The sequence below is a fragment of the Micromonospora sp. URMC 107 genome (genome assembly GCF_051386315.1).
In the GTDB taxonomy this organism is placed as follows: domain Bacteria; phylum Actinomycetota; class Actinomycetes; order Mycobacteriales; family Micromonosporaceae; genus Micromonospora.
This window is the reverse complement of record NZ_JBPQTK010000045.1, coordinates 1-42,004: the sequence shown is the minus strand read 5'-3', so window position 1 is coordinate 42,004 and position 42,004 is coordinate 1. Positions and strand designations below refer to the sequence as shown.

43 protein-coding genes, 1 tRNA gene, 2 pseudogenes and 1 riboswitch are annotated in these 42,004 nt (G+C 72.3%); of the genes and pseudogenes, 22 read left to right on the top strand and 24 right to left on the bottom strand.

Annotated elements, in window-relative coordinates:
* From ACSNN9_RS13275 to ACSNN9_RS13245, 7 genes are all read left to right on the top strand, one after another.
* Nucleotides 1-286: hypothetical protein (locus tag ACSNN9_RS13275; protein ID WP_436673342.1), on the top strand; the 286-nt coding region annotated here is incomplete at its 5' end.
* Between the two features lie 367 nt (nucleotides 287-653).
* The gene (locus ACSNN9_RS13270; RefSeq protein ID WP_436673341.1) at nucleotides 654-1,244 is read left to right on the top strand and encodes a hypothetical protein; all 591 of its coding nucleotides are present in this window, start codon (nucleotides 654-656) and stop codon (nucleotides 1,242-1,244) included.
* A gap of 410 nt (nucleotides 1,245-1,654) precedes the next feature.
* Complete coding sequence (locus ACSNN9_RS13265; protein WP_436673340.1) at nucleotides 1,655-2,572, top strand: P22 phage major capsid protein family protein; 918 nt, start codon at nucleotides 1,655-1,657, stop codon at nucleotides 2,570-2,572.
* 255 nt (nucleotides 2,573-2,827) lie between these two features.
* Nucleotides 2,828-3,262 (top strand): hypothetical protein, encoded by a 435-nt coding sequence (locus ACSNN9_RS13260; RefSeq protein ID WP_436673339.1) that lies wholly within the window; start codon nucleotides 2,828-2,830, stop codon nucleotides 3,260-3,262.
* A 64-nt stretch (nucleotides 3,263-3,326) separates the two neighbouring features.
* Nucleotides 3,327-3,809: an HNH endonuclease gene (locus ACSNN9_RS13255; protein WP_436673338.1), complete on the top strand. Its 483-nt coding sequence runs from the start codon at nucleotides 3,327-3,329 to the stop codon at nucleotides 3,807-3,809.
* 162 nt (nucleotides 3,810-3,971) lie between these two features.
* On the top strand, nucleotides 3,972-4,331 hold the full coding sequence (locus ACSNN9_RS13250) for a hypothetical protein (protein ID WP_436673337.1): 360 nt from the start codon (nucleotides 3,972-3,974) through the stop codon (nucleotides 4,329-4,331).
* Nucleotides 4,328-4,684 (top strand): hypothetical protein, encoded by a 357-nt coding sequence (locus ACSNN9_RS13245; protein WP_436673336.1) that lies wholly within the window; start codon nucleotides 4,328-4,330, stop codon nucleotides 4,682-4,684. The genes ACSNN9_RS13250 and ACSNN9_RS13245 overlap by 4 nt, the downstream gene beginning before the upstream one ends.
* 670 nt (nucleotides 4,685-5,354) lie before the next feature.
* On the opposite strand, the pseudogene thyX reads toward ACSNN9_RS13245, so the two are convergent.
* Nucleotides 5,355-5,465, bottom strand: a pseudogene (gene thyX, locus ACSNN9_RS13240) (FAD-dependent thymidylate synthase); the annotation flags it as partial.
* 525 nt (nucleotides 5,466-5,990) lie between these two features.
* Between thyX and ACSNN9_RS13235 the strand changes: the two are divergent.
* Nucleotides 5,991-7,832 carry an NHL domain-containing thioredoxin family protein gene (locus ACSNN9_RS13235; protein ID WP_436673335.1) on the top strand — a complete coding sequence of 614 codons (1,842 nt, stop codon included), beginning with the start codon at nucleotides 5,991-5,993 and terminating at the stop codon, nucleotides 7,830-7,832.
* Between the two features lie 60 nt (nucleotides 7,833-7,892).
* On the opposite strand, the gene ACSNN9_RS13230 is transcribed toward ACSNN9_RS13235, so the two are convergent.
* Genes ACSNN9_RS13230 through ACSNN9_RS13220 form a run of 3 tightly spaced genes read right to left on the bottom strand, consistent with a single transcriptional unit; the run spans nucleotide 7,893 to nucleotide 10,145 of the window.
* Nucleotides 7,893-8,642 carry a LamB/YcsF family protein gene (locus tag ACSNN9_RS13230; RefSeq protein ID WP_436673334.1) on the bottom strand — a complete coding sequence of 250 codons (750 nt, stop codon included), beginning with the start codon at nucleotides 8,640-8,642 and terminating at the stop codon, nucleotides 7,893-7,895.
* The gene (locus ACSNN9_RS13225) at nucleotides 8,626-9,582 is read right to left on the bottom strand and encodes a biotin-dependent carboxyltransferase family protein (protein ID WP_436673344.1); all 957 of its coding nucleotides are present in this window, start codon (nucleotides 9,580-9,582) and stop codon (nucleotides 8,626-8,628) included. Before ACSNN9_RS13225 ends, ACSNN9_RS13230 begins: the two co-directional genes overlap by 17 nt.
* On the bottom strand, nucleotides 9,480-10,145 hold the full coding sequence (locus ACSNN9_RS13220) for a 5-oxoprolinase subunit B family protein (protein WP_436673333.1): 666 nt from the start codon (nucleotides 10,143-10,145) through the stop codon (nucleotides 9,480-9,482). Before ACSNN9_RS13220 ends, ACSNN9_RS13225 begins: the two co-directional genes overlap by 103 nt.
* 107 nt (nucleotides 10,146-10,252) lie before the next feature.
* Between ACSNN9_RS13220 and trhA the strand changes: the two genes are divergently transcribed.
* Nucleotides 10,253-10,930, top strand: a complete 678-nt coding sequence (trhA, locus tag ACSNN9_RS13215) for a PAQR family membrane homeostasis protein TrhA (RefSeq protein ID WP_436673332.1) — start codon at nucleotides 10,253-10,255, stop codon at nucleotides 10,928-10,930.
* Nucleotides 10,931-10,996: 66 nt separating this feature from the next.
* Here trhA and ACSNN9_RS13210 read toward each other — a convergent pair whose 3' ends face one another.
* Nucleotides 10,997-11,281: a DUF6458 family protein gene (locus tag ACSNN9_RS13210; RefSeq protein ID WP_089002696.1), complete on the bottom strand. Its 285-nt coding sequence runs from the start codon at nucleotides 11,279-11,281 to the stop codon at nucleotides 10,997-10,999.
* A 115-nt stretch (nucleotides 11,282-11,396) separates the two neighbouring features.
* Between ACSNN9_RS13210 and ACSNN9_RS13205 the strand changes: the two genes are divergently transcribed.
* On the top strand, nucleotides 11,397-11,936 hold the full coding sequence (locus tag ACSNN9_RS13205) for a SixA phosphatase family protein (RefSeq protein WP_436673331.1): 540 nt from the start codon (nucleotides 11,397-11,399) through the stop codon (nucleotides 11,934-11,936).
* Nucleotides 11,937-12,109: 173 nt separating this feature from the next.
* Here ACSNN9_RS13205 and ACSNN9_RS13200 read toward each other — a convergent pair whose 3' ends face one another.
* The 4 genes from ACSNN9_RS13200 to ACSNN9_RS13185 all read right to left on the bottom strand — a co-directional run bounded on the left by ACSNN9_RS13200 (nucleotide 12,110) and on the right by ACSNN9_RS13185 (nucleotide 16,996).
* Nucleotides 12,110-12,379: a DUF6458 family protein gene (locus tag ACSNN9_RS13200; RefSeq protein WP_013730795.1), complete on the bottom strand. Its 270-nt coding sequence runs from the start codon at nucleotides 12,377-12,379 to the stop codon at nucleotides 12,110-12,112.
* A gap of 739 nt (nucleotides 12,380-13,118) precedes the next feature.
* Nucleotides 13,119-14,975, bottom strand: a complete 1,857-nt coding sequence (locus ACSNN9_RS13195; protein ID WP_436673330.1) for an acyl-CoA dehydrogenase — start codon at nucleotides 14,973-14,975, stop codon at nucleotides 13,119-13,121.
* Nucleotides 14,976-15,125: 150 nt separating this feature from the next.
* Nucleotides 15,126-16,253, bottom strand: a complete 1,128-nt coding sequence (locus ACSNN9_RS13190; protein WP_436673329.1) for a PP2C family protein-serine/threonine phosphatase — start codon at nucleotides 16,251-16,253, stop codon at nucleotides 15,126-15,128.
* Nucleotides 16,254-16,354: 101 nt separating this feature from the next.
* Nucleotides 16,355-16,996: a septal ring lytic transglycosylase RlpA family protein gene (locus ACSNN9_RS13185; RefSeq protein WP_436673328.1), complete on the bottom strand. Its 642-nt coding sequence runs from the start codon at nucleotides 16,994-16,996 to the stop codon at nucleotides 16,355-16,357.
* A 197-nt stretch (nucleotides 16,997-17,193) separates the two neighbouring features.
* On the opposite strand from ACSNN9_RS13185, the gene ACSNN9_RS13180 reads away from it, so the two are divergent.
* Entirely contained in the window at nucleotides 17,194-17,745 is a 552-nt protein-coding gene (locus ACSNN9_RS13180) for a phosphoribosyltransferase family protein (RefSeq protein ID WP_436673327.1), read from the top strand.
* Nucleotides 17,746-17,879: 134 nt separating this feature from the next.
* Here ACSNN9_RS13180 and ACSNN9_RS13175 read toward each other — a convergent pair whose 3' ends face one another.
* A complete protein-coding gene (locus ACSNN9_RS13175) occupies nucleotides 17,880-18,416 on the bottom strand; it encodes an alpha/beta hydrolase (protein WP_436673326.1) in 537 nt (178 codons plus the stop codon).
* Between the two features lie 107 nt (nucleotides 18,417-18,523).
* Between ACSNN9_RS13175 and ACSNN9_RS13170 the strand changes: the two genes are divergently transcribed.
* On the top strand, nucleotides 18,524-18,955 hold the full coding sequence (locus tag ACSNN9_RS13170) for an ASCH domain-containing protein (RefSeq protein ID WP_436673325.1): 432 nt from the start codon (nucleotides 18,524-18,526) through the stop codon (nucleotides 18,953-18,955).
* A 48-nt stretch (nucleotides 18,956-19,003) separates the two neighbouring features.
* On the opposite strand, the gene ACSNN9_RS13165 is transcribed toward ACSNN9_RS13170, so the two are convergent.
* Nucleotides 19,004-19,885, bottom strand: a complete 882-nt coding sequence (locus ACSNN9_RS13165; RefSeq protein WP_436673324.1) for an LLM class flavin-dependent oxidoreductase — start codon at nucleotides 19,883-19,885, stop codon at nucleotides 19,004-19,006.
* Between the two features lie 93 nt (nucleotides 19,886-19,978).
* On the opposite strand from ACSNN9_RS13165, the gene ACSNN9_RS13160 reads away from it, so the two are divergent.
* Complete coding sequence (locus tag ACSNN9_RS13160; RefSeq protein ID WP_357866877.1) at nucleotides 19,979-20,299, top strand: PadR family transcriptional regulator; 321 nt, start codon at nucleotides 19,979-19,981, stop codon at nucleotides 20,297-20,299.
* A gap of 111 nt (nucleotides 20,300-20,410) precedes the next feature.
* A complete protein-coding gene (locus ACSNN9_RS13155; RefSeq protein ID WP_436673323.1) occupies nucleotides 20,411-21,508 on the top strand; it encodes a hypothetical protein in 1,098 nt (365 codons plus the stop codon).
* A gap of 90 nt (nucleotides 21,509-21,598) precedes the next feature.
* On the opposite strand, the gene ACSNN9_RS13150 is transcribed toward ACSNN9_RS13155, so the two are convergent.
* Together ACSNN9_RS13150 and ACSNN9_RS13145 are read right to left on the bottom strand one after the other, a co-directional pair.
* Complete coding sequence (locus ACSNN9_RS13150) at nucleotides 21,599-21,880, bottom strand: hypothetical protein (protein ID WP_436673322.1); 282 nt, start codon at nucleotides 21,878-21,880, stop codon at nucleotides 21,599-21,601.
* Nucleotides 21,871-22,650: a DUF4253 domain-containing protein gene (locus ACSNN9_RS13145; RefSeq protein ID WP_436673321.1), complete on the bottom strand. Its 780-nt coding sequence runs from the start codon at nucleotides 22,648-22,650 to the stop codon at nucleotides 21,871-21,873. The genes ACSNN9_RS13150 and ACSNN9_RS13145 overlap by 10 nt, the downstream gene beginning before the upstream one ends.
* A 212-nt stretch (nucleotides 22,651-22,862) precedes the next feature.
* Between ACSNN9_RS13145 and ACSNN9_RS13140 the strand changes: the two genes are divergently transcribed.
* Entirely contained in the window at nucleotides 22,863-23,255 is a 393-nt protein-coding gene (locus tag ACSNN9_RS13140) for a nucleotidyltransferase domain-containing protein (protein ID WP_436673320.1), read from the top strand.
* On the opposite strand, the gene ACSNN9_RS13135 is transcribed toward ACSNN9_RS13140, so the two are convergent.
* Nucleotides 23,207-23,917 carry an SAM-dependent methyltransferase gene (locus ACSNN9_RS13135; RefSeq protein ID WP_436673319.1) on the bottom strand — a complete coding sequence of 237 codons (711 nt, stop codon included), beginning with the start codon at nucleotides 23,915-23,917 and terminating at the stop codon, nucleotides 23,207-23,209. The genes ACSNN9_RS13140 and ACSNN9_RS13135 overlap by 49 nt on opposite strands.
* 96 nt (nucleotides 23,918-24,013) lie before the next feature.
* Between ACSNN9_RS13135 and ACSNN9_RS13130 the strand changes: the two genes are divergently transcribed.
* Nucleotides 24,014-24,817 carry a DUF4184 family protein gene (locus tag ACSNN9_RS13130; RefSeq protein ID WP_436673318.1) on the top strand — a complete coding sequence of 268 codons (804 nt, stop codon included), beginning with the start codon at nucleotides 24,014-24,016 and terminating at the stop codon, nucleotides 24,815-24,817.
* A 313-nt stretch (nucleotides 24,818-25,130) separates the two neighbouring features.
* Here the strand turns inward: ACSNN9_RS13130 and ACSNN9_RS13125 are convergent, their stop codons facing one another.
* Nucleotides 25,131-25,643: a DinB family protein gene (locus tag ACSNN9_RS13125; protein ID WP_436673317.1), complete on the bottom strand. Its 513-nt coding sequence runs from the start codon at nucleotides 25,641-25,643 to the stop codon at nucleotides 25,131-25,133.
* A gap of 563 nt (nucleotides 25,644-26,206) precedes the next feature.
* Nucleotides 26,207-26,746, bottom strand: coding sequence for an Imm26 family immunity protein (locus tag ACSNN9_RS13120; protein WP_436673316.1), 540 nt, complete (start codon nucleotides 26,744-26,746; stop codon nucleotides 26,207-26,209).
* Nucleotides 26,747-27,021: 275 nt separating this feature from the next.
* Here ACSNN9_RS13120 and ACSNN9_RS13115 point away from each other — a divergent pair, with 275 nt between their 5' ends.
* Nucleotides 27,022-27,417, top strand: a complete 396-nt coding sequence (locus tag ACSNN9_RS13115; RefSeq protein WP_436673315.1) for a tyrosine-type recombinase/integrase — start codon at nucleotides 27,022-27,024, stop codon at nucleotides 27,415-27,417.
* Between the two features lie 89 nt (nucleotides 27,418-27,506).
* Here the strand turns inward: ACSNN9_RS13115 and ACSNN9_RS13110 are convergent.
* Nucleotides 27,507-27,580: transfer RNA gene (locus ACSNN9_RS13110), tRNA-Gly, on the bottom strand.
* A 345-nt stretch (nucleotides 27,581-27,925) separates the two neighbouring features.
* Between ACSNN9_RS13110 and ACSNN9_RS13105 the strand changes: the two genes are divergently transcribed.
* A complete protein-coding gene (locus ACSNN9_RS13105; protein ID WP_436673314.1) occupies nucleotides 27,926-28,912 on the top strand; it encodes a zinc metalloprotease in 987 nt (328 codons plus the stop codon).
* 147 nt (nucleotides 28,913-29,059) lie between these two features.
* On the opposite strand, the gene ACSNN9_RS13100 is transcribed toward ACSNN9_RS13105, so the two are convergent.
* On the bottom strand, nucleotides 29,060-29,611 hold the full coding sequence (locus tag ACSNN9_RS13100) for a pyridoxamine 5'-phosphate oxidase family protein (protein WP_436673313.1): 552 nt from the start codon (nucleotides 29,609-29,611) through the stop codon (nucleotides 29,060-29,062).
* Nucleotides 29,612-29,689: 78 nt separating this feature from the next.
* On the opposite strand from ACSNN9_RS13100, the gene dcd reads away from it, so the two are divergent.
* Entirely contained in the window at nucleotides 29,690-30,268 is a 579-nt protein-coding gene (gene dcd / locus ACSNN9_RS13095) for a dCTP deaminase (RefSeq protein ID WP_357866609.1), read from the top strand.
* A 72-nt stretch (nucleotides 30,269-30,340) separates the two neighbouring features.
* On the opposite strand, the gene ACSNN9_RS13090 is transcribed toward dcd, so the two are convergent.
* Nucleotides 30,341-31,381: an NlpC/P60 family protein gene (locus ACSNN9_RS13090; RefSeq protein ID WP_436673312.1), complete on the bottom strand. Its 1,041-nt coding sequence runs from the start codon at nucleotides 31,379-31,381 to the stop codon at nucleotides 30,341-30,343.
* Between the two features lie 12 nt (nucleotides 31,382-31,393).
* A riboswitch (cyclic di-AMP (ydaO/yuaA leader) is annotated at nucleotides 31,394-31,528 on the bottom strand.
* Between the two features lie 237 nt (nucleotides 31,529-31,765).
* On the opposite strand from ACSNN9_RS13090, the gene ACSNN9_RS13085 reads away from it, so the two are divergent.
* Nucleotides 31,766-33,787: an N-acetylmuramoyl-L-alanine amidase gene (locus tag ACSNN9_RS13085; protein WP_436673311.1), complete on the top strand. Its 2,022-nt coding sequence runs from the start codon at nucleotides 31,766-31,768 to the stop codon at nucleotides 33,785-33,787.
* A gap of 66 nt (nucleotides 33,788-33,853) precedes the next feature.
* Here the strand turns inward: ACSNN9_RS13085 and ACSNN9_RS13080 are convergent, their stop codons facing one another.
* The 3 genes from ACSNN9_RS13080 to ACSNN9_RS13070 all read right to left on the bottom strand — a co-directional run bounded on the left by ACSNN9_RS13080 (nucleotide 33,854) and on the right by ACSNN9_RS13070 (nucleotide 37,346).
* Entirely contained in the window at nucleotides 33,854-34,867 is a 1,014-nt protein-coding gene (locus tag ACSNN9_RS13080; protein ID WP_436673310.1) for an NlpC/P60 family protein, read from the bottom strand.
* Nucleotides 34,868-34,996: 129 nt separating this feature from the next.
* Nucleotides 34,997-36,040, bottom strand: a complete 1,044-nt coding sequence (locus tag ACSNN9_RS13075; RefSeq protein ID WP_436673309.1) for a hemolysin family protein — start codon at nucleotides 36,038-36,040, stop codon at nucleotides 34,997-34,999.
* Nucleotides 36,033-37,346: a hemolysin family protein gene (locus ACSNN9_RS13070; protein WP_436673343.1), complete on the bottom strand. Its 1,314-nt coding sequence runs from the start codon at nucleotides 37,344-37,346 to the stop codon at nucleotides 36,033-36,035. The genes ACSNN9_RS13075 and ACSNN9_RS13070 overlap by 8 nt, the downstream gene beginning before the upstream one ends.
* A 122-nt stretch (nucleotides 37,347-37,468) precedes the next feature.
* On the opposite strand from ACSNN9_RS13070, the gene ACSNN9_RS13065 reads away from it, so the two are divergent.
* Entirely contained in the window at nucleotides 37,469-38,146 is a 678-nt protein-coding gene (locus tag ACSNN9_RS13065; RefSeq protein WP_436673308.1) for a GOLPH3/VPS74 family protein, read from the top strand.
* A gap of 2 nt (nucleotides 38,147-38,148) precedes the next feature.
* On the opposite strand, the pseudogene ACSNN9_RS13060 reads toward ACSNN9_RS13065, so the two are convergent.
* Both ACSNN9_RS13060 and ACSNN9_RS13055 read right to left on the bottom strand, forming a co-directional pair.
* Nucleotides 38,149-40,191, bottom strand: a pseudogene (locus tag ACSNN9_RS13060) ((Fe-S)-binding protein); the annotation flags it as partial.
* Between the two features lie 360 nt (nucleotides 40,192-40,551).
* A complete protein-coding gene (locus ACSNN9_RS13055; protein ID WP_121397325.1) occupies nucleotides 40,552-40,815 on the bottom strand; it encodes a cell division protein CrgA in 264 nt (87 codons plus the stop codon).
* A 227-nt stretch (nucleotides 40,816-41,042) separates the two neighbouring features.
* On the opposite strand from ACSNN9_RS13055, the gene ACSNN9_RS13050 reads away from it, so the two are divergent.
* Nucleotides 41,043-41,849, top strand: coding sequence for a DUF881 domain-containing protein (locus ACSNN9_RS13050; protein WP_358082630.1), 807 nt, complete (start codon nucleotides 41,043-41,045; stop codon nucleotides 41,847-41,849).
* Nucleotides 41,850-42,004: the final 155 nt, after the last annotated feature.

The following is a 42,004-nucleotide window of genomic DNA, read 5'->3' as shown; positions in this document are numbered from 1 at the left end:
CCCCCCGGACGCCCGCGAAGGTCGGCTGATGGACCGCCCCCGCCGCATCCTCCCGCACCTGCCGTCCCGGCCTACCTGGCGCTGCCAGTCGTGCGGGATTGCCTGGCCGTGCTCTCCGGCGAAGCTGCGTCTCCTCGGCGAGTACCGCGAGAACCGGACGGCCCTGATGGTCTACTTGGCGACGCTGAAGGCCGAGGCCGCCGAACAGCTCGCCGAGCTGGACAGCAGCACGCCGCCGGCTGATCTCGACCGGCGCTTCCTGCACTGGGCGACGCCGGTTCTCTGACTCCGCCCGTTTGCGCGCCCTCGGCCATCCCGCCGGGGGCGTCCGCATGTCCGGACCGTGACGCAAGGGTAACGCAGGGTACGGAAGAGCCCCGCCGGGGTGACGAAGTGGCCCCCGTTTCGTCACTCTCCTATTACTTCTTCTAGAGGAGGAGGAGTAGTCCTAGAAGAGGGATAGGGAAGTGACGAAACGTACGTCACTCCGTCACGGGCGACGCCCCCCGGCCGCCGATCTTGCCGTCAGGTGAACAGGCAGGCCCTCGCTGGCCCACTTACATAGGGAGAGCGAACCGTCCGCCGGCCCTCCGGTGCGGTCCGCGCCCGCTGCCGCTGACCACGGCGCGGCCCCCCTCTGATTGGACGCCCCGATGCTGGACTCTGCCCGCTTCCGCCCCCGCGTGTGCGCCGCCCCCGACTGTCTGACGACCTTCACCCCGCGCCCGTCCGGACCCGTCGGCCGGACCTGTTCCGAGACGTGCGCTAAGCGTCTGAAGCGCGCGGAGCGCCGCGCCCAGGTCGCCGAGCAGGCCGCAGGGGCGTCGAGCCTTGCGGACGTGACTGGCTACCTCTACGGCGAGCCGGACGCCGCGCAGCCCGCCGAGTGGGCCCCGCTGTCGGGGGTGCTCGCCGAGTGGGCGCCGGGGTTGCTCGCGGAGTTCCGCGCCCTCGCGGCCGAAGCCGACGCCGTCCGCAACGGCCCGGTAGGGCTAGCCGAGCTGATCTCGGAATGGCCGCTCGGGATCACCCCGGGCCGCCGAGGCACACGGCGTACCGCTGTAGAGCGTGCCGTCTCCCAGCTTCCCGGCGGCGCCCCGTACGGGACCGGCTTCACCGTGGAGGGCGATGCCGCCGGGTGCTTCGATCCGCGCCGGCTGACTCGGCGGGACGAGGGTGATACGTCGCCGGGCGTCGGCCGCGTGCTCGGCGACCGGGCCGGTGTGTCCGGAGTTCGTCTGTAGTAGCGGGGTGACCGCCCGAGCCTTCCCCAGGGGCTTCCGGCGGTTTTGGGGTGGTCGCCTCGCGTCTTCTCCGCGCCTCGACGCGGAGGGTCGAAGGTCTGCCGTGGGTGGCGAGCCGGGGTCGTTGTGACGACGGCCCCGGCCACCCGCGCCCATCCTTCACCCGCAGACACCCGCTCTCACGGCGGGTGGCCTTCAGAGGGGGCCAGCGGCCCGGCGAGGACCCGGACTAGTCAACCGGCGAGCCGGGCCGTTTCTCTCTGCCCGCTCAACTGTCGAGCAGAGCCCGGCAACCGAGCACCCCACCCCCACGCCCTTTGACCTTTCCCACGCGTCACGCAGTGCGCCCGCAGTGGCCGGTCCCAGGTTGGGCGCCCCCCTTTCTCTCAACCTGAAAGCGAACGTTCCACATGGCTAACAGCTTCCTCAACGCCGATCACATTGCCGCCCTGGCGGTGGAACTGGTGAAGAAGGATCTCGTCCTGGGCAACCTGGTCCACCGCGACTACGCGGCCGAGTTCGGCGGGGGTACCGGCGAGACCATCCGGGTCCGCGTCCCGGGCGCGCTTCCCGCGCGGACGCGCGCCGGGTCGGACAAGACGACCGCGCTCGTAGACGACGAGATCGCCGAGCAGTCGATTCCCGTCACCCTGGACACCCTGGCGTATTCGAGTGTCCTCATGTCGGAGAGCGATCAGAGCCTCGGCATCGAAGACTTCGGCCGGCAGGTCCTGAAGCCGCAGACTGACGCCCTCGTCGCATACTGCGAACGCACGATCGTCGCCGCGATGTCGGCCACCCCGGACACCGTCGGGATCACCCTGGACCCCGCCGCCCCGGCGAAGATGTTTACCCGCATCCGGACCGCCCTCCGCAACAACGGCGTACCGGCTGCCATGCCCATCCGTGCCGTGGTCGGCACTGACGTCGCTGCCGCGCTTCTCGACGGCCCGCCCGGCACCTGGGACACCGCCGGCACCGCGACCGCCGAGGCCGGTAAGGCGATGGGCAAGGTTCGCGGCATCGAGGTCTACGAAAGCAACCGCCTCGCCGCTGACGAGGTGATCGGCTTCGTTCCGAACGCCTTCACCCTCGCCGTTCGTGCCCCGGTCATGCCGCAGGGCGCGAAGGCCGGCCGCAGCTTCGCGGAGAACGGCTTCGCGCTGCGGTGGATCGCCGACTACCTCAGCACGCAGGCCGCCGACCGGTCGCTGTTGGCAACCTTCGTCGGCGCGAAGGCGATGCCGCTCCCGATCGTTGACGAGACGACCGGCGCCGTGACCCTCACCCCGCACGCCGGGGCCGTGCGCGTCCTGACCGGCGCCTGACCTCTCTTCCGCCCGGACGCTGGACCGACCTCCTACCGGCGTCCGGGCGGACCCCCCTTTTGCCCATGAAACGAACGTGCGAGGAGTCCCCGTGAACTGCTGCGAATGGTGCGACGCGCCCCTACCCGAGGAGTCCCGGCCGCACCGAAGGTTCTGCTCACCCAGCCATCGAACGCGTGCGAGCGAAGCCCGCCGAGGGCTAAGCCGGCCCACCGCAACCCCCGCCCCGCACACCCTTCAGCCCGAGGAGACCCAGTGACCAGCCCCGCCTCTGAGACCGCGACCACCTGGGACGGCCCTTTTGACGCCGACCGCGCCGCGCGCCTGGTCGAGAACCTGCGGCGAGAACTGGCCGAGGCGAAGAGCGCGCTCGCCACTGAGCGTGAGCGAGCGGCCGAACTTGAGAAGGTCGTCGCCTCTCGCGACCTGGCCGACGCCCGTACCGCCGCCGTCGCGAAGCACGCCGTACCCGCGAGCCTGGCCGGCTACATCACCGGCGACAACGCCGAGGAGATCGAGGCGAGCGCGGCGAAGATCGCCGCTGACTTCAGCGCCGCCCGGACGACGACCGAGGACCCGCTTTCCGGTCTACCGAAGCCGCAGCTCACCCCGGGCCGCGCCGCGAACGACGCCGCCGGAGGCGGCTACGACCCGGCCGAGGTCGCTCGCCGTATCGAGGCGCGTGCCTGATGCCCCAAGAGGACCCAGACCCGCTCGTCCGGCGAGCCATCCGGCGAGCCCTACACGCCGTCGGATGGCGTTGCCACGCCGCGACACCGCTCGGGGTCGAGTGCGGCGCGCTGACCGAGACCGCCGCCCGCACGGCCCGGGGCCCGGCCACCGACCCGAGCGGCTGGGAGCCGTTGTGTGCGCGGTGCACAGCGCGGCGTGCCGCTACCCGGGGGCGATTCGCCAACCCTGGGGAATCGCTATGACCTGGGAAGGGTCAGATCGAAGGGCCCGCCTCCCGAGCAACTGGGGGACCATCCGCCGCCGCATCCTTCGGCGAGATGGGTACAAGTGCCGGCAGGTCTTCAGCACAGGGGAGCGATGCGGTGCCCCTGCAAACCAGGTTGACCACATCGAGCGCGGCGACGACCACCGCCCCGACAACCTTCAAGCCCTGTGCGCGTACTGCCACGGTGTGAAGACCGCAGGCGAGGCAGTCGAGGCGCGGCGCGCGAGTCCGCGACCGACGCGAGCGCGTCCGGCCGAGCGCCATCCCGGAGCACTCTGAGTGTTGTAACGCTGCGTAGGGGTGGGGGGGTGGGCCCTCGACCGCCGCCCCTACCAGCCGAAGCGGCATAGCACCGCCCTGTGCATGCACGCTCGCTCCCAGTTTTCGATTACACACAGCTACCCCCGTCCGCTCGCTATCTCAACGTTGGAGATCCGCCCCATGACCGCCGCACCGGAACAGCCCGCCCCGATCCCCGAGAGCTGGACGACAGGCGCTCGCGAGACCTTCGAGGCCGTGACCGACGAATGCCCCGACCTGACCGCCGCTGAGGTTGCCGAACTGTTCCACGCCTGTGCGTTGGAGAGCGCCGCCGAGCGGCTGGACGCCGTTGCTCTGGCCGCCGGCATGGTCGCCCGAGGATCGACCGGGCAGCCGACCGTCCACCCCGCCGCGATCGAGGCACGCCTAGCCCGGACGGCCGCCGCGCAGATTCTCGGCCGACTGCACAAGCCCGCCCACGGGTCGCCGTCCGAGCGGGCCCGTCGCGCCGCGCGGGCCCGGTGGAGCGGTGACCGATGACCAACCCGAAGATGCGCCGCCGCAAAGCGCCGCGAGCCGACGTCGAGGCGGTCCCGGTTGTCCGCCACGGCGACGCCCTGGCCGCCGACTTCCGACCCGCCGACTACGTCACCCCGCCGGCCGCCGGCTGGACGGCCGCGACGTTGTGGGCCGCCGCGTGGGCATACGCCGTAATCCATGGCGACGATGCTCGGGGTGACGCCCGCGTCGCCTTACGCGCCTTCGCCCGCGCCTACGACCGGGCCCGGCATCTTGAGCCCAGCTCGACCCACGCGGTCGTCCGCCAGGACGTCGAGGCCCGGCTTCGCGGCGTCGACTACGCCGAGAGCCGGCCCGAGAAGGCCGACCCGTGACTGTCGACGGCCGGCAAGTCATCGGGTTCAACTTGTAGGTCACGGTCTACAAGAAGTGCCGGTACCGGATTAGCTCGTGGGCGAACTTCTTGTGCAGGTTGATGACGACGTTCGCGATGAACTCCTTGCACCGCTCGCGCCCGTCGGCGATTGCAGGGAATTGGCAGGTTGCCGACGTCGTGCATGGTGAAGCCCCCGGCCGCCGGAGTCAGTCCGGTAGCCGGGGGCTTCAGTCGTTGCTACACCTTCTCCCGGCCCTGGGCCTGATCCCTACCCCGGCTCCTGCCCCGGTCCCTAGCCCGGCTCCGGCTCCTGTCCCGGTCCTGGCCCCGGTCACTGTCGTGGTCCTGGACCCGGTCCCGCCCTACGAGCTGGTTCAGCACCGTGAGAACCCCCACGGCGACGAGGGCCGGGGTCCCGGCCTGCGGGTACTGCATGGCGGCGTAGCCGGCGAAAACGGCCGCGACCAGCAGGGCGAGCCCTCTGGGCGACACGTCACGGTTTCCAGGGCCGTCCTTAACCTGGTTCTGGTTCCGACGTACAGTGCTCACAGACGAGCCTCCTGGTTTCTTCTTGGCGGAAGTGCTGGTGATCTCGTTACGGTTTGCACTCGTTGGCGCGAGTGCGACTCTCGACGGCACCCGTTGGCGCGGGTGCCGTCGTCGTTTCAGCCGGAGAACTCGGCGAGCGCCTGGCCGCCCTCGGCATCGGTCGACCACGTCACATCGTCGGGGGCCTCGAAGTGGGTTTACGCGATGAGCTTTACCTTGGGCTGCACCATCTCCACCATCTCTGGCATGCCTGGGACTGTAGTGGCGTCGGCACTGCCCGCCCAAGCTAGGCTCGCCCGGTGCAATGTCGGTCACCCGCCGTCGATGAACTGACCGTCTGGGCCCCTGAGGCTGCCGACCACGTCCTATCTGGACGGCTACCTGGCACATCGGCGGCAGGCTCATCGTGGGCAACCTAATGTCCTAGAACGGCAGAGCGCCCCGTCCTAGTGAGACTAGGGCGGGGCGCTTTTCGTGTGCTGGTGGCTATCAGCACCGCGAAAGTTCTACCGCGCCTCCTCGGCCGCGATCTCGGCGAGCCGCTGAGCCTCAGGGTCGGCGAACTCGCCCCTCGTGAAGCGGACGTCTGCCGGCGTAGTCCGTTGCCGAGGCTCACGGCGGACGAAGGCCCGGTCGCCGGCCGCCTCATGCGGTTGTCGCAAGCAGCGACGAGGCTCCCCCGGCGCGGCCGAGGATCCTTGTCGTCCGGGTCACGGAGCACGGCTCGGGCGAGCGTGACATGGCAGGCTGCAACCATGGGAACGACACCGCGCGTGCGTGCCCCCGAACTGCGGGGCCGGCAGTGGCTCAACACAGGTGGACAAAACCTAACATTGCAGGACCTTCGAGGTCGCTGTGTCTTGTTAGATTTCTGGACCTTCTGCTGCATCAACTGCCTGCACGTACTCGACGAGCTGCGTCCGCTGGAGGAGAAGTACGGCGACGTGCTCGTCGTGATCGGCGTGCACTCGCCGAAGTTCGAGCACGAGAAGGACCCGGACGCGCTGGCCGCCGCGGTGGAGCGGTACGGCGTGCACCACCCCGTGCTCGATGACCCCGAGCTGGACATGTGGCAGCAGTACGCCGCCCGCGCCTGGCCCACCCTGTCGGTCATCGACCCCGAGGGCTACGTGGTGGCGACCATGGCCGGCGAGGGCCACGCCGAAGGGCTCGCCCGCCTCCTCGACGACCTGATCGCCACCCACGAGGCGAAGGGCACCCTGCACCGGGGCGACGGCCCGTACGTCCCGCCGGCGCAGCCGGAGACCACCCTGCGCTTCCCGGGCAAGGCGGTGCTGCTGGAGAACGGCAACCTGCTGGTGTCGGACTCGGCCCGCCACTCGCTGGCGGAACTGGCCGGTGACGGCGAGACGCTGGTCCGCCGGATCGGCGCGGGCACCCGGGGCCGGGCCGACGGTCCGGCCGGGGCGGCCACCTTCTCCGAGCCGCAAGGGCTGTGCCTGCTGCCGGCGCACACCGCCGAGGTGGCCGGCTACGACCTCGTCGTCGCCGACACCGTCAACCACCTGCTGCGCGGCGTACGGCTGGCGGACGGCGAGGTGGTGACGATCGCCGGCACCGGCCGGCAGTGGCGCTCCACGGTCGACGACCACTCGCACGACGCGCTCGCCGTCGACCTCTCCTCCCCCTGGGACCTGGCCTGGTACGACGACAAGGTCGTCATCGCGATGGCCGGCATCCACCAGCTGTGGTGGTTCGACCCGGTGAAGCGCACCGCCGGGATGTACGCGGGCACCACCGTCGAGGCCCTGCGCGACGGCCCGCTGGCCGAGGCGTGGATGGCCCAGCCGTCCGGCCTCTCCGTCTCCGCCGACGGCACCCGGCTCTGGGTGGCCGACAGCGAGACCAGCGCGATCCGGTACGTCGAGAACGACGTCATGGGCACCGCCGTCGGGCAGGGGCTCTTCGACTTCGGGCACGTCGACGGGCCGGCGTCGGAGGCGCTGCTCCAGCACCCGCTGGGGGTGTGCGCGCTGCCGGACGGCTCGGTGCTGGTCGCCGACACGTACAACGGGGCGGTTCGCCGCTTCGATCCGGAGAGCAACCGCGTCTCGACGGTCGCCGACGGGCTCGCCGAGCCGAGCGACCTGGTGCTCACCCCGGCGGGCGAGGTGCTGGTGGTGGAGTCCGCCGCGCACCGGCTGACCCGGCTGGCGCCCGGCGCGCTCTCGGCGGCCGGCGCGAGCACCGTCGACGGTCCCCGGCACCGCACCGAGCGCAAGCCCACCGACGTGGCGGCCGGCGAGGTGACCCTGGACGTCATCTTCACCCCCGCACCGGGGCAGAAGCTCGACGAGACGTACGGCCCGTCGACGCGGCTGGTGGTGTCGGCGTCGCCGCCGGAGCTGCTGGTGGAGGGGGCTGGCACCGGCACCGAGCTGACCCGCCGGCTGGTCGTCGACGGCACCGTGGCCGGGGGTGTGCTCCAGGTGACCGCCCAGGCGGCGACCTGCGACGCGGACGTCGAGCACGCGGCCTGCCACCTGACCCGGCAGGACTGGGGCGTCCCGGTCCGGGTGGTCGACGGCGCCGCCGCCCGGCTTCCGCTGGTGCTCCGCGGCCTGGACGACGCCTGACACCGGTCGCGGTCGACGTCAGGAACGGCCGCCCCCTCCTTCGCGGGAAGGGGCGGCCGGTCAGGCGAACGGCGTGGGCGTGACCCCAGCGTCGATCAGGGCGGCGCGCACCAGTTCGGCGCAGCGGACCGCGCCCGGGGTGTCGCCGTGCAGGCAGATCGACTCGACCGGGCACGGGACGACGCTGCCGTCGACCGCGACCACGCACCGCTCGGTGGCCATCCGGACGGCCCGGGCGGCCACCTCCTCCGGGTCGGTCACCAGCGCGCCGGGGGCGGTGCGCGGCACCAGTGAGCCGTTGGGCAGGTAGCCCCGGTCGGCGAAACCCTCGGCGACCACCCGCAGCCCGGCGCCGGCGGCGAGCTGGGCGAGGACCGAGCCGGGCGGGCAGAGCAGCGGCAGTTGGTCGTCGTAGCCGCCGACCGCCGCGACCAGCGCCGCCGCCTGGGCCTCGTCGCAGGCGGCGGCGTGGTAGAGCGCCCCGTGCGGCTTCAGGTAGCGGACCCGGGTGCCGAACAGCCGGCAGAACGCCTCCAGGGCCCCGAGCTGGTAGGTGACCTCGTCGCGCAGCTCCGCGTAGGCGTACGCGATGTGCCGCCGGCCGAAGCCGGCGAGGTCCCGGTAGCCGACCTGCGCGCCGACGGCCACCCCGCGCTCGGCGGCGCCCTCGCAGACCCGGCGCATGGTCGACGCGTCGCCGGCATGGAAGCCGCAGGCGACGTTGGCGGAGGTGACGAGGTCCAGCAGCGCGGTGTCGTCGCCGAGGCGCCAGATGCCGAATCCCTCGCCGAGGTCAGCGTTGAGGTCCATGGAACCTGACCGTAGTCCCTGGGCGGGCCTGCGCGAGCGGGGTCACGTCGTCCACCACCCCGACGACGGGGTACCCGCCGGTGGTCGGATGGTCGGCGAGGAAGATCAGCGGCTGGCCGTCCGCCGGCACCTGCACCGCGCCGAGCACGATGCCCTCGCTGGGCAGTTCCCCGGCCACCGCGCGGGGCAGCGCCGCGCCCGTGAGTCGCGCGCCGACCCGGTTGCTGACCGGGCTCACCGTGTACGCGTCGCCGAACAGCCGGTCCAGCACGGCCGAGGTGAACCAGTCGTCGCGGGGCCCGAGCCGCAGGGTCAGCCGCAGCTGCGTCGGGGTGCGCGGCGGGACGGTGACGTCCACCGGGGCGGGCGGTCCGGCCGGTGCGCCCAGGGGCAGCCGGTCGCCGTCGCGCAGTGGCGGCGGGCCGAGCCCGGAGAGGGTGTCGGTGGCACGGCTGCCGAGCACCGGCTCGACGGCGATGCCGCCGCCGATGGCGAGCCAGTTGCGCAGGCCGTCGCGCGGCGGACCGACCCGCAGCACGGCGCCCGCCGGCACCGACAGCGGCCGGCCCACGTCACCCGGGCGGTCGCCGACCCGTACGACGGCAGAGGCACCGGTCACCGCGACCGCCGCCGCGCGGGGGAACCGCAGCTCGCAGCCCGTCATCGTGATCTCCAGGCCGGCGGCGGACTCCGGGTTGCCGACGAGCCGGTTGGCCAGCCGCAGCGCCGCCGGGTCGAGCGCGCCCGACCGGGGTACGCCGAGGTGCGCCCAGCCGGCCCGGCCCAGGTCCTGCACGGTGGTCAGCGCCCCGGCGCGGAGCACCTCGACCACCGCGCTCACGCGGCCACCAGGCGTACCCGGGTGCCCGGGGTGAGCCGGGCCGGCGGGTCGGCGCGCACGTCGAAGAGGGGCATCCCGGTGCGCCCGACCAGCAGCCAGCCGCCGGGCGAGGCCGCCGGATAGATCCCGGCGTACGGGCCGGCCAGGGCGACCGAGCCGGCCGGAACCCGGGGGCGGGGAGAGGGCAGCCGGGGCACCGCCAGCTCGGCGGGGAGCCCGGTGAGGTAGGCGAACCCGGGGGCGAAGCCGCAGAAGGCCACCCGGAACCGGGTACGCCCCAACCGGTCGACCACCGCCGGCACGTCCACGCCCCAGTGGTCGGCGACGAGGGGCAGGTCCTCTCCGTCGTACGTCACCGGGACCTCGACCGGGCCGGCGGCCGCGGGGGTGCCCCCACCGGCTGCCGTCGCGCTGCCGGCGGCCGTCACGCCGGGGGCCACGTGCGCGTCCGGCCGGGGCTGCCAGGCGGCGATCCGCGCGGCCGTCGCGGCCAGGTCCGGCACGCCGTCGAGCAGGACGGTGGTGGCCGCCGGCACGATCTCGACGGCGGTCAGCTCGCCGCGTTCGCGCCGCCGCCACAGCTCGGCCCGCCACGCCTCCACCTGGTCCGCGCCGGCACAGTCGATCAGCAGGGCGTGCACCCCGACGGGTCGGATCCGCATCCCGCCATACTCCCCGACCGGCTCCCGGCACCAGGGTCGGTCGACCGCCGTCCCACGTGACCGGACGCACTACTTGAAAGTAACCTACGGTGCCGTAACCTAAGGAGGTGACCACCTCCGCACCGCTTCGACTCAAGCCGGTCGACATCGGTAAGCCCCGGATGCGCGGCTGGCTGCACACGTACGCGTTCTTCGTCGCCGCGGTCTGCGGCATCGTGCTCAGCGCGGTCTCCGCCACCCGACCCGGCTGGGCCCCGCTGGTCAGCTGCGTGATCTACAGCCTGACGGTCTGCGGACTCTTCGGCACCAGCGCGCTCTACCACCGGCGGGTCTGGTCCGAGCGCGGCTACCAGATCATGCGCCGGATGGACCATTCGATGATCTTCGTGTTCATCGCCGGCACCTACACGCCGTTCTGCGTACTGCTGCTGGAACCCCGGCCGGCCACGATCATGCTGGCGCTGGTCTGGGGCGGCGCGCTCGCGGGCGTGGCGCTCAAGCTGGTCTGGCCGCACGCCCCGCGCTGGGTCTCCGCGCCGCTCTACCTGGCGCTCGGCTGGGTCTCCGTCGCGATGCTGCCCGACATCCTGCACCAGGGTGGCGTCACCGCCCTCGTGCTGCTCAGCGTGGGCGGCGCGATCTACAGCGTGGGCGCGGTCTGCTACGCGCTCCGCCGGCCCAACCCCTGGCCCACCGTCTTCGGCCACCACGAGTTCTTCCACGCCTGCACGCTCGTGGCCGCGCTCTGCCACCACATCGCCATCTACTTCGCCCTCTTCGCCTGACGGACACGCGACCGGGGGCCCCGCCGCGTGGCGGAGCCCCCGGAAAGATCGGTGTCCGGTCGGACGTCAGACGGTGCGGCGCGGCCGACGCACCTCGCGGTACTCCTCGACGACCCGGTCGTCCTGCACCGGCACGACCTGCTCCGCGACCACGCGCTCACCGCGCACCGGGGCCACCACGGCCCGCCGGCGCGAGTTCCAGAAGTGGAGGGTGAGCAGCAGGCCGGCCACGCCGGCGAGCATCAGTACCCAGCCGACCACGGCCAGGTTGAGCCAGCCCAGATCCGCCTCCACGGCGAACGCGAAGATCGCACCCAACGCGATCAGGAAGATACTGCCACCAAAGCCCATCTCGTCGCCTCCTCGGCTGTCCCCTGGCGTTTCCTTCCGCCGCGGCCATCGGTGAGGGTGCGGCATCCATCGACTTACCCAGGCGCTCTGATCGCCAATCGGGCAAGCTGGGGACATGACGGACGCTCACCCCCAGGGACGGACGCTGGTGCTGCTCCGGCACGCCAAGGCCGAGCCGCCCGGGGAGGTGGTGCCGGACGTGCAGCGTCCCCTGGCCGCGCGGGGCCAGGCCGACGCGGCCGCGGCCGGCGCGTGGCTGGCCAAGCACGACCTGCTGCCGGACGTGGTCGTCTGCTCGGCCGCCCGGCGCACCCGCGAGACCTGGCACGGTGTGACGATGGGCATGACCGGGTCTCCCCCGGAGGGCGGTTCGGCCGGCCCCGCTCCCGTCGTGCGCTACGAGGCCGACGCGTACGAGGCACGCCCGGAGGACCTGCTGGCGCTGGTCCGGGACGTGGAGCCGGCCGCCCGCACCGTCCTCCTGATCGCGCACAACCCGGGCATCTCGCTGCTCTCGGCGCTGCTCGACCCGGAGCGGGCGGACGAGGACGGGATGCGCACCAGCGACGTGGTGGTGCACCGACCCGAGGTCGACTGGCCGGAACTCGGCCCGAGCCGGGCGCCGATCACCGACCGCCACACCGCGCGCGGCTGAGCCACCCGCCGGTGCGTGGCGGGTGGCTCAGGTGCCGCTCGTGACTGCCGTGGACACCGCCTGGCCGGCTGACGGGCCGGGCGGGGGGGGGGGGGGGGGGGGGGGGGCGGGGGGCCCGACGGGCCGGCGGTGCGCCGCCGGCCCGTCGGTGCGTCCGAATGGCCGGCGGCGGCTCAGGACGGTGGCGCCGTCGGCGGCGGCGGGTCGGGCGGTGGCGGCATCATCGCGGTCGGGTGCGAGAGCCGGTTCTCCTCGACGATCAGGGTCCGCGCCCGCTTGCGCCGGTCCTGCCAGAACCAGAGCGTCGTGAGCAGGACGCCCAGCCCGGCCAGGATGAACACCCAGCCGACCGCGCGCAGGTCGACCCACCAGACGTTGGCCCTGATGGCGAAGGTGAGGATCGCGCCGATGGCGATCAGGAAGATTCCGCTACCAATGCCCATGTGCGCTGCACTCCCCCGTGCGGTGGCTCTGGGCGTTCTCTGACGTGGCCTCGCGACGGTTACCCGCCACACCGCCCGGCTACCCGGATGACCTCCCCGAATAGCCGGCGCAACCCCGCTCCGGCCGGCCGGCGGCCGTCACCTGCCGTCCAGCGGACGTCGTTCGCCAAGACTGCGCACGGTGACGACTCCCGGGACACCGGACCGTCACTGCTCGTAACGGCCGTCAATCACAGCCACCACTCCACGAAGCGGACATAATCGCGCAGTATCGGCTAATCGACGCGCCGGAGCGCCGGCAGGGCCACACAGTCGCAGACGCTTTGCTCTGCAGCCACGGAGGCACCAGCAACCCTGGGTGCCTGTTGCGTCCGTGGCTGCAGAGCAAAGGGCGGAAGGGGCGGACCGGGAGAGCGGGGAGTTCGTGACGCTGCGTGATGGGGAGCGGGCGAACACGCCGGGACGGCCTCCACCGCACCGGCTCGCCGCGCTTCGGCGGGCCGGGGCATCGAGAAGGCCGCGCCGGGCAGGGCGGTGCGGTCCGAGCCCGGGCACCGACGGAGGCGCGGGCGGCACGCGGCGCCGGCCCCGCAGGTGAGCGGCGGCGGATCAGCCACCACCCGGACGCCGGAGGATGGACGACGACGGCCGGCGGGCTGCTGCCCGCCGCCCGTCGTGCCGGATCACCGCCGGGTCGTCCCCGGCTCCACCGCCGCGCCGTGCGGCGCTACGGCGTAACTCAGAAGGCTTCCTCCGGGAGGTCCATGATGTCCAGGTCGGTGCCCTCGACGATCCGCCGGTCGGCGCCGATGCGGGGCAGCACCTCGCGGGCGAAGAACCGGGCGGCGGCCACCTTGCCGGTGTAGAACGCCTTGTCGGCGGCCGAGACCTCGCCGGCCAGGGCCTTCAGGGCCACATCGGCCTGCTTCTGGAGCAGCCAACCGACGACCAGGTCGCCGATCGCCAGCAGGAAGCGGCGGCTGCTCAGGCCGACCTTGTAGAGCGCCCGGGTGTCGCCGCCCTGCGCCTCGCCCAGCCAGCCGGTCATCACGCCGACCATGTTCTGGATCTCGGCGAGCGCCTTGCCCAGCGCCAGCCGCTCCTCCTTGAGCTGACCGTTGCCGGCCTCGGTGGCGATGAACTCCTGGATCTCGCCGGCGACCGCCATCAGGGCCTTGCCGTTGTCCCTGACGATCTTGCGGAAGATGAGGTCGAGGCTCTGGATCGCCGTCGTGCCCTCGTAGAGGGTGTCGATCTTCGCGTCCCGGACGTACTGCTCCAGCGGGTAGTCCTGGAGGAAGCCGGAGCCGCCGAAGGTCTGCAACGACTCGTGGCCGAGCAGCTCGTACGCCCGCTCCGAACCGACGCCCTTGACCAGCGGGAGGAGCAGGTCGTTGACCCGCTTGGCGAGCTTGGTCGCCTTCTCGTCGCCCGCCGCCTCGGCGATGGCGACCTTGTCCTGCCAGGTGGCGGTGTAGCAGACCAGGGCGCGCAGGCCCTCGGCGTACGCCTTCTGCAGCATCAGCGAGCGGCGCACGTCCGGGTGGTGGGTGATCGTGACGCGCGGCGCGGTCTTGTCCGCCATCTGGGTCAGGTCGGCGCCCTGCACCCGGCTCTTGGCGTACTCCAGGGCGTTCAGGTAGCCGGTCGAGAGGGTGGCGATGGCCTTGGTGCCGACCATCATCCGGGCGTTCTCGATGATCATGAACATCTGCCGGATGCCGTCGTGCTTCTCGCCCAGCAGCCAGCCCTTGGCCGGTACGCCGTGCTCGCCGAAGGTCACCTCGCAGGTGTTGGAGACCTTCAGGCCCATCTTGTGCTCGACGTTGGTGGCGAAGACGCCGTTGCGCTCGCCCAGCTCACCGGTGTTCTCGTCGAAGTGGTACTTCGGCACCACGAAGAGGGACAGGCCCTTGGTGCCCGGGCCACCGACACCCTCGACGCCGACCGGACGGGCCAGCACGTAGTGGATGATGTTGTCGCTCAGGTCGTGCTCGGCGGACGTGATGAAGCGCTTCACGCCCTCGATGTGCCAGGAGCCGTCGGGCTGCGGGACGGCGCGGGCCCGGCCGGCGCCCACGTCCGAGCCGGCGTCCGGCTCGGTGAGCACCATCGTGGAGCCCCACTGCTTGTCGGCGAAGAGCTTCGCCCACCGCTTCTGCTGCTCGGTGCCCTCGACGTGCAGCACGTGCGCGAAGGACGGGCCGGAGGAGTACATCCAGACGGCGGCGTTGGCGCCGAGGATCAGCTCGGCGAGGGACCACACGAGCGCCCGGGGCGCGTTGCTGCCGTCCAGCTCCGTCGGGAGCTCCAGGCGCCAGAACTCGGAGTTCATGAACGCCCGGTACGACTTCTTGAACGACTCCGGCAGCGGCGCGGTGTGCGTGGCCGGGTCGAAGACCGGCGGGTTGCGGTCGCTGTCCGTGTAGCTGGCGGCCAGATCCTCACGGGCGAGGCGGTCGACCTCGGCGAGGATGTCGCGTGCGGTGTCGACGTCCAGGTCCGTGTACGGCTCCTGGCTGAACGCCTGGTCCGCCCCGAAGACCTCGAAGAGGTTGAACTCGAGGTCCCGAAGGTTGCTCTTGTAGTGGGTCATGCTCGCTGGCCCCGCTTCCGGACAGGTGTTACCGATCAGTAACCCAGACTGTATTACCGATGGGTAGGCAGCGACAAGCCGATCACCGAAGTGACGGCGATTACACACTTCCCGTTCGGGTTGCGGAAGGGGCGTCGAGCCCCGCCCCGCTCAGCTCTCGGCCGCGCCGACCTCCCAGCTCGGCACGGCGACCGTGGCGGCGCCGCGCGAGCCCGTGTACTCCATCAGGACCAGGGCGATGTCGTCGTCGAGCCGGCCGTGCACCCACTCGACCAGGGCGGTCTCCAGCGAGGCGAGCCCGTCGCCGACGGTGCCGTGGCCGAGCAGCCGCCAGGCCCGGTCGGCGGTCGGGAAGAACTCCCCGTCCCGGCGCGCCTCGCCGAGCCCGTCGGTGAAGAGCAGCAGCCGGTCGCCGGGCTCCAGCCGCTCGACCCGGGGGCGCACCACCGGCATGAAGCCCAGCGGCGGGGCGGGGGCCGGCGGTTCGAGCGGGATGACGGCGCCCCGGCGCAGCAGCAGCGGCGGCGGATGGCCGCAGTTGACGATGGTGAGCGTCCCGCCCCGCTCCTCGACCAGCGCGGCGGTGACGAAGTCCTCGTCGCCCACGCTCCGGGCCACCGCCCGGTCCAGGTCGGTCACGACGGCCCGCAGGTCCGCCCGCTCGTACGCCACATGCCGGTACGAGCCCAGCACGATGCTGGCGAGCCGCACCGCGTCGAGGCCCTTGCCCCGCACGTCGCCGATGATCATCCGCACCCCGTACGGGGTGTCGACCGCCTCGTACAGGTCACCGCCGATCTCGGCCGTGGCGGTGGACGAGATGTACCGGGCGGCCACCGAGAGCGTGCCGACCTGTGGCCCGAGCGGACGCAGCACGGCCTGCTGGGCGACCGAGGCCAGCCGGGACAACTCGGCGATCCGCTCGGCCTGGCGCTGCCGTACGGCCGCCGTGGCCACCGCGATCGCGGTGCCCAGCGCGATGCCCGCCACGGCGACCGTGGTGGGGAGCGCCATGGTCTCCTCGCCGAACGCGAAGCCGGCCCCGAGGGCCGTGGCGGACAGGCCCACGCCGAGCACGATCCGCCACGACGCCAGCGCCGCGGTCAGGAACGGCGCGGCCACCATGAGCGCGATGTAGTTCGCCGGACGGCCGTCGGCCAGCTCCACGGCCGACACGATCGCGAGCAGGACGAAGGCCGCGCCGAGGCCGGCGCGGGATCCGGGGCTCAGTGGGCCGGGGCCCGACTGGAAGGGTCGCGTGCGTACGAGGGACAGCATGCCTGATGGACGTGAGCGGGTGAATGAACCTGGCCCGTCGTCCGAGGATGTTCTGCCCACCCGGACCGTGTCGCCGGGCCGATCGCCGCCCGGCGAGCGGCTCAGCCGAGCACCTCGTAGCGGACCTCGACGTGGCCGGCGTCGAGCGAGGCGATGTCGGCGAACGCGGCCCGGGACAGGTCCAGGCAGCGGCCCTCGATGAACGGGCCACGGTCGTTGATGCGTACCGTCACGGACCTGCCGTTCGCCGGGTTGGTGACCCGGACCCTCGTGTCGAACGGCAGGGTCTTGTGGGCGGCGGTCAGCGCGGACGGGTCGAAGTTCTCGCCGTTGGCGGTGAGCTGCCCCTCGGAGTAGAACGAGGCGCCGCACGAGCCGCTGTCGACCACCGGACGGGCGGTGCTGCTCTTCTTCGTCGCGGTGGGCTTCGGCGCGGCGGTGCGCGGCTTGCTCCGGGAGGGGGCCTGGGTGGACCGGCTGGCCTTGGGGCTGGCGGTCGCGCTCGGCGACGCGCTGGCGCTCGGCGGGGCGGCCGACGGGACGGCCGGCGAGCTGGGGGCGGCACTGCTCGGCAGGCCGGTGGGCGCGAGGTCGACGGCGGCCGGGCGGGCGGGCCCCGCGCCCGAGGTCAGCTGGACGGCGCCGACGGTGCCACCGACGGCGAGGGCGACCCCGACCGCCGCGGTGGCCGCGATGCCGGCCGGGGAGGAGAACATTCGGGTACGGGAGTGCCTGCCAGCCACCGGTCCGGTCCTTTCGTCTTCTGAGCAAACCGGGTCGGACCGTAACGAGAGAAGCACTTCCGAAGTCAACGTGATCATGGTGGTATGACCGTAATTGCAGTGATACGTGTAGCCGATCATCCGACCCGAGGTGGGCCGGGCGGTCCGGGTGCGAGGCGGGGCGCCCGAGCCGGCTCCCGTGGCGCAGGATGGGTCCCATGCCCTCCGAGCTGAGCGGACGTCTCGCCGCGCTGGTCAGGTGGATCGATCCCGGCCCCGGCGCCAGTCACCTGGTCAGCGACGTCTCCGGCTGGTGGCGGGACCCGCAGGTCCTCGCCCGGCTGGGGCCGGCCCTCGTGGAGCCGTTCCGGGCCGACCGGCCGACGGTGGTCGTCTCGCCGGCGGTCACCGGGTACCTGCTCGGTCCGCTCGCCGCTACGGCACTCGGGGTCGGCTTCGTGCCGGCCCACAAGCCGGGCGACGGCCGGCTGCCCGCCGGGCCGCTCACCTGGGCGCAGAGCCCGCCGGACTTCCGGGGCCGGCGGGTCGACCTGGCCGTGCGGGACCACGGCCTCGACCGGGGCGACCGGGTGCTGGTGGTGGACGACTGGGTCGCCACCGGGGCGCAGGTCCGCGCGCTCTACGAGATCTGCGCCGCGCGGGGCGCGGAACCGGTCGGCACCGCCGCGGTCGTGCTCGACTGCCCCCCGGCGGTCGCCACCGAGCTGCGCGTCCGAGGGCTCGTGCACGGTGCCGACCTGACGGCTTGACCTCAACCTCGGTTTAGCTCGGAGGATCGGCCCACGGGTGAGGAGTGGCACGTGGTCAAGCTGGCCGACGCGGCCTTTGAAGCGCACGCGGCGAGCGGCGACGACCGCGTGCTCGCCGCCGCCGGCTATGCCGGTCAGCTGGTCTGAGCGAACTCCTCGACGGCCGTGCAGACCCGGCCGAGCGCCTCCGCCGAGTGGGCCAGCGGGCCCGGCACCATCAGCGCGTGGTCGGCCCGCTCGATCTCCACCACGTGCCGGGTGAGCCGGCGGGCGAGCGAGCCGTCCCAGGACCGGTCCGCCGAGCCGCCCACCAGCAGGAACGGCGCGGTGGCGCGGCGCAGCCCGTCGACCACGGCGGGGACGTGGAGCAGCGGGGTGAGCCAGACGGCCGGCAGCCCGCGGTCGGCTGCGAGCGGCGTCGCCATCGAGCCGAGCGACTTGCCGACCAGCAGGTCCGTCGGCTCGGCGAGGGTCGGGGTGACCTGGCCGATCACCCAGTCGACGGCCGGCCCGGGGCCGTCCCGGTCGGGGGCCAACCGCTCCGGCACCTCCCACGTGATGGCGTGCAGGGCGTAGCCGGCGCGGCGCAGCGCCTCACCGGCGTAGACGAAGAGCGGAAACCGGGTGTCGTAGCCCCGGCCGGGAATGAGCACCGCGCGCCTGTCCGCCATGCCGCCTCCAGGTCATCGTCGCCCCACCCACCGTAGCCTCTGTCGCACGGACGGTAGGGGCGGAAATGCCGCGCCGGATGATCGACGGCACCGGTAGCGTCGGCAGGATGTGGCCTCGGATCGGTGGACTGCGCACCCTCGCCCTCGGCACCCCCGGTGAGCTGCGGGCGCGGCTCAACACCCTGGTGCTCGCCGGGGTGAAGACGGCGACCGCCGGGTTGACGACCGAGTACGCCGAGGAGGGCGAGGAGCTGGAGCACGCCGGCGAGCGGCTGGCCCTCGTCGACGACGGGGACGCGCTGGTCGGCGTCGTGGAGGTCACCGGCGTCGAGGTGGTCCGCTTCGCGGACGTGCCGTGGGACTTCGCCCGCGCGGAAGGGGAGGGCGACCGTTCCATCGAGGAGTGGCGCGAGGGTCACGCCGCCTACTGGGCGCGGGTGGGCACCCCCGTCACCGACGACAGCGAGGTCGTCTGCATCCGGTTCCGGCTGGTCTCCGGCGGCGACGGCGCAATCGCCACCGGGGATCTCGGCACCTGAGCCCGCCGACAACGCGCGCTTGCCGGCACGACGCGCCCGCCGGCGCGGTCAGGCGCGGCGCAGCTCGGGCAGCAGGCGGGTGGCCACGTCCACCAGGACGGCCTCGTCGCCGGCGTACCAGCTGCTGGCCCGGGGCCAGTGGGTGACCACGTCGGTGAAACCAAGGGCGGCGGCCCGGCCGACCTGGTCGGCGAAGAACTCGGCGCTGCGCAGGGAGAAGACCGGCGCGGAGTCGAGCGAGAGGTAGCGGTCCAGGGTGCCCGGGTCGCGGCCGGCCGCCGCGAGCGTCCCGTCCATCCGGGCGGCGGCCTCGGCCACCCCGTCCCACCAGCTCTCCAGGTCGTCCACGCCCGGGCCGGTGGTGACCCAGCCCTGACCGAACCGCGCCGCCAGCCGCATCGACCGGGGCCCGTTGGCGGCCACCACGAACGGCACCCGGGGCGTCTGCACGCAGCCCGGGGTGTTGCGGGCGTCCACCGCGGTGAACCACTCCCCGCGCCAGGTGGTGCCGTCCTCGCGCAGGATGAGGTCGAGCAGTTCGGTGAACTCGGCGAACCGGTCCACCCGCTGTCGTGGCGGCAGCGTCTCCCCGCCCAGTACGGCCGAGTCGAAGCCGATCCCGCCGGCACCGAGGCCGAGCAGCAGCCGCCCGTCGGAGACGTCGTCGAGCGCGGTGACCTGCCGGGCGAACGCCGCCGGGTGGCGGAAGTTCGGCGACGCCACCAGCGTGCCGAGCCGGATCCGGGAGGTCACGGTCGCGGCGGCGGTCAGCGTGGTCACGGAGTCGAACCAGGGCCCGTCGACGAGGTCCCGCCAGCCCAGGTGGTCGTACGTCCACGCGTGGTCGAAGCCCCACTCGTCCGCCTGCCGCCAGCGGCGCCGCGAGTCGGACCAGCGCTGGTCGGGAAGGATCACGATGCCAATCCGCATGATCGCCAGCCTAGAACCGCCGCCCGGAAGCGCGCCCGCACGGGGCCTTGACCATATATCGATGATCTGAATATGGTGTCGCCCGTGACCGCGATGCGTGAGCCGACCTTCCTGATCCTCACCGCACTTGCCGGTGGCCCGCGACACGGCTACGGCATCATCCGGGAGGTCACCGACCTGTCCGCGCAGCGCGTCACCCTGCTGCCGGGCACCCTCTACGCCGCGCTCGACCGGCTGCACGCGCAGGGGCTCGTCGCGCCCGACCGCGAGGAGACCGTCGACGGGCGGCTCCGCCGCTACTACCGCCTCACTCCCGACGGCGTCCGCGCGCTGGACGCCGAGACCGCCCGGCTGCGCCAGCTCGCCACCGCCGCCGAGACCCGGCTGCGCGCGCTCCGCCCCGGCACCGCCTGAACGCCCCGCCCGCAGAACCGCACCGGCACCAACCCGGACCCCCGTCAGCATCACCGCACTGCCGCACCCGCACCCGCCCCGCCGGTGCGTACCGATCGGAAAGGGACAGCCATGCCGACGACCGGCGACCCGCTCGCCCGCCGCTACCGGCGGCTGCTGTTCTGCCACCCCCGCGACTACCGGCGGGCCCGGGCCGACGAGATGATCGGGGTCCTGCTGGACGCGGCGCCGCCGGGCCGCACCCGGCCCACGCCGCGCGAGGCCGCCAACCTGATCCGGCACGGCCTGCGGTGCCGGCTGGGACGGCCGGCCAGCCGCACGGTCGGCGTCTGGGCCACGCTCGCCGCCGTCATCTGCGGGCTGTTCACCGCCGCCCTCGCCACCCGCGCCGCCTGGGAAACCTCCCGACCGCAGCCCGACCGGGCCGAGACCGCCGCCGTCTTCGCCGCCGTGCTGCCCGGTCACGACCTCGGCGACGTCGAGCTGGCGCCGGCGCTCTTCACCTTCTACAGCCAGCCGCTCACCGTGCGGGCGCTCGACAACCTGCTGCTCGGCGACGGCGGCGAATACCAGCAGAGCGCCGTCGTGGCCGGCCTGGCCGGCACACCCCGGATGCCCGCCGACGAGACGCTCGCGCTGGCGCAGCGGCGCCTTCGCGAGACCGGCTGGCAGGTGTACGAGCCGACGGTCCGCACCGACCCGGGCTGTGTCGACAAGATGTGCGCCCCCGTCATCACGATCACCGGCACCACCCTGCTCGCCCAGCGCGACGACACCGTCCTCCAACTCCACGTCGTCTCCCCGCCCTCACCCGAAGGCAGCAGCCTGTCGCTGACCTTGAGCCGGACAGCCCCGCCGGCCGTGCTGCCGGCCGGTGTCGCCGGTGGCCTGCTCGGAGCGGCCCTCGGCTGGCTCGTCTTCGGTTGGGCCAGCCGGCGCACCGAGGCGGCGCACCCCGCCCGGGGAGCGGTCACCCTCCTGCTCGCGATCACCCTGTTCTTCTGGTGGACGCCCGTCCTGCTGGCCGTCCCGAGCCTGCTCCGGCACCACCGCGCCGAACCACACCCGACGTGGCACCCGCTGTGGGAGTGGCTCGGCCAGCCGGCGGCCTCGCTGCTGTTCGTGGCGGGCGCGGCGAGCGCGCTGCTGGGGCTGGCGCTGGCCACCGTGCCCCGCCGCAGCCCGCTGCCGACGGCCGCCGTCGGCTGACCGCCGAGGGGCGCCGCCGGGCGGCGACATCGGGCGGGGTGGGTCGGGGCCTGCTCCTTCGCCACGCCTTCGGCGGGCGGGAGTCGGCGCTCAGGGCCGGTCCTGGGCGTCGTAGAGGGCCAGCGTCACATCACCGGTGCAGCGACAGATGTCGCCGGTCGGCCGCCCGCCGGTGGTGAGTTCCCGCGCCCTGGCCAACCGGTCCGGGTCGGTCAGCTCGGCCAGCACCGCGCGGTCGGCCAGCGGCCCACCCTCCAGGCCGCCGTCGAGGACCCGGACCGCCCTGGTCCGCGCCCAGGCGTCGGACAGCCAGTCGGCGAGCAGCACCGCGCCATCGGGTCGAGCGCAGCGGCAGCCGGGTGTCAGTCCCACCAGAACAACCAGGAGTGCATGCCGAGGAGTTGGTCGGCATAGGCGGTCAGCGAGCCGTCGCCCTGCCAGACGTTGTCCGGGCAGAAGGCGAAGTGCTCGGCCGCGACCGCCAATGCGTGCTCGGTGGACGTCGGTGGCGCGGCGACGCTGAGGTTCAGGGTGGCGAACCCGACGCCGACCACCCGTACGCCGAACCGGTCCTCCCAGCTGCGCAGCACCGCCGAGATCTCCCCGGCGTCGCCGGTGTGGTTCGCGGGGCCGGACCAACCCGCCACGGCGAGGGTGTCCGCGCTGCGGGTGGCCGGCACGAGCCCGAGACGCGTCCGCCCGTCCACGAGGAACTCCACGCACTCGTCGGCGAGCACGTCGGGCGGCTCCGCCTGGTCGCCTCGCCTGGCGAGGCCGGGCCAGTTCCGGCCGAACGGGGCCGTGGCGGCCAACGTCTCGTCCTCGTCGGTGGTCGTGCAGCCAGCCCACCACCGGGCCAGCAGTTCCGCCACGTCGTGGCGCTCCGGCGACGACATGTCGGCCGGACACACCTCGCCGTCGACCCACGGGCGCCTCTCGTCGCTCGACAACCCGCTCAGCAGCAGCGGCCACAGCCCGGACTCCGGATGCCGGGCCCGCATCCGCGCCCACAGTCCCGGATCGGCCGGGCCGTCGCTCAACCAGTACGGCGGCGGTCCGCCGTCCTCCGGCTCGACCATGCGGCCGGGCGGCAGCGACGCGGGCGGTAGCGAACTCAGCAACTGGGAGAGGTCCGGGATCACGGCGGGAGCGTAGGCGGACCGTACGACCAGATTTCCGGCCCTCCCGTGACGCCCCCGGGCTACCGCGGCCCTCGAACGGCTCGTCGTGCCGGCGGAAGCCCGGGTGTCGCCCTTCGGTGCTCGACCGCAACCCGGCCACCTCGCCACCGTCCGGACGGGGTCGTGGATTCCGGGTGGCCGGGACGTGCCCGCAGGGGCTAGGAACGGTGGTCATGATCGGCTTCGCTGACATGGGCGCCGATGAGGTCCACACCGTCCTGGCCGCCCTCGCCGCCGTCGGGTGCAGGGCGTGGATCGGCGGAGGCTGGGGCGTCGACGCGCTCGTCGGGCACCAGACCCGCGCACACCGCGACCTGGACCTGGCCGTCGCCGCGGAGCACGAAGCCGCGGCGTTGCGGGCTCTCGGCCGGCTCGGCTGCGTCGTCGAGACCGACTGGCGGCCGGTCCGCGTCGAGGTCGTCGCCGAGGGGCGGGGTCCGCTTCTCCGGACCGTCCGAGGTGGTCCACGCCCCGAACCGGATCCTTCGTCCGGGCCGGTCGCGGGGGCGTCCGGTGCTCAGGCTGGCGTCAGGACCAGCCATCCGAAGCCGACGACGTCGCGGTAGCCGTTGAGGTATCCGTCGCGCCGCTGATCAGCGAACGCACGCGCCTCCGGCGTGCCGAGACGCTCGATGCCCGCACGCCAGTCGGACTCGAAGTCGTCCCACTCGGCGACGGTGGACACGGCGACGTGCAGGGGTCGGAACCCCGCGTCCACGGCGAGCTGGGCCAGGGTTGCCAGGTCGGGCAGGTCGCCGAAGGTCTCGCGGACCTGGTCGCTGGGGCTCGCCTGGTAGAAGCCGTCGGCGAACAGCAGTTTGCCGCCCGGCACGGTGAGCCGGTGCAGCGCGGCGAGAGCCCGCGCCGCGCCGCCCCAGATGTGGCCCGCCCCCACGTTGACGACGAGATCGGCGGGCCGGTCCCAGGTGGCGGCATCCGCGCCGTGGAACGCGACCCGATCCGAGATTCCCCGCTCCGTCGCGCGCAGTTGGGCCCGCTCGGCGTCGCCGGCGTCGCGCTCCACCCCGTCACCGGCGGTGCCGTGGGCCGCGCACAGCCGCAGGAGAAACTCGCCGTTGCCGCAGCCCAGGTCCAGGGCTCGCCAGCCCGCCCCGGTGGGGGCCAGCCGCCGGATCAGGTCCGCCGCACGGTCCTCGCTGAGCGGCGAATTGAAGGTCAGGTTGGCCGCAGCCGCGGCCAGGTACGTACTGCGATCTTGGCTGTCCATCGGCACACGGTACGACAGCGGCCCCTACCACGAGGGCCGCCGAAAGGCCCGCTGGCACTCAACCCACTATCGACCCCCAGGTGGGAAGATGCGCCGATGCCGCTCACCTTTCCGTCGCACCCGGGTGCGGTACTCCCGCTCAAGCTTTGGCGACCCCGATGGTTCGACGGTGTCGCGCTGACCACCGGGGCGGTCGCGCCCGACATCGGGTACGCGTTCGTCGGGATCGGACCGGAGTGGCAGAGCCACACCCTCACCGCGCTGGTGTGGTGGTGTCTGCCGGTGGCGCTGCTCGGCGCGTGGCTCGTCCGCGCCACCGTCGCGACCCTCGCCGCCCACCTGCCCCACCTCGGCCCGCTCGCGCTGCGCGACTACGGGGTGCTCGCCACGGTGCGCCACCCCTGGCAGGTCACCGCCGGCTCGGCGCTGCTCGGCGGGGCCAGTCACATCGCCTGGGACCATCTGACCCACACCAACGCGTGGCTGCGCATCGTCTTCGGCATCGACTGGGACCAGGTCAGTGACGTCGCCTGGTGGACCGTGTCCGACATTCCCAGCAGTCTGGTCGGCGCGCTGGTCACGCTCGCCGTCGCCGTCGCGGTCGGCCGCCGCCGGCTCCTTCGCGCCTGGCACGGCAACCCACCGCCGGTCCCCACCCGCCCGAGGTTGTTCTGGTCCGTCGCGGGCAGCACCGCGATCATCGGGTACGCCCTGACCCCGCTTCTGCCAGCCAACGAGCTGCCATGGGCGACCACGGTACGGCTGCTGTGCGCCACGGCCGGGGCGCTGCTCGTCGCCGCAGTGGCGGTGCAGGCAACGAGCGCCGGGACCGCCCCTCCCGATCACACGGGCACGGTGGCGCGTGGGAGCCGTTCGGAATCGCCGCCCTCGTCGTTCTAGCAAGCCCTGTCAGCGCTGGGTGGCTGCCGGACGAACGACCCTGCGGAGGCTGGTAGCCGCTGACACCCTGGAATGCCGAAGGCCCCGGCCAGGACTCGCGTCCTGGCCGGGGCCTCGATCGTGGAGCGGGTGACGGGAATCGAACCCGCACTGTCAGCTTGGGAATTGCACAAGATCGGGCTGTCGAGCGGCGTTTCGCCTGGTCGGCTCGGCCCCAGGTGGCCTCGTTTGGCCTCCGGCGACATCGCCTTGTGGCCCGTGGATGGCCCGACGGTACGCGCCCGCCGTCCGGAGTCCCGTTTTGGTCCCATGTTCAGGGGTGAACAACTAAGTACTGTCGGCCGTCGATCCCTTCGCGCACGATGTCGAGCTGTCCGGCGTGGGTGGCGGTGTCGACAAGGACATGCACGATGACGGAGGTCAGGTCGGCCCGTCCCCCCGCTCCCTCGACCCACCGTGGTTTCGCCTCTGGCGCCAAGGATGCCAGCAGACGGTCGGATCGGGTTATCTCGTCGCGATACGCCGCCACAACGTCGTCGTAAGCCTCGGGCACGCCGACCTGCCATCCGCAGCTGTCGCCGGATGCGAAGGCAACCGCGTCGGGCTCCGCCAGCATCACCGCCTGGAACCAGTATCGCTCGACGTCAATGGTGAGATGCCGGACCAGGTCAAGCGGGGTCCAGCCGGAGGCGACGTGGGCTCGGTTAAGCGCTTCGTCGTCGAGACCCTCGATCGCATCGAGAACGTGCGAACGCTTCCAGGCAAGGCTTTGCAGCAGGAAGGCATGATGAGCGGTGAGCGCCGAATCGGCCACGAGATCATCCATCTGTTGATTCTCCCGCACCGCCGAAGACGGCCGCGCATGCACGGTGAGCAGGGTTTTTTGCGTGCGCGGTGGTGATGGAGGATCTCCTCGTCGGGCAGTCGTAGACCGTCCAGCCTCCCCGGACGGGGACAAGGTGGAGCGCCCTACCGGACGAACGACCTTGGCCCCGACCGGGGAGGCTGGTAGCCCTTGTGGTGCCCGGCGAGGTGATCCGGAGCCGATCTCTGAGGAGGGCCGGGGTTCGGGGCGGAGCCCCGAGGTCTTCCGATCGTGTCGTCCCTCAGCGTGGCCGGCCGGCCCGGCCGATGCCGGCCGGAGGTCGCCAGCAGGCCGGGGCCGGGCCGCCGCGGCCCGCTTGCGGGCCGCCTTGATCTAATAGAGCGCAATTCGGCAGTGTTGTGAGGCGTCGCCGTGTCCCGTCACGGAAGATGCTTGACAGTGGCGTCCCACTAGATGTTTGACACGATCGGAGTTTGGCTTCTCTGAACGGCCCGGCCCGGCGCGGAGTGGTAGCCGGCATGTTCAGGTCAGGCCGACTCGCTCCAGCAGTACCCGGCGGCCGATCAGAGATCGTTTCCGCTCCGGGGCTTCGGGCGCAGGGACTCAACCCACATGTTCGGGCGGCCGTCGAAATGGTCGCGCAGCCGGTCCTCGACGTGTTCAGGGCTCCAAATGGCATCCCTTTCGAGGCCCTCGCATTCCTCGATGGTGGCTGGCCGGTTGCTGAAGTAGACCGACGGCGGGTGCGATCGGGAGACGATCGTCAAGGCCCCGCTGAACATGTCCTGCCGGAACTTGACGTCCAAGCGCTGCCGCTCCCGCTCCAGGAGCGGAACCGTGTCGAGCAGGGCCCAGCGGCCGTTGCGTTGGAAGCATCGGTCGGTCACCCAAATCGTGAACGCGACGGGTTTCTCTACCAGCAACAGCAGGTCGACGGGATTCCCGGTGGCGCTGACGTGGTCGTAGAACTCAGCGTTGATGGACCATAGTTGCCGTCCGTAGGCGCACCGGCCGTCGCCCAGGTCGATCCGCACCACGCGCCCGGGGGCACGGTTCTTGCGCGCCTTTCGGATCATTCGGTCTTCGGACGGCGGCTGCTCCACGCCGCCGATGGTCCCAGACCGACTCCGCTTCTACATCGCCAGACCGACGCTTCCCACCCCTGCAGGCGCGAGGCGGACTCCTCGCTTGTCCTAGGCGAAGCGTCAAGGATGTGGTGGGACGAATTCGTCAAGCATGTGGTGGGACTAGACATGTGAGGCGTCGCCGTGTTCCGTCGCCGTGGGGACTGCGTAGATTTCCGTGTTTGACCTGGGTGTGGTCCGTTGGACAGGACGTCGATCCTGTCCAGGAAGGACCACGGCTGCGGGAGCACCTGGTGGCCTTCGTCGACGACAACCCGGAAGCGCTGGTCTTCACCACGCCGTCTGGGCGGCCGATCTGGCGGGGCAACCTCAACAAGGTCATTGGCTGGTCGACGGCAATCGGCAAGCTCGGCGTGCCAGGGCTGCACTTCCACGACCTGCGGCACACCGGCAACACGATCGCGGCGCGGACCGGGGCCAGCACTCGGGAGTTGATGGCGCGGATGGGTCACGACTCGCCGCAGGCGGCCATGATCTACCAGCACGCCACCTCGGAGGCGGATCGGGCCATCGCCCAGGCGGTGAGCGACGCGGTGAAGGCCGAGCGGAAGAAGGCCAAGAAGGCTGCGGCCGGCCCGTCGGACAAGCCGAAGGCCAAGGGCAAGAAGACGGGCAAGAAGCGTGCCTAGTGGCCCGTGGATGGCCCGCCGGGTGTTCATGGCCCAAGCAACGTCGAAGGCCCTGGTGGGGACTTGCGTCCTGACCAGGGCCTTTCGCGTGGAGCGGGTGACGGGAATCGAACCCGCACTGTCAGCTTGGGAAGCTGATGTTCTGCCATTGAACTACACCCGCAGGCGGCACCACTGTACCTGAGTCGACACGCCGGTGCACCCAGGTACCCCTCCGACGCGCGCCGGCCTGATCATCGCCCATGATCACCTCGCGTCGCCCCACCCGGGCGGCCCGCGCCGGCACACCCGAACATCGGCCCGCAGAGCCGACCGCGCGGCCCGATCCGGACCCGGAGCCGCTCCCTCATCGCCGGGTGTCGATCATGAAACGCCGCCGCCAGGAAAAAGTTCCACCGCGGCAACATATGGGCGTTCTCAAATCCTTCGATCGGTTGTAACGTCTGCCCAACGTTCTCAGCCACGGCGTGACATACCCCCTGTCGCGTCGCCAGAAAGAGGTGGGCCCATGGGACTCCGTCCCAACCTGCTGACCCGGCGTACGGCCGGCGTCGCGTCGACGACCCTCGCGCTGCTGCTCAGCACCGCCGCCGTCGGCGTCGTGCCGGCCGCTTCGGCCTTCTCCGCCGCTCCGGCCGAGGTCTGCGCCGAGCCGGCCGACGTCCACTCGGACGCCCGCGTCAAGCCGGGCGGCGAGGCCAAGCACGAGCCGAACGAGCTGACCCTCGCGGAGACCCGCGAGCGCGAGGCCGACCTGGCCGCCGCGCTGCGCGAGCGGGCCCGGTTCCGCGCCGGCGCCGGCGCCGCCACGACGGCCGCCACCGTCACCATCCCGGTGGTGGTGCACGTGATCCAGGAGGACAGCACCCGGGTCGGCGGCAACATCCCCGACTCGATGATCAACTCGCAGATCAACGTGTTGAACCAGTCGTTCAGCGGGGCGACCGGCGGCGCGTCCACCGCGTTCAGCTTCCAGCTCCAGACGATCAACCGGGTGACGAACCCGTCCTGGTACCCGATCGTGCAGGGCTCCTCGGCGGAGCGGTCGATGAAGACCTCGCTGCGTACGGGCGGCAAGAACACCCTCAACATCTACCTGGGCGAGCTGAGCGACAGCCTGCTCGGCTGGGCGACCTTCCCGACCCGCAAGCTCAACAGCATGGACGGCGTCGTCGTGCTGAGCGAGTCGCTGCCGGGCGGCACCGCCACCAACTACAACCAGGGCGACACGGGCACCCACGAGGTCGGCCACTGGCTGAACCTCTACCACACCTTCCAGGGCGGCTGCTCCGGCTCGGGCGACAGCGTCGACGACACCGCGGCCGAGGCGTCGCCGGCCTATCAGTGCCCTGACGGTCGGGACACCTGCACCGCTCTGGGCACCGACCCGATCACCAACTTCATGGACTACACGTACGACTCCTGCATGTACCAGTTCACCGCCGGGCAGGCCAGCCGCATGCTGACCGCCTGGAACGCGTACCGCGCGGCCTAGTTCCGCCGTACGACCTCATCCGGTGCCGGCCTCGCTCGACGGGGCCGGCACCGGCGTCTGTGCGTGCCGGGTGGGCGCGCCCACGGGCGGGCGGTGGGCACGGTGTGGTGCCCCGGACGGGGACGGCCCGGGGCGCCACACCGTGGCTCAGGCGGCCGGGCGGGCGGCGTGGCCGCCGACACTCCCCGACCGGGTCTCGGGCACCACGGCGGTGCCGGCGGCGGCCGCGTGGGGATCGAGCCACACCTGGACGGCGGGCCGGGCGTGCCCCTCGCCGGCGCCGCCCGCCATGCCGGACTCGCGGCGGGCCAGCATCGCCACGTCGACGGTGAACTCGAAGACCCGCCAGTCGACCTGCGGCGCGGCCCGGTGGCTGCGGGCCAGCCGGGCGACCCGGGCCGGGTCGGTCACCGGCCGGGCGTGGCCGGCGACGTAGGCCTCGTCGTCGCTCTCCTCCGGCGGGAAGGAGTGCAGCGCGTAGCGACCGTCGCGCTCCAGGTCGCGCCGCTTGGGCGAGTCGACGACGAAGCAGAAGAGCCCCTCGTCGGTGATCACCGGGGAGACCGGGTGCACCCGGGGACCGCCGTCGGCGCGGACGGTGGCCAGGTAGCCGAAGCCCGGCCCGTACTGCTGCATGAGAAGGCGGATCCCGTCGGCGAGGCGGGGCTCGTCGGCGGCGAATTCGGACCAGGAAGCCATGCCGGCATTCTATCGAACAAACGTACGAAGACGCACTCCGACACGCAGGTCACGCGCGTCGCTCGCTAAGGTGTGCGGATGCTGCTCTCCGACCGCGACCTGGCCTCCGAGATCGAGGCGGGGACGCTCGCGCTGGAGCCGTTCGAGCCCGCGCTGGTGCAACCGTCCAGCATCGACGTACGCCTCGACAATCTCTTCCGGGTCTTCAACAACCACCTCTACACCCACATCGACCCCGCGCAGCAGCAGGACGACCTCACGTCGAAGGTCGAGGTGCCGGAGGGCGAGCCGTACGTGCTGCATCCGGGCGAGTTCGTGCTCGCCTCGACGCTGGAGGTCATCTCGCTCGGCGACCAGCTCGCCGGCCGCCTGGAGGGCAAGTCGAGCCTGGGCCGGCTGGGCCTGCTCACCCACTCCACGGCGGGCTTCATCGACCCGGGCTTCTCCGGCCACGTGACCCTGGAGCTGTCGAACGTGGCCAACCTGCCGATCACCCTCTGGCCGGGCATGAAGATCGGCCAGCTCTGCATCTTCCGGCTCTCGTCGCCGGCGCAGCACCCGTACGGCTCGGCCGTCTACGGCTCGCGCTACCAGGGCCAGCGCGGGCCGACCCCGAGCCGCTCCTGGCAGCACTGGCGCACCTGGCCGACCCGCTGACCCGGGCGTCGGCCGTCGGGAGGGGCCCCTTCCCGTGCCGCACGCGCCAGGAACGGGACCCCTCCCCGCACGTCAGCCGGGCCGGCCGTAACTGTGGATCGGGCCGTCGTCGACCTTCTTCATCCTGATCGGCACCCCGGCGCGGGAGGCGTGCACCACCCAGCCCCCGCCGACGTACATGCCGACGTGGTGCAGGTCGCTGTAGTAGAAGACGAGGTCACCCGGGCGCAGCTCGCCCCGGCTGACGGTCACGGTGGCCCGGCGCTGCTGGGCGGCGTTGTGCGGCAGCGAGACCCCGGCCTTCGCCCAGGCGGCGAGCATCAGCCCGGAGCAGTCGTACGAGTTCGGCCCCTCGGCGCCCCAGACGTAGGGCTTGCCGATCTGGGCGCAGGCGAACTTCACGGCGGTGCCGGCCGCGCCGCCGGGGTAGCCGGCCGGGCAGGGGGCGGGGCGCAGCGGCCCGCCGCCGCCGTTGCCGTAGACCCGCAGCCGCAGCTTCTGCAACCGGTCGATCTCGGCGTTGATCTGCTTCTTCTTCGCCGCGAGCTGGGCCTCGGTGCGGCTGAGCTGGACGACCATCTCGTCCAGCGGCGCCTTCTTCCCGGCCAGCCGGTCGCGCAGCTCGGCGACCTGCCGCACGTCCTGCTGCTGGTGCTGGGCGAACCGGTCGAGCAGTTCGAGCTGCCCGAGCATCTCGCTGGGCGAGCGGCTGCCGAGCAGGGCGTTGACGGCGGAGACGTTCTCGCCCTTGTAGGCGCGGGCGGCCAGCGCGGCCACCTTCTCCATCGCCTGGTCGACCTGCCTTTCCAGCGGCCTGATCTGCGCGGCGAGCGCGTCGGCCTGCTTCCGCTTGGCTGCCAGGTCCTGTCGGGTGGCGTTGTGCCGTTCGATGATCGGTTCGAGCTTGTTCCAGTCTTCGTCGATCTGCCGCTCGATCTCGGCGACCGTCGGTTCGGCGTGAGCGGCCGTGGCGCCGCCGGTCAGGACGACGGCGAACGCGGCCAGGGCGGCGAGGGCGGTGGTGCAGCGGTACCAGCGTGGGCGCGGCGCAGCCGTCGCGGGGTCGGCGAGGGCCGACCGGGTCGACGGTGGCCGCGGGGCATGGTGTGCCACCGGGCTCCGTACTCCTTCTTCCGTACCGCCTACCGGGTTAGCTGACGGGTTCGGGCGGGAAGGGGCGCCCTACCGCAGGGACTGCGGATTCACCCCGGGGAACGTGGGTCCCCGGCTCGCTCGGGAGCGACTCGGCGGTGTCGGACCGTCACCGCCCTGGTTGGACGGATTGTCACCGGCCGACGAAGGACCAGAGTAGAGACGACCGTTATCGATCCGCAACCCTTCGGGCGGTGACACTCCGTACTCATCCGGACGGGCGGATCCGCAACCCGGACGACGAAAGTTTCCTTCCTTTTGAAGTGTCGGGCGGAAAGGTATTGACCCGAGGCGGCGGACGGGGCGAAGGTGGCCCCATCTTTGCCCGTCCGAACTGGGGGTCTGATGCACCTGTCAGCGACATCAAGGAGCAGACGCGTCCTGCTGGCCGCGGCCGTGGCCGCCGCCCTGGCGGCGACGCCGCTCACCGCCGCCGGATCCGCCGCCGCGTCGCCGGCGACCGACCGGCAGCAGCAGTACGCCGCCGCGGCGGCCGAGTACGGCGTGCCCGAGAGCGTCCTGCTCGGGGTTTCCTACCTGCAGTCCCGCTGGGACACCAACGCCGGCACGCCGAGCACCAGCGGCGGCTACGGACCCATGCACCTCACCGACGCCGAGCACGTCGCCGCCATCTCCGGCGGCACCCACCACGACGAGGGCACCGAGGACCCGCGCGGCGACGACTCCCGCCGGTCCCTGGCCGAGGCCCACGAGCCGCCGGACACCGCGCCGCCCGCCGAGGCCGCGCTCCGGACGCTCGACGCCGCCGCGGAGCTGACCGGCGCCAGCGAGGAGGCGCTGCGGACGGACGTCACGGCGAACATCCGGGGCGGCGCGGCGCTGCTGGCCGCGTACCAGAAGGAGATCGGCGCCCCGGTCGGCACCGGCACCGACCCGGCGGCCTGGTACGGCGCGGTGGCCCGGTACTCCGGCGCGGACAGCGCCGACGCCGCGGCGGCCTTCGCCAACGAGGTGTACGCCACCATCGCCGCGGGCGACAGCCGGCTGACCGACGACGGGCAGCGGGTCACGCTGGCCGGCGTCGCGGTCCAGCCGGACCGCTCCTGGCTGGACCGGCTGAACCTGCGCAAGCTCGCGCGGCCCGACGGGCTGGAGTGCCCGAGCGACATCTCCTGCGAGTGGATCCCGGCGCCGTACCAGAACTACGGCCCGACGATCGAGGACTACGGCAACCACGACCTCGCCGACCGGCCCGCGCAGCAGAAGATCGAATACATCGTCATCCACGACACCGAGGGCTACTTCGGGCCGAGCGTCAACCTGGTCAAGGACCCGAAGCGGGTGGGCTGGCACTACACCCTGCGCTCGGTGGACGGCCACATCGCCCAGCACATCAAGACCAAGAACGTGGGCTGGCACGCCGGCAACTGGTACGTGAACTCCAAGTCCATCGGCCTGGAGCACGAGGGCTTCGCCGGGCACGGCACCTGGTACACCGAGGCGATGTACCGCACCTCCGCCAAGCTGGTCCGCCACCTGGCGCGGCAGTACAACATCCCGCTGGACCGGCAGCACATCATCGGGCACGACAACATCCCCGGCACCGTCGCCTCGACCGTGCGCGGCATGCACTGGGACCCGGGCCCGTACTGGAACTGGTCGCACTACTTCGACCTGCTCAAGGCGCCGTTCAAGTCGACCGGCACGCACCACACGGGCCTGGTCACCATCGACCCGGACTTCGCCACCAACCAGCCGCAGTTCACCGGCTGCAACCGGCAGCCCCCGGGCGTGCCGAACCCGCCCCCGGCGACGGCTCCCTGCCCGCTGCGCGGCTCGTCCGCGGTGCCCCTGCACAGCGCGCCGAGCCAGGACGCGCCGCTGGTCAACGACATCGCACTGCGGCCCGACGGCACCCCGAACACCATGTACATCTCCGACCACGGCGCCCGGGCCTCGGCCGGACAGACGTACGCCGTGGCCGAGGTGCGGGGCGACTGGACCGCGATCTGGTACCTCGGTCAGAAGGCGTGGTTCCACAACCCCGCCTCGGCCCCGACCGCGAAGTGGGCCGTCGGCCTGGTCGCCACCCCGAAGGCCGGCAAGACCACCATCCCGGTGTACGGCCGGGCGTACCCGGAGGCGGCGGCGTACCCGGCCGGCGTGCCGTACCAGCCGATCTCGCCGCTGCAGTACACCCTCTCGGCCGGTCAGCGGTACGCCGTCGGCGACGTGCTCCCCGGCGAGTACTACCGCGCCGTCACGTTCGACGGCTCCGCCCCGCACGACCGGACGGTCGTCCGCGGCGAGAACAAGTACGTGCAGATCCAGTTCGGTCACCGGGTCATGTTCGTCAACCTGGACGACGTGAACCTGGTGCCGTCCCCGCTGGGCGCGCCCCGCTGATCCCACCGCACGAAGAGGGCCCCCGGTCGATCCGACCGGGGGCCCTCGCGTTGCGCGGTGTGCGGATCAGCCGGGCCTGCGGAACCCGGCCACCGGCATGGTGTTGATGCTGGAGACGTTGACCGGCTTGCCGGCCCGGGGCGCGTGCACCATCTTGTCGTTGCCGAGGTAGAGGCCGACGTGGTGCAGGTCGCTGAAGAAGAAGACCAGGTCACCGGGGCGCGCCTCGGAGCGCGGGATGGCCTTGCCCTCGTTCCACTGCGCACCGGTGAAGTGCGTCAGGTGGATCCCCGCCGCCTTGTAGGCGTACTGGGTCAGGCCGGAGCAGTCGAACGAGTTCGGACCGGTGGCACCCCAGACGTACGGGTCGCCGACCTGGGCGCAGGCGGTCCGGATCGCGGTCCGGGCCGCATCGCTGACCACGCCGTTGATGGTCGGGCACTTCTCCGTCTTGACGGTCGTCACCGGCAGCGACGCCTCGAGCTTCTTGATGTCGGCGTCGATCTGCTTCTTCTTCGCCGCCAGGTCGTTCTGCTGCTTCGTCTGCGCGACGATCAGCGTGTCGAGCTTCTGCTTCTCCGCGTCGTACTTCTCGCGGACCTTGGTCACGCCCTCGAGCTGCTTGCGCTCCTGCGCGGCCAGCCGGTCCAGCAGGGTCAGCTGCTCGGTCAGGGTGTGGGGCTTGGCGCTGACCAGCAGCGCGCCGATCTCCTGCGACGGGCCGGTGATGTAGTAGCGGGAGGCGAGTGCGCCGACCCGGTCCATCGCCAGCTCGCTCTCCAGCGCCAACGGCTGGATCTTCTTCTGCAGGTCCTCCGACTTCTTGCGGTTGACCTTCAGCTGCGCCCGCACCTTGTTGTACTGCTCGATGGTGGGCTCGAGCTGCTCCCACTTCTTGTCGATCGCGGCCTCGATCTCGTCGACCGAGGGCTCGGCGTGGGCGGGCGCGGCCAGCATGCCGGCGCCGACCACCGCCGCGGCGACCAGGGTGAGCAGACGGTGGGCGACCCTACGCAGGCCACCCGGACGAGCAGATCGTCCCGGTGCGTGACGATGAGGGGGCATGGTTGCCACCGGCACCGACTCCTTTTGCAACCCGGCCGCTTGGCGCCTCGCGCGAGGGAAGAGGGGCGAGACAGACGACCCACAGCGGCCGGTGCCCAACATTAGGGAAGGCCGGCAGCGGAATCAAGGCGACCGACGTTCACTTCACGCCTGCGCAACCGCTTGCGCACCAAGGGTGTCGGGCCGCCGACCAACGATCGCGGTCAATACATCGTCCAGCGTGACCACCCCGAGAGGACGACGGCCTTCGCTGACCAGCACCATGTGCCGCCGCTCCCGGCGCATCGACAGCAGCAGGTCGGCGAGCGTACGGTCCGGCGGCACCACCGCCAACGGCCGGTAGACCTCCGCCGGCACGGGGGCCCGCCGGCTCGCGCCCGCGTACCCGAGCACGTCCTTGACGTGCACGAAGCCGAGCACCCGGCGGGTGGAGCGCTGCACCACCGGGAAGCGGGACCGGCCCGTGCGGGTGGCCAGCACCTCCAACGAGGCGGGCGAGACGTCCTCGGCCACCGTGGTGACCGTGGACCACGGTTGCAGGGCGTCGGCGGCGGTCCGGCTGTGCAACGCGAGCGCACCCGTGATCCGGGCGTGCTCCTCCGCGTCGAGCAGCCCCTCCGTACGCGCCTGCGACACCAGCCCGGCCAGTTCCTCGGCGGTGAAGACCGTCTTCACCGCCTCGGTGGCCTCGATCCGCCACAGTCCCAGCACCCGGCGCGACGCCCACTTCATCGCCACCAGCAGCGGCTTGGTGGCCAGGCAGAACGCCAGCATCGCCGGCCCCAGCCAGAGCGCCGACGGCTCCGGGCCGGCCAGCGTGATGTTCTTCGGCACCATCTCGCCGACCACGGTGTGCAGGAAGACCACCACGCCGAGGGCGAGCACGAAGGCCACCGGGTGGACCACCCCCTCCGGCAGCCACGCGGCGCGGAACGCCGGCTCCAGCAGGTGCGCGAGGGCGGGCTCGGCGATCGCGCCCAGCCCCAGCGAGCAGATGGTGATGCCGAGCTGCGCCCCGGCGATCATCAGCGGGATCTGGTTCATCGCCGACAACGCCCAGCGGGCCCGCTTCGAGCCGGCCGCCAACGGCTCGACCACCGTGCGCCGGGACGCGATCAGCGCGAACTCGCTGCCCACGAAGAACGCGTTGCCGAGCAGCAGCGCGACCGTGACCAACAGCTCAGGCATCGCCGTCCGGCTCCTCGGGACGGACCACCCGGACCTGCTCGATCCGGTGCCGCTCGACCTCCACGACGGTGAACTCGAAGCCCGACTCGTCGACCGTCTCGCCCGCCAGGGGGATGTGCCCCAGCCGGGCCATCAGGAACCCGGCGAGCGTCTCGTACGGCCCCTCGGGCAGCCGGAAGCCGGTCTGCTCCGCCAGCTCGTCGGAGCGCAGCACCCCGTCGACGAGGACCGTCCGCTCCCCGCCCGGCACGGTCAGCTCGGCTGGGTCGACGTCGTCCACCGCGTCCGGGTCGAACTCGTCGGCGATCTCCCCGACCAGCTCCTCCACGAGGTCCTCCGTGGTGACCACGCCGTCGGTGCCGCCGTACTCGTCGACCACGATGGCGAGGTCGGCACCCGCGCCGCCGAGCGCGGCGAGCACGCCGTCGAGGTCCAGGCTCTCCGGCACGTACACCGGCTCGCGGGCCACCGAGCCGACCGTGGTCGAGCCGCGCAGGGCCAGCGGCACGCCCAGCGCGTCGGGCACCCCGGCGACGCCGGTCACCAGGTCGAGGGTCTCCTCGTACACCGGGAACCGGGTCCGCCCGGTCTGGCGGGACAGCGCCAGCAGCTCCGCCACGGTGGCGGTGGCCCGCAGCGCGACGACGTCGACCCGCGGGGTCATCGCCTCGGCGGCCCGCTTGTCGCCGAACCGGATGGTCCGGCGCAGCAGCATGGCGGTGTCCGGCGGCAGCGCCCCGGCCCGCGCCGAGATGGCCGCCAGCAGCCCCAGTTCCTCCGGCGAGCGGGCGCTGGCCAGCTCCTCCTGCGGCTCGACGCCCAGCAGCCGGACCAGGCGGTTCGCCGAGTCGTTCAACGCCCGGATCAGCCAGCCGCAGGCGCGGGAGAAGGCGCGCATCGGCCCGGCGGTCGCGAGCGCGGTGGGCATCGGCCGGGCCAGCGCGAGGTTCTTCGGCACCAGTTCGCCGAAGAGCATGGAGAGCAGGGTGGCCAGGGCCAGGGCGAGGAACGGGGTGAACCGTCCGGCGGCGTCCCCGGCGACCGGGCGCAGCAGCGGGGTGAAGAGGCGCGCCAGGGCGGGCTCGGCCAGGTAGCCCGTGAGCAGTGCGGTGAGGGTGATGCCGAGCTGCGCCCCGGAGAGCTGGAAGGAGAGTTCCCGCAGCGCCCGGCGTACGGTCACGGCCCGGCCGTCGCCCGCCGTCGCCCGCCGCTCGATCTCGGGTCGGTCCACCGTGACCAGGGCGAACTCGGCCGCGACGAAGAACGCGTTGCCGCCGGTCAGCAGCACGAAGCCGACCAGGGGCAGCACCGTGGTCAGCAGCAGGCCATCGATGGTCGTCTCACCTCGGCGAGATTCTCGCACGGGTGACGGCCCTGGTCACGGGCGAGAGACCTGCCGGTCTCGCGGGGCCGGGCTACCGTCGGGACATGGCCCCGCTCACTCTCGCCCACGAACTCGCCCTGCTCGGCTACGACGACGCGGGCGTCAACCGGCTCGGCCGGCCCACGCTCGACTACGGCCTGGCCGGCGCCCTGCTGCTGGAGCTGGCGCTCGCCGGTCGGGTCGAGATCGCCGACGACCGGCTGGTGGTGGCCGACCCGACCCCCGTCGGCCAGCGGCAGCTCGACGACGCGCTGGCCCGGATCGCCGCCGACCCGAAGCGGCGCAAGCCGAGCGACTGGATCAGCCGGCTCGCCAAGGACCTGCCCGAGCAGGTGCTGGACGGGCTGGTCACCGCCGGCGTGCTCCGGCGCGACTCCGACAAGGTGCTGTGGGTCTTCCCGCGTACCCGCTATCCGTCCTCCACCGGCGCGGAGCCGGCGGTGGAGACGCAGGCCCGGCAGCGGATGGTCGCCGCCGTGGCCGGGGACGGCCCGGTGGACGCGCGGACGGCCGCCCTCATCGGCCTCGCCCAGGCCGTCGGCCTGGACCGCCAGCTCTTCGCGGAGCTGCCGAAACAGCACGTCAAGCGCCGGCTGACCGAGATCGCCGCCGGTGACTGGGCGTCCGCCGCCACGAAGAAGGCCATCGAGGAGACCCAGGCCGCCGTGCTGATCGCCACCACCACGGCGACCACGGCCGTCATCATCACCACGACCTCCTGAACGCCGACGGCGACCGTCCTCGCCCCGGTGGCCATGGCCTCCTCGACCCGGTCCACGTTGATCCGCTTGCCGATCTTCTCCTCCATCCACATCCGGGCGCCACCGGCACCGCAGCAGAAGGAGCGCTCGCTGTTGCGCGGCATCTCGGTGAGCTCACCCTCAATGGCGGTGCCGAGCACCTCGCGCGGCGGGGCGAAGACCCGGTTGTGCCGGCCCAGGTAGCAGGGGTCGTGGTAGGTCACGCCGCCGTCGACCGGCTGCACCGGGGTGAGCTTGCCGGTGGCGACCAGGTGGGCCAGGAGCTGGGTGTGGTGGACCACCTCGAACTCGCCGCCGAGCTGGCCGTACTCGTTGCCCAAGGTGTTGAAGCAGTGCGGGCAGGTGGCGACGATCTTCCGCTTGCTCTTCTCCCGGCCCTCGAACGCCTCGTTGAGGGTCTCGACGTTCTGCTGGGCGAGCATCTGGAAGACGAACTCGTTGCCGATGCGGCGGGCCGGGTCGCCGGAGCAGGTCTCGCCTTCGCCGAGGATCGCGAACTTCACGCCCGCCTCGTTGAGCAGCGTGGCGACCGCCCGGGTGGTCTTCTTGGCCCGGTCCTCGAACGCGCCGGCGCAGCCGACCCAGAAGAGGTACTCGAAGTCGTCGACCTCGCCGACCCGCGGCACCTCGAAGTCCAGGCCCTTGGTCCAGTCCTCGCGGGTGTTCTGCGGGGCGCCCCACGGGTTGCCCTTGTTCTCCAGGTTGCGCAGCATCACGCCGGCCTCCGACGGGAAGCTCGACTCGATGAGCACCTGGTAGCGGCGCATGTCGACGATGTGGTCGACGTGCTCGATGTCGACCGGGCACTGCTCGACGCAGGCGCCGCAGGTCGTACAGGACCAGAGCACGTCCGGGTCGATGATGCCGCCTTCCTCGGCGGTGCCGATCAGCGGTCGGTCGGCCTCGGCGAGCGCGAGGACGTCCATGTGGGCGAGCTGGGCGGCGGTCGCCTTCTCCTCGCCGGTCAGGTCCTTGCCCCCGCCGGCCAGCAGGTACGGCGCCTTGGCGTACGCGTGGTCGCGCAGGCTCAGCACCAGCAGCTTCGGCGACAGCGGCTTGCCGGTGTTCCAGGCCGGGCACTGCGACTGGCAGCGGCCGCACTCGGTGCAGGTGCTGAAGTCCAGCAGGCCCTTCCAGGTGAACTGCTCGACCTGGGCGACGCCGAACTGGTCCTTCTCCGGGTCCGCCTCCTCGAAGTCCAGCGGCTTGCCCTGGCTCGTCATGGGGCGCAGCGCGCCGAGGCCGGAGACGTTGGCGCCCGGGTCGCGCTTGAAGAAGATGTTGAAGAAGGCCAGGAAGCGGTGCCAGGCGACGCCCATGGTGACGTTCAGCGCGATCACGATGAGCCAGGTCATCGAGATAGCGATCTTGATGAGCGCGGCGACGCTGACGCCGGTCTCCCAGTTCGGCAGCACCCCGCCGACGGCGTGGCTGAGCGGGGTGGCCCAGACCGGGTACTCGAAGTGGTCGGTGGCGACCTTGAAGCCCCGGATGACGAAGCCCATGATCAGCACCGCGAGGACCACGGCCTCGACGAAGTAGCCCTGCCACATGGTGGAGCCGGTGAACCGGGAGCGGCCGCCCGGCCGGGTCGGCCGGTTGCGGACGCGGATCGCGATCAGCACCAGGATGCTGACGATGCCCAGGATGCCGATCAGCTCGGTCACCGCGCCGTAGAGCGCCCAGCCGCCGACCAGCGGCAGCCCGCCGGTCGGGGAGACGACCTCGAAGTACGCCTCCAGCACCAGCAGCGACAGCACGATGAACCCGACCATCACGAACCAGTGCGCCGCACCCACCACGCTCCAGCGGAGCATGCGGGTGTGGCCGGCGGTCTCCGCCAGCATGGTCCTCGTGCGGGTGCCCTTGTCGCCGAAGCGGGTCGGGTCCGGCTGACCCAGCCGGATGACGGCCACCATCTTCATGACCGCGCGTACCGCAAGCCACACCGCCACGGCGGTGATGGCGAACGCGAGGATCGTGGTGACGATCTGGACGCTGCCCATCGAGTTGGCCTCCCCGGTCTACTGCCTGTCGAGCGGCTCGGCGACCGGGGCCGGGTCAGGGCGCGATCGGCGAGCCGCAGCTGCCGCACCCTCGACCGGACCGGTCGATGACCTCGCTCCGCTCGGTCATGCAGTGCAGCCTACGCGCAAGGTTACCCAGCAGTAACGTGAGTCATCTCGCACCCGGGCCGCGCCGCCCTGCGCACACCATAGGGCGCACGCCCCCGAACCGCCGGGCAGGGGCTCCACTGAGTGACATGGATTGCCGCAGCACCGGCTCGGGGGCCGGTGCCGCGGTCGACGGCAGGGCTGCTCGCGCCCGGGGGCCCCGCCGCCGGGCCGGCGGCGGGGTGGCGGGGCTCAGCGCCAGCGGGAGAGCAGGATCAGGGAGGCGACCATGGCGCCGAAGCCCACCGCGAGGTTCCAGTAACCCCACGACATGACCGGGTACTCCTGCTCGGAGAGGTAGTAGACCACCAGCCAGCCGATGCCGAAAACGATGAGGGCGACCGCCGAGACCGGGAGCCAGACCGGGCTAGGCTTGCGCGTCGCCGCCGTCGCCGTCGGACGGACGTCCGTCGGCGGGGTGTACACCTTCTTCTTGCGAACCTGAGACTTGGGCACGACGCTCTCCAGAGGGGTTACGACCTCGTCCGGCCTGACAACCGGGCGCGGGGGCGACGGTCCATGGCCAATAATGTTCGACAGCTAGCGTAGTCCCGAAGGCGCGTCCAATCCACGAATGGGGCGAGGCCGGTGCACCCAGTGACCGAAAAAGGCGGGACTGTTCGGGTCGCCGCAGCGGCCCGCGCCTCCGCGGGCTGAACCAGACGACGGGGAAGGAACGCTCGGTGGAGTACACATCCGGCGCGGCCTCCTGGCAGAAGGTGCTCCGGCGGGCGGTCGCCGGGCTGCTGCCTCGGCGCCCACGGCAGCGACGACCGGGCTGGTCGATCGGGGTGCCGCTGATCGCCGCCGCGGCCGGGCTGCTCTTCACCACCACGGCCACCACCGCCGGCGGCACCGCCCTGCGCGAGGACCGCCGACCCCAGCTCAACCAGTTGATCGAGGACCGGCGCGCGGAGGTGGCGGCCAGCGAGCGGCGGGCGGCCGACCTGCGCGACGAGGTCGAGGGCCGCACGAACGCCCTGGCCAGCTCCGACGGCCCGATCAAGGAACAGCAGGACCGGGCCGCCGCCAGCCGGGACGACGCCGGCTTCACCGCGCTCGCGGGGCCCGGGGTGACGGTGGAACTCGACGACGCGCCGCGGCGCAACGACGGCACGCTGCCCGCCGGGGCCACCAACGACGACCTGGTCGTCCACCAGGGGGACGTGCAGGCGGTGGTGAACGCCCTCTGGGCGGGTGGCGCCGAGGCCATGTCCATCATGAACGTCCGCGTGCTGTCGACCAGCGCGGTACGCTGCGTGGGTAACACCCTGCTGCTGCACGGCCGGGTGTACTCCCCACCATTCAAGATCGTAGCAATCGGCGATCCCGCTGCCCTGCAGCAGGCCCTCGCCGACTCTCAGGGAGTCCGGTTGTTCAGGGACCTGGTCGACGACTACAAGCTCGGTTACAGGGAGACCGTCTCCACCGTGACCGTGCCGGCGTTCGAGGACTCGACCACGCTGCGCTCGGCGACGGTGCCCCGGTGAGCCGCGCACCCGACGACTGGCCCGAGGACCACGACGGCCGTCACCGCGACCAGGCTGACGGCCCGACCGCCTTCCTGCCCAAGGTCGACCGTTCCGGGCCCGCCCCGGCCCGCCCGGCCCCGGCCGGCGCCTGGCCGCAGCCCACGCTGCCGCCC

Bases quoted from the DNA above. Each gene is read 5' to 3' on its own strand.
- ACSNN9_RS13220 (WP_436673333.1), bottom strand. From the start codon at position 10,145: ATGCGGATCCGACCCGTCGGGGTGCACGCCCTGCTGATCGACTGTGCC.
- ACSNN9_RS13105 (WP_436673314.1), top strand. From the start codon at position 27,926: ATGGGACTCCGTCCCAACCTGCTGACCCGGCGTACGGCCGGCGTCGCG.
- ACSNN9_RS13175 (WP_436673326.1), bottom strand. From the start codon at position 18,416: ATGGCGGACAGGCGCGCGGTGCTCATTCCCGGCCGGGGCTACGACACC.
- ACSNN9_RS13100 (WP_436673313.1), bottom strand. From the start codon at position 29,611: ATGGCTTCCTGGTCCGAATTCGCCGCCGACGAGCCCCGCCTCGCCGAC.
- ACSNN9_RS13230 (WP_436673334.1), bottom strand. From the start codon at position 8,642: ATGGACCTCAACGCTGACCTCGGCGAGGGATTCGGCATCTGGCGCCTC.
- ACSNN9_RS13135 (WP_436673319.1), bottom strand. From the start codon at position 23,917: ATGGACAGCCAAGATCGCAGTACGTACCTGGCCGCGGCTGCGGCCAAC.
- ACSNN9_RS13235 (WP_436673335.1), top strand. From the start codon at position 5,991: ATGGGAACGACACCGCGCGTGCGTGCCCCCGAACTGCGGGGCCGGCAG.
- ACSNN9_RS13195 (WP_436673330.1), bottom strand. From the start codon at position 14,975: ATGACCCACTACAAGAGCAACCTTCGGGACCTCGAGTTCAACCTCTTC.
- ACSNN9_RS13265 (WP_436673340.1), top strand. From the start codon at position 1,655: ATGGCTAACAGCTTCCTCAACGCCGATCACATTGCCGCCCTGGCGGTG.
- ACSNN9_RS13250 (WP_436673337.1), top strand. From the start codon at position 3,972: ATGACCGCCGCACCGGAACAGCCCGCCCCGATCCCCGAGAGCTGGACG.
- ACSNN9_RS13180 (WP_436673327.1), top strand. From the start codon at position 17,194: ATGCCCTCCGAGCTGAGCGGACGTCTCGCCGCGCTGGTCAGGTGGATC.
- ACSNN9_RS13065 (WP_436673308.1), top strand. From the start codon at position 37,469: ATGGCCCCGCTCACTCTCGCCCACGAACTCGCCCTGCTCGGCTACGAC.
- ACSNN9_RS13140 (WP_436673320.1), top strand. From the start codon at position 22,863: ATGATCGGCTTCGCTGACATGGGCGCCGATGAGGTCCACACCGTCCTG.
- ACSNN9_RS13085 (WP_436673311.1), top strand. From the start codon at position 31,766: ATGCACCTGTCAGCGACATCAAGGAGCAGACGCGTCCTGCTGGCCGCG.
- ACSNN9_RS13200 (WP_013730795.1), bottom strand. From the start codon at position 12,379: ATGGGCATTGGTAGCGGAATCTTCCTGATCGCCATCGGCGCGATCCTC.
- ACSNN9_RS13270 (WP_436673341.1), top strand. From the start codon at position 654: ATGCTGGACTCTGCCCGCTTCCGCCCCCGCGTGTGCGCCGCCCCCGAC.
- ACSNN9_RS13210 (WP_089002696.1), bottom strand. From the start codon at position 11,281: ATGGGCTTTGGTGGCAGTATCTTCCTGATCGCGTTGGGTGCGATCTTC.
- ACSNN9_RS13075 (WP_436673309.1), bottom strand. From the start codon at position 36,040: ATGCCTGAGCTGTTGGTCACGGTCGCGCTGCTGCTCGGCAACGCGTTC.
- ACSNN9_RS13245 (WP_436673336.1), top strand. From the start codon at position 4,328: ATGACCAACCCGAAGATGCGCCGCCGCAAAGCGCCGCGAGCCGACGTC.
- ACSNN9_RS13165 (WP_436673324.1), bottom strand. From the start codon at position 19,885: ATGCGGATTGGCATCGTGATCCTTCCCGACCAGCGCTGGTCCGACTCG.
- ACSNN9_RS13255 (WP_436673338.1), top strand. From the start codon at position 3,327: ATGGCGTTGCCACGCCGCGACACCGCTCGGGGTCGAGTGCGGCGCGCT.
- ACSNN9_RS13190 (WP_436673329.1), bottom strand. From the start codon at position 16,253: ATGCTGTCCCTCGTACGCACGCGACCCTTCCAGTCGGGCCCCGGCCCA.
- ACSNN9_RS13160 (WP_357866877.1), top strand. From the start codon at position 19,979: ATGCGTGAGCCGACCTTCCTGATCCTCACCGCACTTGCCGGTGGCCCG.
- dcd (WP_357866609.1), top strand. From the start codon at position 29,690: ATGCTGCTCTCCGACCGCGACCTGGCCTCCGAGATCGAGGCGGGGACG.
- ACSNN9_RS13170 (WP_436673325.1), top strand. From the start codon at position 18,524: ATGTGGCCTCGGATCGGTGGACTGCGCACCCTCGCCCTCGGCACCCCC.
- ACSNN9_RS13125 (WP_436673317.1), bottom strand. From the start codon at position 25,643: ATGGATGATCTCGTGGCCGATTCGGCGCTCACCGCTCATCATGCCTTC.
- ACSNN9_RS13130 (WP_436673318.1), top strand. From the start codon at position 24,014: ATGCCGCTCACCTTTCCGTCGCACCCGGGTGCGGTACTCCCGCTCAAG.
- ACSNN9_RS13155 (WP_436673323.1), top strand. From the start codon at position 20,411: ATGCCGACGACCGGCGACCCGCTCGCCCGCCGCTACCGGCGGCTGCTG.
- ACSNN9_RS13205 (WP_436673331.1), top strand. From the start codon at position 11,397: ATGACGGACGCTCACCCCCAGGGACGGACGCTGGTGCTGCTCCGGCAC.